The sequence below is a fragment of the Candidatus Chloroploca asiatica genome (assembly GCF_002532075.1).
Lineage (GTDB): Bacteria > Chloroflexota > Chloroflexia > Chloroflexales > Chloroflexaceae > Chloroploca > Chloroploca asiatica.
This window is the reverse complement of sequence record NZ_LYXE01000102.1, coordinates 1-48,333: the sequence shown is the minus strand read 5'-3', so window position 1 is coordinate 48,333 and position 48,333 is coordinate 1. Positions and strand designations below refer to the sequence as shown.

Annotated in this window: 36 protein-coding genes and 1 pseudogene; 8 read left to right on the top strand and 29 right to left on the bottom strand. The window is 59.5% G+C overall.

What is annotated here, in order from left to right:
- The 7 genes from A9Q02_RS13355 to A9Q02_RS13325 form a co-directional block, all read right to left on the bottom strand.
- Positions 1 to 890: right-handed parallel beta-helix repeat-containing protein (locus A9Q02_RS13355; protein ID WP_141508894.1), on the bottom strand; the 890-nt coding region annotated here is incomplete at its 3' end.
- Between the two features lie 793 nt (positions 891 to 1,683).
- A complete protein-coding gene (locus tag A9Q02_RS13350; RefSeq protein WP_097653581.1) occupies positions 1,684 to 3,183 on the bottom strand; it encodes an HlyD family efflux transporter periplasmic adaptor subunit in 1,500 nt (499 codons plus the stop codon).
- Between the two features lie 12 nt (positions 3,184 to 3,195).
- Complete coding sequence (locus A9Q02_RS13345) at positions 3,196 to 3,873, bottom strand: ABC transporter ATP-binding protein (protein ID WP_097653580.1); 678 nt, start codon at positions 3,871 to 3,873, stop codon at positions 3,196 to 3,198.
- Positions 3,874 to 4,032: 159 nt separating this feature from the next.
- Complete coding sequence (locus A9Q02_RS13340) at positions 4,033 to 6,420, bottom strand: ABC transporter permease (RefSeq protein WP_097653579.1); 2,388 nt, start codon at positions 6,418 to 6,420, stop codon at positions 4,033 to 4,035.
- Between the two features lie 71 nt (positions 6,421 to 6,491).
- Positions 6,492 to 7,106 (bottom strand): TetR/AcrR family transcriptional regulator, encoded by a 615-nt coding sequence (locus tag A9Q02_RS13335; RefSeq protein WP_097653578.1) that lies wholly within the window; start codon positions 7,104 to 7,106, stop codon positions 6,492 to 6,494.
- A 130-nt stretch (positions 7,107 to 7,236) separates the two neighbouring features.
- The gene (locus A9Q02_RS13330) at positions 7,237 to 8,016 is read right to left on the bottom strand and encodes an alpha/beta hydrolase (protein WP_097653577.1); all 780 of its coding nucleotides are present in this window, start codon (positions 8,014 to 8,016) and stop codon (positions 7,237 to 7,239) included.
- Between the two features lie 77 nt (positions 8,017 to 8,093).
- Positions 8,094 to 10,139 (bottom strand): serine carboxypeptidase, encoded by a 2,046-nt coding sequence (locus A9Q02_RS13325; RefSeq protein ID WP_097653576.1) that lies wholly within the window; start codon positions 10,137 to 10,139, stop codon positions 8,094 to 8,096.
- A 179-nt stretch (positions 10,140 to 10,318) separates the two neighbouring features.
- On the opposite strand from A9Q02_RS13325, the gene A9Q02_RS13320 reads away from it, so the two are divergent.
- The 3 genes from A9Q02_RS13320 to secA all read left to right on the top strand — a co-directional run bounded on the left by A9Q02_RS13320 (position 10,319) and on the right by secA (position 18,549).
- Positions 10,319 to 12,259 (top strand): serine/threonine-protein kinase, encoded by a 1,941-nt coding sequence (locus A9Q02_RS13320; RefSeq protein ID WP_097653575.1) that lies wholly within the window; start codon positions 10,319 to 10,321, stop codon positions 12,257 to 12,259.
- Between the two features lie 58 nt (positions 12,260 to 12,317).
- Positions 12,318 to 15,518, top strand: a complete 3,201-nt coding sequence (locus tag A9Q02_RS13315; RefSeq protein ID WP_097653574.1) for an ATP-binding protein — start codon at positions 12,318 to 12,320, stop codon at positions 15,516 to 15,518.
- A gap of 79 nt (positions 15,519 to 15,597) precedes the next feature.
- Positions 15,598 to 18,549, top strand: coding sequence for a preprotein translocase subunit SecA (gene secA, locus A9Q02_RS13310; protein WP_097653573.1), 2,952 nt, complete (start codon positions 15,598 to 15,600; stop codon positions 18,547 to 18,549).
- A gap of 91 nt (positions 18,550 to 18,640) precedes the next feature.
- Here the strand turns inward: secA and A9Q02_RS13305 are convergent, their stop codons facing one another.
- The 10 genes from A9Q02_RS13305 to A9Q02_RS13260 form a co-directional block, all read right to left on the bottom strand.
- Positions 18,641 to 19,813, bottom strand: a complete 1,173-nt coding sequence (locus A9Q02_RS13305; protein WP_245860539.1) for a glucose-6-phosphate dehydrogenase assembly protein OpcA — start codon at positions 19,811 to 19,813, stop codon at positions 18,641 to 18,643.
- Positions 19,814 to 19,895: 82 nt separating this feature from the next.
- A complete protein-coding gene (gene zwf / locus A9Q02_RS13300) occupies positions 19,896 to 21,428 on the bottom strand; it encodes a glucose-6-phosphate dehydrogenase (protein ID WP_097653572.1) in 1,533 nt (510 codons plus the stop codon).
- Between the two features lie 2 nt (positions 21,429 to 21,430).
- The gene (gnd, locus tag A9Q02_RS13295; RefSeq protein WP_097653571.1) at positions 21,431 to 22,336 is read right to left on the bottom strand and encodes a phosphogluconate dehydrogenase (NAD(+)-dependent, decarboxylating); all 906 of its coding nucleotides are present in this window, start codon (positions 22,334 to 22,336) and stop codon (positions 21,431 to 21,433) included.
- Between the two features lie 179 nt (positions 22,337 to 22,515).
- Complete coding sequence (locus tag A9Q02_RS13290; RefSeq protein ID WP_172450958.1) at positions 22,516 to 23,079, bottom strand: SGNH/GDSL hydrolase family protein; 564 nt, start codon at positions 23,077 to 23,079, stop codon at positions 22,516 to 22,518.
- 274 nt (positions 23,080 to 23,353) lie between these two features.
- On the bottom strand, positions 23,354 to 24,166 hold the full coding sequence (locus A9Q02_RS13285; RefSeq protein WP_097653569.1) for a PIG-L deacetylase family protein: 813 nt from the start codon (positions 24,164 to 24,166) through the stop codon (positions 23,354 to 23,356).
- A 166-nt stretch (positions 24,167 to 24,332) separates the two neighbouring features.
- Positions 24,333 to 25,370 carry an SIS domain-containing protein gene (locus A9Q02_RS13280; RefSeq protein WP_097653568.1) on the bottom strand — a complete coding sequence of 346 codons (1,038 nt, stop codon included), beginning with the start codon at positions 25,368 to 25,370 and terminating at the stop codon, positions 24,333 to 24,335.
- An 18-nt stretch (positions 25,371 to 25,388) separates the two neighbouring features.
- Positions 25,389 to 26,951, bottom strand: coding sequence for a glycoside hydrolase family 3 protein (locus A9Q02_RS13275; protein ID WP_097653584.1), 1,563 nt, complete (start codon positions 26,949 to 26,951; stop codon positions 25,389 to 25,391).
- 41 nt (positions 26,952 to 26,992) lie between these two features.
- The gene (locus tag A9Q02_RS13270; protein ID WP_097653567.1) at positions 26,993 to 29,719 is read right to left on the bottom strand and encodes a glycoside hydrolase family 38 N-terminal domain-containing protein; all 2,727 of its coding nucleotides are present in this window, start codon (positions 29,717 to 29,719) and stop codon (positions 26,993 to 26,995) included.
- Between the two features lie 18 nt (positions 29,720 to 29,737).
- Entirely contained in the window at positions 29,738 to 30,610 is an 873-nt protein-coding gene (locus A9Q02_RS13265; protein ID WP_245860538.1) for a carbohydrate ABC transporter permease, read from the bottom strand.
- A gap of 10 nt (positions 30,611 to 30,620) precedes the next feature.
- Complete coding sequence (locus A9Q02_RS13260) at positions 30,621 to 31,499, bottom strand: carbohydrate ABC transporter permease (protein ID WP_097653566.1); 879 nt, start codon at positions 31,497 to 31,499, stop codon at positions 30,621 to 30,623.
- Between A9Q02_RS13260 and A9Q02_RS24270 the strand changes: the two genes are divergently transcribed.
- Positions 31,498 to 31,674 carry a hypothetical protein gene (locus A9Q02_RS24270; protein WP_172450956.1) on the top strand — a complete coding sequence of 59 codons (177 nt, stop codon included), beginning with the start codon at positions 31,498 to 31,500 and terminating at the stop codon, positions 31,672 to 31,674. The genes A9Q02_RS13260 and A9Q02_RS24270 overlap by 2 nt on opposite strands.
- A 7-nt stretch (positions 31,675 to 31,681) precedes the next feature.
- Here A9Q02_RS24270 and A9Q02_RS13255 read toward each other — a convergent pair whose 3' ends face one another.
- The 6 genes from A9Q02_RS13255 to A9Q02_RS13230 all read right to left on the bottom strand — a co-directional run bounded on the left by A9Q02_RS13255 (position 31,682) and on the right by A9Q02_RS13230 (position 38,900).
- Positions 31,682 to 33,082 (bottom strand): ABC transporter substrate-binding protein, encoded by a 1,401-nt coding sequence (locus tag A9Q02_RS13255; protein ID WP_097653565.1) that lies wholly within the window; start codon positions 33,080 to 33,082, stop codon positions 31,682 to 31,684.
- Between the two features lie 182 nt (positions 33,083 to 33,264).
- Positions 33,265 to 34,803, bottom strand: coding sequence for a DUF4127 family protein (locus tag A9Q02_RS13250; RefSeq protein ID WP_097653564.1), 1,539 nt, complete (start codon positions 34,801 to 34,803; stop codon positions 33,265 to 33,267).
- A gap of 3 nt (positions 34,804 to 34,806) precedes the next feature.
- Positions 34,807 to 35,973 (bottom strand): AGE family epimerase/isomerase, encoded by a 1,167-nt coding sequence (locus A9Q02_RS13245; RefSeq protein ID WP_245860537.1) that lies wholly within the window; start codon positions 35,971 to 35,973, stop codon positions 34,807 to 34,809.
- 128 nt (positions 35,974 to 36,101) lie between these two features.
- Positions 36,102 to 37,295, bottom strand: coding sequence for an ROK family protein (locus A9Q02_RS13240; RefSeq protein ID WP_097653562.1), 1,194 nt, complete (start codon positions 37,293 to 37,295; stop codon positions 36,102 to 36,104).
- Positions 37,296 to 37,393: 98 nt separating this feature from the next.
- Complete coding sequence (locus A9Q02_RS13235; protein ID WP_172450954.1) at positions 37,394 to 37,873, bottom strand: 1-acyl-sn-glycerol-3-phosphate acyltransferase; 480 nt, start codon at positions 37,871 to 37,873, stop codon at positions 37,394 to 37,396.
- 142 nt (positions 37,874 to 38,015) lie between these two features.
- A complete protein-coding gene (locus A9Q02_RS13230) occupies positions 38,016 to 38,900 on the bottom strand; it encodes an AAA family ATPase (RefSeq protein ID WP_097653582.1) in 885 nt (294 codons plus the stop codon).
- Positions 38,901 to 39,205: 305 nt separating this feature from the next.
- Between A9Q02_RS13230 and A9Q02_RS13225 the strand changes: the two genes are divergently transcribed.
- Positions 39,206 to 39,505, top strand: coding sequence for a DUF507 family protein (locus tag A9Q02_RS13225; RefSeq protein ID WP_097653560.1), 300 nt, complete (start codon positions 39,206 to 39,208; stop codon positions 39,503 to 39,505).
- Between the two features lie 68 nt (positions 39,506 to 39,573).
- Here A9Q02_RS13225 and A9Q02_RS13220 read toward each other — a convergent pair whose 3' ends face one another.
- The 5 genes from A9Q02_RS13220 to A9Q02_RS13200 all read right to left on the bottom strand — a co-directional run bounded on the left by A9Q02_RS13220 (position 39,574) and on the right by A9Q02_RS13200 (position 45,987).
- Positions 39,574 to 39,855 (bottom strand): PspC domain-containing protein, encoded by a 282-nt coding sequence (locus tag A9Q02_RS13220; RefSeq protein ID WP_097653559.1) that lies wholly within the window; start codon positions 39,853 to 39,855, stop codon positions 39,574 to 39,576.
- Positions 39,856 to 39,953: 98 nt separating this feature from the next.
- Positions 39,954 to 40,808: an SDR family oxidoreductase gene (locus A9Q02_RS13215; RefSeq protein WP_097653558.1), complete on the bottom strand. Its 855-nt coding sequence runs from the start codon at positions 40,806 to 40,808 to the stop codon at positions 39,954 to 39,956.
- Between the two features lie 302 nt (positions 40,809 to 41,110).
- Positions 41,111 to 43,582 (bottom strand): endopeptidase La, encoded by a 2,472-nt coding sequence (gene lon, locus A9Q02_RS13210; protein WP_097653557.1) that lies wholly within the window; start codon positions 43,580 to 43,582, stop codon positions 41,111 to 41,113.
- A gap of 15 nt (positions 43,583 to 43,597) precedes the next feature.
- A complete protein-coding gene (locus tag A9Q02_RS13205) occupies positions 43,598 to 45,487 on the bottom strand; it encodes an ABC transporter ATP-binding protein (protein ID WP_097653556.1) in 1,890 nt (629 codons plus the stop codon).
- Entirely contained in the window at positions 45,484 to 45,987 is a 504-nt protein-coding gene (locus A9Q02_RS13200) for a MarR family winged helix-turn-helix transcriptional regulator (RefSeq protein ID WP_097653555.1), read from the bottom strand. Before A9Q02_RS13200 ends, A9Q02_RS13205 begins: the two co-directional genes overlap by 4 nt.
- Before the next feature lie 121 nt (positions 45,988 to 46,108).
- On the opposite strand from A9Q02_RS13200, the gene A9Q02_RS13195 reads away from it, so the two are divergent.
- The 3 genes and pseudogenes from A9Q02_RS13195 (at position 46,109) to A9Q02_RS25195 (ending at position 46,988) form a co-directional block, all read left to right on the top strand.
- Positions 46,109 to 46,315, top strand: a complete 207-nt coding sequence (locus A9Q02_RS13195; protein WP_172450952.1) for a cold-shock protein — start codon at positions 46,109 to 46,111, stop codon at positions 46,313 to 46,315.
- A gap of 228 nt (positions 46,316 to 46,543) precedes the next feature.
- Positions 46,544 to 46,738 (top strand): annotated as a pseudogene (locus A9Q02_RS25415) (DUF4411 family protein); the annotation flags it as partial.
- A gap of 34 nt (positions 46,739 to 46,772) precedes the next feature.
- Entirely contained in the window at positions 46,773 to 46,988 is a 216-nt protein-coding gene (locus A9Q02_RS25195) for a DUF4411 family protein (RefSeq protein ID WP_216361514.1), read from the top strand.
- Position 46,989: 1 nt separating this feature from the next.
- Here the strand turns inward: A9Q02_RS25195 and A9Q02_RS13185 are convergent, their stop codons facing one another.
- Positions 46,990 to 47,466: a YgjP-like metallopeptidase domain-containing protein gene (locus A9Q02_RS13185; RefSeq protein ID WP_097653553.1), complete on the bottom strand. Its 477-nt coding sequence runs from the start codon at positions 47,464 to 47,466 to the stop codon at positions 46,990 to 46,992.
- Positions 47,467 to 48,333 lie beyond the last annotated feature (867 nt).

Below are 48,333 nucleotides of genomic sequence, written 5' to 3'. Positions count from 1 at the left end.
CTCACCGTGCCGCTGAGACTGCCCGTCACGTGCATCCCGTTGTAGGGCGAGCCGGTCGCGCTGCTACCCGTCAGGTCGAAGCTCGCCGCCCCATCTGTCAGCGTGGCGTAGATCGCCCCGCTCGTATTCGAGATGAAGGTCGTATTCGTCACCCCCAGGCTGCTGCTGGTGCCCACCCCCTGGTAGTAGATCCCATAGCCGCTATTCTCGCGCAGCGTATTGTGCGCCAGCGACGGCGTCACCCCCGCGTTGTAGATGCCATGGCCCCCCGTCCAGCCAATCGTGCTGTCTTCCACCAGCAGGTTACTGGTCAAGACCTCCAGGCTGCGTCCGTAGGAACTCCCGCCATAGCGCACTTCCACATGGCGCAGGCGGCTCCCCTGGCTTTGCGCGGTGAAGCGGATGCGTTGCCAACTCCCCGGCGCGGGACTGCTCTGGGCGCCATCCCCATTCGTATCGCCCCCCACCGTATCATCCCGCAGCGACGTGAAGAAGATCGGCTGCGCTGCCGTGCCCTCCGCCAGCAGCGTGCCGTTCACGTCCAAGCTCGTGGCATTCGCAAATTTCACCACCGTGCCCGGTTGCACGGTGAGGGTCACACCCTGGGCAAGAGTAACGCCCTGCACGAGATAGACATTATCTGCGATCCAGGTAGTATTGGTGCTGATCGTGCCATTGACCAGCACGATGCTCTGGATACTCAGATTGCTCGGGACAACCTGGTCGCCTTGAAGATGATCAGGCTCATGCAAAACCGCGCCATTGTCTGCGACCCCACTACGCATACCATCACGGGCCTGGCTCTCGGTAGCCCGGGCCGCAATGATGCACAGCACCAGCACGAACAGGCCACCTCCGATCAACATACTTAGCCAACTACGCTGCCTCATCACGGTCTCCTCTGGGCTTGCATCGGTTACGGCTGAGCGAGTAGAGCTACCATGACGCCAGGATCCATAGGGCCATCAGTGGCAACACAACAAGAGCGGAAGCAACCGGCGCATAGCTGGTTGCTTCCGCTCCTGAGATACGACAGCGTCACCCGTACCATGATGCATAATCGGCTCGCCATTGAACGCATGATCACCGGGTCAACGGGGGCAGAATGCAGTGGGGGAACACTAAACGGAGCATATCATGGCCTGTGAGTGCCCACGGTAAAGGGGATCACGCCTTTGGTGAAGATCTTTTTTTGTATGGTTATGCACAATTAACTTTTTCGCGTGCTGCAAGAAAACGGGGAGGACAATCCGGCGTAGCTGGGTTGGCCTCCCCGTCAGGGCGATTGCATCATGCGAAACCGGATACAAAAAGACGCTCTATCAGGGCACCCGCAAGGGGTGCCCCTCGTCAAAGGGTGTCACCACCATGGCCCGCTGGATGCCCGCCTGCGCGGGCATGACATGGGGATGCTGCGCGCATGACAGGGGGGACGGCCCGCCATGTCGTTCCCGCGCACGCGGGAAGCCAGGTCTGGATCCTCCTGCGCCAACCACGGCGTGGCCCGCACCGCTGCGGTTGGGGGCGGCATCAGGCAGCCTTGCGGAGGGCAGGTGAAACCCTTTGACGGGTGCCCCTCCAGGCCGGGGGCCGAACCCGGTGTACGGGCACCCCTTGCGGGTGCCCTGGCGGGTGCATACACGGAAGATGCAATCGCCCTGGCCTCCGCGTGAAGCACACTGCTCAAGTAGCAGTCATCACCGCCGTCATGTTCCACCGCAGGCGTGGCTCAAATCGGTCGGGTTCGATCACAACAGTGTAGACAATGTCACCCTGGCGACTACTCCCGATGGCTTTGATCTGGATGATATGACCAGGAAGCTCCAGATCGGGCAGGGCATCAAAGGTGAGCATCACAGCGTCACCTTCACGTAGGCGCACCACATCCAGTTCGCTCAGATCATCAGTTTCAATCTGCCAGGCCTGAAGATCGGCTAGAATCAGCGCAGGGATGCCAGGGCCGGCCACTTCGCCGATCGTCAGATTGAGTTGCGCAACACTGCCGGCGATTGGCGCGTAGAGCGTGGCGCGTTCGAGATCAAGCAGAGCTTGATCCAAATCGACCTGGGCGGCGTTGATTTCAACCTGGGCGGCAACAAGATCGACCTCGCGGGGTGCGGCACTGACCTGATCACGGTTGGCCTCGGCAAGCTCAATGCCTGCCGCAGCGACGGCGATCTGGCTGGTGCGCTGCTCGCCCTGGAGACGGGCAAGATTTGCCTCGGCCTGCGCAATGCGGGTGCGCGCCGCCGCAATGCGGTCATTGGTGGGGGCCGCCACCAAAAGCGCCTGACGCGCTTCGGCTTCGCGGAGCCGGGCTTCGGCATTCGCCAAACCATCACGCTCGTTCTGCTGGGCCTGCTCAACAGCGACCTGGGCTTGCGCCAGCGAGTGCTCGGTATTCTCGACCGCCCGCAACGCCGCCGCCTCTTGATCGATGCGCGCTTGCGGCAGATCTTCGTCATCCAGGCGATCGGCCAGTTCAATATTTTCCCAGTAGATCCGGCTGTAACTATCCTGGGCATTGCGTAGCGCATTCGCCGTCTGCTCCAGCGCCAGTTCAGCCGTGGTTCTGGCTGCCGAAAGTACCGTTCGTTGCTGATCGAGCACTGTACGCGCCTGATCAACCGCCGCCTGCGCCTGGTCAAGCTCGCTCGTTTGCGGGCCATCGAGCAGCGCCGCCAGCGCCGCCCGTGCCTCGGCGAGTTGGGCCTGCGCTGCCGCCAGATCCTGGCGCGAGACCGAACTGACCACCTGTGAACGCTGCGCCGCCGCCTGTGCAATGCTCGCCTCGGCCGCCGCGATCGCCTCGGGGGCCGCGCCAACCGCAACCTGGTTGTAACGCGCCTGCGCCCGTTCCAGGTTGACCCGTGTACGTTCAACCCGCAACTCCAGTTCACGGGTATCGAGGCGAGCCAGCGCCTGCCCTTGCGTGACCAGATCGCCTTCGGCGACCAGGACAGCCGCAACGGTTCCACTGCGTTCAAACGCAAGGTGCGCCTCGGCCACCGGAACAACGCGTGCATCGGCGATCACGGCAGGTGGCGTAGCGATACTCTCGTCAACCGGGCTTGCCGTCGAAGTTGTGGCAGGAGCAGGGTTCAACAAATCCGTTTGCGCCACCACGATGCCACCGCCAAGCAGAACCACGATCACGATCAACCCAATCACAAGCTTACGCATCTTCGTCTTCCTCTATAGTCCACCAGGCGCAACAATTAAGCCATCGGTCACCGTAATTGACCGTCCGGCCCGCTGCGCCAGATCGGTGTCGTGCGTCACCATCACAATGGTCTTGCCTAGCTCAACGAGGTGCTCGAAGAGGTGGAAGATCGCGTCCGCCGTGCGCGAGTCGAGGTTGCCGGTCGGCTCGTCGGCGACAAGCAACGGCGGATCGTTGGCGAGCGAACGCGCAATCGCGACCCGTTGCTGCTGCCCACCCGAGAGCGCACCCGGCAGCTTATCGGCGTGCTCACTGATCTCCATCTGCTCAAGCAACATCATCGCCCGTTGCCGTCGCTCACGGGGGCGCCCGATGTTGCCAAAATCCATCGGCAACATCACATTCTCGGCAACCGTCAGCGTCGGCAAGAGTTGAAAGAACTGGAAGATAATGCCAACCGTGCGCCCCCGCCAGACCGCTAGTTGCCCCTCACTCAAACGCCCCAGATCGGTTCCCGCAACACAAACGGTGCCACTCGTCGAACGGTCAATGCCGGTGATCATATTGATCAGCGTGCTCTTGCCACTCCCCGATTTGCCCACCACCGCCACAAACTCTCCCGGCTCAATTGTTATGTCAACTCCTTTGAGCGCCCGATAGGGGCCGGCTGCAGTGGGATATTCTTTGATCACCCTGGTTAGCTGGATCACTGCTTCTCTTTTCTTTCGTTTTTAGGGCTGACGCCCTAAAAACCTAGGCGTATGCTGGCGAACATAGTCAGCTTCGCTGACTATGTTCGCCAGCATACGCGGATACCTGGGCATCTGCGGCCCTGAAGCTCCGCTTCTTTGCTGGCTTTGGTCGAGCACTCACTCATACGCTAATACCTCACGGACGGTCAGGCGAGTGGCGTTGCGAGCGGGAAGATAGCTCGCAAGGCTTGCGATCAACAACACAATGAATAACCAGGCGACAACGGCAAGCGGCGCGTAGGTCCAGGTGAGCGGCAAATTGAGCAGACTCATGCCGAGTTGATAGCTCATCGCATAGCTCATCGGGAACGAGAGTAGTGTGCCAATGAGCCAGGCCAGCAGGCCAATCGTGATACCTTCAACAAAGACCATCTGCTGCACGGCACCATCAGAAGCGCCGACGGCTCGCATAATGCCAAGCTCGCGGGTACGCTCGAGCACGTTGATGCTCATCGTGCCGGCCAGACCCAGACCGCCGACGGTACCGATGATCGCCGCCATCAGCGACAGCACCCCGGTCAGCACATTGAACCGCTCACTAAGAATGTCGCGGTCTTCGGTACGCGAGCGAATCAGGCGCACCTCGTAGCCACGCTCGTTCAAACGCTGCTCGACCGCCATCGTCGCTGCGGCGTGCGCGGCAGCATCGTGGCCGGTCGTCGCAATCCGCAGGGCATCAACCCGCCCCGTCCCACCATAGGCTCGCGTGAAGGACGCAAGATTCACATAGCCCAGCGCCGGGGTTGTGGGCGGCAAAAATTCTTCGACAAAGCCGGTAATCTGCCAGGTAGTATCACGATTGTTGATCCGCAATGTTAGCTCATCGCCGAGTTGAACGGTTGGATCTTTGGTACGATAGTTCGTGCTGAGCACAATGCTCCGCTCGTCAGCCGGATCAAGCCAGTACCCGTCCGACATCCGTGGGGCCAACAGGCTCGTTGCGGCAGGCAACGCCCGCAGGTTCACCATCTCGGCGGTCGTACCATCGGGCTGCACGGGAAACGCCTGCGCCCGCACAAGCGCTTCGAGATGCGTCACCTCGGGCAGCGATGCCACGTCCTGCATGATCCGTTCGGCACGATAAGGGCGCGCTAACTGGACTTCCAGGTCGTACTGCTGCGCCGCGATGCTGTCGTCGAGGGTCGTAAAGAGCGAGACCCGCAGCGTCATGACGCTCACAAAGACGGCCCCGCCGAGCGACAGCGCAATGAGCGTACGCACAAGCCGCCCACGCCGCCGAAACGTATTGCGCAGCGCGAGAATCGTCGGGCGCTTGATGAAGGCGACCGCGCTCAACAACCGGCTCAAGAGGCTCATCCGCGCTGGCGGCGGTGTCGTATCGCCACTCAGCGCCTCGCGTACCGTCATCCGTGCAGTAGCCCGAATCGGCACTGCCGCCGAAATGATTGGTACCAGCACTGCCGCTACACCCTGCAAAGCCATAATCTCGAGGGGCCAGCGCACCCCTTCAAGCGTAACATTGAGCTGCGAAGCAACAAACAGGGCCACGCCATACCCGCCGAACATGCCAAGCGGGAGAGCGAGCAGCAACGCAAGCAGGCCAAAACCCGCCGCGAGCACAAAATAGAGCCCCATGATCTGGCTGGTACGTGCCCCTATGGCCTTCATAATCCCGATCTGGCGCGTTTGCTGGGTCAAAATTGCCGTGATCGTATTAATAATCAAAAAGCCGCTGATCAACAACGCCAGCAAACCAAGGGTCGCCAGAATCGCAACAAGCGTACCGAGCACCAGTTCAACAGGATGTTGCAACGGCGTCGGCACATCGATCACCAGCACCTCACGGCCACTCCGTTCAATCAACCGTTCGACCTCACTGGCAACGCGCTGAATATGCTCGGCATCATCGCGCCCAGTGCTCGTCGTCATCAGCACCTGATTATCATCGGCAGGGCCACCGAGCCAGATCAACGTGTCGGCAGTCACATAGCCAAACGCCTGACCAGCAATGGCCGCCGGAGGCAAACTCAAATCGTGGGTAAGCCCCACCAGGGGCACCGATCGTGTCGGCCCATCAGCCAGTTGCAGAGCCAACACATCGCCAACCGACGCACGGGTCATGTCCAACGAGGCCCGCTCGATCAAAACGGTGCGATCAGGCGGCGGCCACGGCCCCGTCTCGGAGCGCACAAGATTGATCGTCATCAGACCATCATCAGGCACCACAAACAACTGTAGATCAACCCACTCGTCAGGGCCAACCTGCGCCCGCGCCGCCACCGCACGTTGCCCCTGCGCATCGGCAACATCCGGCAGCCGCCGAATATTTTCGAGCAACACCTCATCAAAAGGCTGCGTTGTGATCAGCGCACTCGCCGGATTGACCGCAAGATAACTCGACTGCAACTCAGCGCGAATAATCGTCAGTCCCGCCAGGATCGCCCCGAATGCCGCCACACCAATTGCAATCGAAAGCACCACCAACAGCGTGCGCGTACGATACGCAAAGAGATCGCGAACTACTTTTGACCAGCGTGGAGCCATACAAACCTTAAAAACTTTGCGCCTTTGCGCCTTTGCGTCAAAAAACCCGTCATAGCGGCAAAGTCTTGCCCCTAGACCGCCATCGTCTGCAAAAACGTCGCTACGGCATGCTCCACCATCGCCTCAATCGTGATCGTTGCCGCATCAGGCTGGGGAAAGAGCTCGCGCATGATCACAAAAGCCAGCAAAGGCCCGACAAACAGACGCACCGCAATACCGGGATCCATCTGGCGCATCCGCCCCGCCGCCATCTCTTGATCGAGGTAACGACGCAGCAAGCCAATCCCCCGTTGCGGCCCAATCTTATTCACCATCTCGGCGACAGCAGGACGGCGAAAGGCTTCACTCACCACCAGTTTGTAGGCCGCAAAGAGTTGACGATTCTCCGTCGCCTTCAACAGCGTCGAGGCAAAGAGCGTCAAAACCTCACGCGCTGGGCGTTGCATCAGATCATCGGGATGATCGAGCAAGCTGATCATGGGCACAAAATGCTGAACCACATGGCGAAATAGATCGGCCTTATCAGTAAAATAGTGATAGATTAAACCTGGCGAATTGATGCCCGCTGCGGTCGCAATATCTTTATTTGTTGCCTTCTCAAAGCCCTTCGCGGCAAAAACCTCGAGCGCACCATCAAGGATTTGCCTGCGCCGTTGCTCAAATTCATCCTGATCACGCGGGGGCATACTGCTTCTCCTCAATCTTGATTGACCAATCAATCAAGATTGTAGCACATGTTGATTGACTGGTCAATCAATTCTTCCCGCACAAAAAAGCCAGCTACGCTGGCTTTTTTGTGCGGGAAGAATTGGAAATTCAGGATGGGAGCATCTGCGCAAAACGCTCGATCGCCGCCGCCGCCTGCGGCCAGTCCGGGTCGAGCATCAGGTCGTGTGCGGCCTCAGGCACGACAATCAGTTCGGCTCGATACGTCGCCGCAGTGACCTGCTGCGCTTCGAGGCCAAAGACCATATCACGCCCGGCGGCAATGACGACTACAGGCGTGGCGTTGCGCGCCGGTCGCGGCCGCAACACCATGCTCTGCATCGTCACCAGCGGCGGCTCGGCGACCATCTGTGCAACATAGCCATGCAACGCTTCGGGGTCAATCTCGGGGCGGAAGAGCAGCTTGCGCATCGTCTCGGGCTCGCGGCGCAGCATCGCCCGCGGATCGATCTGTGCTTCAGGGGGCGTTGTCCGAGTAAGGAAATAGCGCACGCTGTCAACCGGCGAACTGCAGAGCAACACAACGCCAGCCAGCGGCGGCACCGGCCCAAAGCGCCCCGTCATGTAGAGTTGCGCGAGATACCCACCCGAGCTATGCCCAACCAGGATCGGCGGTGCCGGCAACGCCCGCACCACATTGATCAGATCGCGTCCATAATCAGACGCCGTCGTGAGCCAGTGGCGCCGTGGGCGATGACTCGCCCCATGCCCCCGTGTGCTAAAGGCATGCACCACAAAACCTCGCGCCGCCAGGTCACGCATTGCCTCGTGCCAGCACCACGCCCCATGCCACGCCCCGTGCAACAACAGCAGCGGCGAAGCATAACGCTGAACTTCAGGTTGAATACAGATGTGTTCTAACGTGTTCATAGATGGCAGCCCACAAACACAGTCTGGTCACGTCCCCAAAAACCAGCAAAGCTGGTTTTTGGGGACGTGACCAAACCTTATGCCGAGCCGATCTCGTGCGGCAAGCCACGCTCGCGGCGCAGTTCCTCGGCGAGGCGTCGTTTCTCGGCGATCATTTCGTCGGTAACATAGACCCCAAAAGAACGCAGGCCAGCCAGTTTCAAGCCATGCTTCTGCCAGAGCCGGTACATCTCTTTGACCCGGTCGATCTCAATCGTCCGCCCAAGCGTGTAATCCTCGAATTTGCCATCCATCGCCAGCAATGCTGTTTCAGAAAGACATGCGTAGGCAGTGCCCGGAGGCATATCAATATCAAAGCCGAAATCTGGCTCGCCTGGCAACACGATTTCGCCGCTTTCGACGATTAGCACGTCGGGACGACGGGCCGCATCCGCTTCTTTGACATCAGGCGGGCGGGCGACGTCGCAGATCACCGCCCCTGGCTTGAGCTTGTCAACATTGATCACCTTGCCCGTGAGCGCACTAGTCGTCGTAATGATCAAGTCGGCGTCGCCAACATAGGCATCAGGGTGCGTCGCCGCGATCACCCGTGCCCCCGGCGTCTCCTGCTCGATCTGCTGCTTCAGCAAGAGCAAGCGCTCGGGGCGCGGCGCAATCAAGACCACATCGCGCACCGCCTGGGCCAGCAACCGCGCACACACCGCGCCAATCGAGCCGGTCGCGCCAATGACAACGGCGCGAACCTTGTCGGGCCGCCCACCCTTCATCAAATAGACCGCCTGCTTGGCCGCTTCGAGCGTCGCCGCCACTGTCAACGAATTGCCCGAGGTAATGCCAATATCGGCTTTCTGGGCCACCGTAATACCTGCATCACCAACCACCGAAGTAAACGCCCCAAGGCCCATGAGTTGTGCGCCCATCCGCTCGGACATCCGGGCAGCACGAATGAGGCGTCGATAGGTAAAGCTCGGCGGACGGCGCATCATCTCGCGGGGCGTCGTGCCCAGGCTCAAGAGAATACCTTCCGCCTCCTGGCCGGTCGCAATCGAGCGAATTCCCCTGATCCGCGAAAGGTAGAGCGGTGGCATATGGGCAGCGATCCGCTCAACCACGCGCTCAGGCAAAAAACGTGTCCAGCTAAACCGGGGGTCATTCGCAATCAAGTTGGTACGCAACGGGTGGATCACAAACGCAAATTTCGGCAGCGGGCGTGGATTCAAATCTTGCACCGTCGGCGTCCACCCGGCGGCAGCGATGAAATCGAGCGCATCGGCCTCGCCCGGTTGCCCATCGGTCTCTTGCAGGGCCACCATGATCGCCTCGATCGTATCGGCAGCGAGAAACGGCCGCTCGGTACTGATGGGCGGAGTCATCGTCACCAGGGTGATCACCCCACGCTTGCGCAATTCCTCGATCTCCGCCGGCGAAGGATCATCGGTAATAATCGTCTTGCCCGTCAGATCGGCGGGCGCAAAGCGGCGAATAAACGCAAAATCACCGGCAATCACCTGGGCCCACTCAAAGAGCCCTGTTGCACGACGATCATGCCCCTCCTGTCCACGTGCGACTGGGTGCAAGATGCGGTACGGCAAAAGCGCCGTCACCGGAAGCGTGGTGGCCGCATAGAGTTCAAGCTGTTCGAGCGAGCGCGGCACGGGGAGAAAGGGAAGTCCACTATGGATCAGCGGATCGGCAAAACGTAGCTCAGGCTCATACTGACTGATCGCCGCCGCCAACTGATAGCGTTCGATGCCACTGGTCATCAACACGCGCCGATAGCGCAACAGCGACGGAATCTTGCGCACGGCCTGCGCAATCGCCCAGCGCTCGAGCGTCGCCTTGACCACACCACCATCAACGACCGGCGTGCGACGCGCCTCAGCCGCAATCTGGATCGCCTCGTGATGCGGATAACGCGCCCGGCCAACACGAAAAACCGGCGTCAAACCACCAAGCCCGATTGCGTCAACCCGCCCATCGAAGGCTCGGATTAACTCGGCAGCACGCGCTGTATTGCCGTCTACCCCAAGTCGCTCAAGTTCAATCGTCTGACCAAGAATGGACGTTGTTACACGATAATCACGGGCTGAGGAACCCAGACTGATACTTACAATGCGCTTCATCGCACAATGCCTCCGACATTATTTAGAGGGTCACCCTGTTGCTATGCACGAAGTATACCATATGAAAGCTTCCGGGAAGCTTTGTAGAGCTTCCCGGAAGCTTTCAGCAGGTAATCCATTGGTAGCAGTTTCGCGGTATACTAAGGGCACGGTAAAAGAAGAGTAGGGAAAGCACTGCAATGCTTGAGCCGGGGGCCATTCTCCAGGATCGGTATAAAATTGTTGAGCAGATCGGCAAAGGCGGGATGGGCGCCGTCTATCACGCCCGTGATCTTCGTCTGCGTACCGATGTGGCGCTCAAAGAGACTTTTTTTCAGGATGCCGTCTACCGACGGGCGTTTGAACATGAAGCGCAGGTGCTTGCCCGCCTCCGCCATCAGGCCCTCCCACGGGTCATTGACCATTTCAACGAGGGCCAGGGGCAGTTTCTTGTGATGGAGTTTATTCACGGTGAGGATCTGGGCAATCAGATCAATCGCCTCGGACGCCGTTTTGCGTCGCCGCAAGCCATGCCCATGATCCTGCGGTGGACCGATCAATTGCTCGATGCGCTGAATTATCTCCATACCCGCCCCGTCCCGGTCTTTCACCGTGATATTAAGCCCAAAAACCTGAAACTCACCCAGAGTTACGATATTATTCTGCTTGACTTTGGGCTTGCCCGTGGCGGGGTGACGGTGGCGATCGATCTTGAAGAGGTGGCTGATGCATCGGCCAATGCCCGCAAGATCTATGGCTTCACGCCGCCCTATGCACCAATCGAGCAGATGCGCGATGGCGAGGCTGACCCACGCAGCGATCTCTATTCGCTCGCGGCCACCATGTATCAACTGTTGACCGGAACCCTTCCCGTTGATGCGATGACGCGCATGACGCGCATGATCAGTGGGCAACCCGATCCGCTCAAGCCAATCCGTACGCTTGCCCCCCACGTGTCTGAACCAATCGCCCGGGTGCTCGAACACGCCCTTGCTGTGATGATCGATGAACGCCCTGCCTCGGCGCGCGAGATGCGCACTGCGCTGGCTCGCGCCCGTAATCAGGGTAGTTCCCGCGAACGTGCGCGATCACGCCAGGAAAACGCTGAAGCGCCCCCCCCCGAGCAGGAACTCCCGGTTGAGGCCGCCCCCGAACCAATCGTCGGCCTGGTGCCTGGCCAAGTGACGGCAGGCAATCCGCTTGCTTCTCAGACCGGGCCAGGCGAGAGCCAGGCGATCACCGGGTCAAGTCTTGATCCTCAAGCAACGCTCTTGCATATGCTGACAATCGGTAGCCCCATCCGTTCAGTGGCCTTCAATCCGGCGGGTGATCTGCTCGCCGCTGGCTATGACGATCATACCGCCGGGCTCTGGCAGGTCAATAGCTATAGCCCTCTCGTGACCCTCAAAGGCCATGTCAGTAGTGTGCGGAGTGTCGCCTTTGCGCCTTATGGCAATCTCTTGGCGACCGGCAGCGATGATGAGACGGTGCGCCTCTGGCAGGCCAACGATGGGGCCTTCATTCGTGAGTTGCGTTTGCCCGGGTGCCCGGTAGAGAGTATTGCGTTTAGCCCCGATGGGACAAAATTGCTGATTGGTGGCTGGGGTGGTTCGCTCGCCCTCTGTGAGGTTGATCACGAGTATGTGCGGATTATCAAGACCCTCGTCTGCCCGTTTGTCCATAGTGTCGCGTTTAGCCCCGATGGCACCCTGATTGCGGCTGGAGGCTACGATGGGGCGGTCTATCTTTGGCAGGTGAGCGATACGTCGCCCTTGCCTTCGTTGAGCGGCTTTCCTACCTTCATTCTTCGTGTTGCTTTTAGTCCTGATAGCGCCTATCTCGCCGCCAGTAGCAATACGAGTGTCCAGGTCTGGCGGATGAGCGACCAGAAGCCAATCGAGTTTTTTCAAGAACATCGTGGGCCTGTCCACGCCATCGCGTTTAGTCCTAATAGCCAGTTGTTGGTCACAGGAAGCGAAGATAAAAAAGTCTTTTTCTGGCGCCTCAGCGATGGCATCCGCATCCCTGTTGCCCTAGAACATCGTGCGGGCATCGCCTCGCTCGCCTATAGCCCCGATGGCAAACTCCTGGCAACAGGATGCCACGACGGGCGTCTGTACTTATGGACGGTAGGCGTCTAAGTGTCGCCATGGTGCAATGGCACGGCAAGGTGGAATGACCGTGTGATAAGGCACAACTATGAGCCAGAGAACCCACCTGAGCCTGCAACGCAAACTGTTCCTCGCCTTTGTCCTGGTCATGCTCATTCCGATTGTTGTGCTCTCGGGCTATGTGCTGGTGCGCGTGCGCGCCATGATTGTGCAACAGGTCAGCACCGATCAACTGCGCCTGCTTGAAACTCAGGCGACGCTGCTCAACGGTCAATTGGTCACCAGCGGAAGTGACCTGATTATTGCGCTCAAGTCGGCTGAGTTGCAACAGTATGTCGCGCAACACGACAATCCTCAGTCCCTCATCCAGAGTTTTGCCACGTTCCTGCGCCAGTCACAGGGGCGCTACACGGGTCTCTGTCTGCTCGATGTCGCGGGCAATGAAGAGGTCTGTGTGCGGGCCGCTGAGGGGGCCTATCTGCCCGTCTCCGAGCTCCGGAACCGTGCAGATGCACCGGGCTTTCAGCGTACTCTCCTCCAGGCGCAGGCCAACCCCGGGTTGCCGCTGACGATGACCCGGATCCCGTTCGACACCAATGAGGCACCCCGCCTTGATCTTGCGACGACCTATCTTGATGACTCAGGTGCCGCGATCGGGGTTCTCGTTCTCGAAATGCCGCTGGAGCCCTTGTTTGCCACCCTCCATACCGAGACACCAGACATCGAGGTTTCGGTCGTTGAATACGATGGCACCTTTCTCTTTGAGCAGAATCAGCTCACAACCTCAACCGAACAGGTCCGTCGGCTTGATCAGATCCATCCAGAAAGTGCGGCGACGATCCTTGGGCAAAGCGCGGGCATTCTGATTAAGCCAGTTGATGCCCCGGGCAAGTTGCTTACCTTTGCCCGGGTGTCCCCATCAAGCCGGAGTCTGTTGCAATGGACGCTGATCTACGAGCAGCCGATCAACACACTGCTCGGCGGGGTCACTGAAACGTATCTCGTTATCGGGTTGATCACCGGCCTCAGCATCCTTGTGGCTCTGAGTGCCGCCCATCTGCTCTCTATGACCATTGTTCGCCCCATCCAACACCTGGCAGCCGCCGCAGAGCAGATTGGAGCCGGCAATCTGTCCATTCCTATTCCGCAGACTGGCCCCGCCGAGATCCGCGCGCTTGGGCAGACGCTCGATCAAACGGTGAGCCGCCTGCAGACAGCCCTGACGACAGCGGAACAACGTCGGCACGAGGCCGAGGCCCTTGCCTCAGCGATGCAGATGTTGAGTGCGAGCCTCAACCGCGAAGAGGTGCTGGGGCTGATCTTTAGCGAACTGCGCAAGGTTGTGCCCTATGATAGTGCGTCGGTGCAAGCGATTCAGGGCGATACCTCGATGATCATCGGCTGCTATGGCCTTGACTACGCCGAGACTCTGATCGGCGTACGGTTCAGCCTGCAAGCGGGAACGACCCCCAACGCCCAAGTTGCCCATAGTCGCACGCCGTTGATCCTCAATGATGCCATCCAGAGCTATCCGCACTTCAACGACGATCCGTCGATCAATAATCCTGTCTGCGCCTGGATGGGGGTGCCGATGCTGATGGGGGATCGCTTACTCGGCATCATCACGCTCGACAAGTACGAACCCGGTTTCTACACTGTGGAACATGCCCGCCTCGTGGCCATCTTTGCGACCCAGGCGGCGATTGCGATGGAGCATGCCCGCCTCTACGAAGAAGTCTCGCGTGAACTGGCCGATCGCCGCCGTGCCGAGGCCGCGTATGCCCGGCTCGCCGCGATTATCGAATCAACCAACGACCTCGTTGGCATGGCCCGTCCGGATGGCGAAATTCTCTTCCTCAATACCGCTGGGCGTCACGTGCTCGGCATTTTGCCCAATGAAGATCTTGCTACGATGCGTGTGGTTGACCTCTATCCACCTTCACGTTTGACCTGGCTGCGTACCGAGGCGATTCCCACGGTGATGCGTGAGGGGATCTGGTCAGGCGAGTCGATCATCTATGCCCGTGATGGTACCGAGATCCCCGTTGAGCAGGTGATTCTCGCGCATCGCACCCCCGATGGGCAGACCGAGTTTATTTCAACAATTGCCCACGATATGCGTGAACGGATGCGCGCCGAAGAACAACTGCGCGAAAGCCAGAAGATGGAGGCCCTGGGCCGACTGGCCGGCGGGGTAGCCCACGATTTCAATAATCTGTTGACGGTCATTATGGGCGAGGCCGATCTTATCCTGAGTGACCCACCTGACGATGAGGATCTCCGCACCTCGATCACCCAGATCCGTCAGTCAGGCGAACGGGCCGCCACGCTCACCCGCCAGTTGCTCGCCTTCAGCCGTCGCCAGGTGCTCCAGACTGAAACGATTAGTCTCAACGAAGTTCTGACTGATATCGAACAACTCTTGCGAAGTTTGATCGGTGAACGGATCCAACTTCAGATCAGCTTGGATCCTGACCTTCCGCTGGTACGGGCTGACCCCGGGCAGATGACGCAGGTCGTGATGAACCTGGTGATCAATGCACGCGATGCGATGCCCGATGGAGGCATGATTACGCTGACAACCACGCAACGCGCGATTACCCCCGCAATGGAAGCCGAGTATGCCCCTGTAGAGGCCGGCACCTATGCGGTGTTGACCGTACGTGATACCGGCCAGGGCATGGATGAGCAGACTCGCGATCATATTTTTGAGCCTTTTTTTACTACTAAATCACGTGGCAAAGGGACTGGTTTGGGGTTGGCAACGGTGCATGGGATTGTCCGGCAGAGTGGGGGCAAAATTTTGTTTGCGAGCCAGCTCGGTCAGGGAACACAATTTGTGATCTACCTTCCCGTCGTTGCCACCGCAGAACTACCGCACATGGCGTCACCCAATCCGACGGCTCAGCCACGCAAGACCAAACCCTGCACCATTCTGCTCGTTGAAGATGATGCGAATGTGCGCGAATTGACGCGCCAGTTGTTATCCCGCATGGACATGGTGGTGCTCGAAGCCAGTGATGGTGAGGCGGCGCTAGCAATCATTCGCAGCCATCCTACCCCGATTGACCTGCTCCTCACCGATGTCGTGATGCCTGGCAAACTGAACGGGTTTCAACTCGGCGTTGCCGTCCAGAAACTCTGCCCTACCATCCGCACCATCTATATGTCTGGCTATAGTGACACGGCTCTGCGCCAACAAGCGCTGGCCGACCAGGCGATTTGCTACCTCCAGAAGCCCTTCACCGCCGATGAACTCGCCCGAGCTTTGCACACGATGGTGGCGTAAACGCTTGCACCGGTCTCGGCTACTCAGGTATAATGCGTAACAGTGCCAGGGGTTCTGGCCCCTCTAGCAAGGAGAAAGTATGTTTAAGTGGCTCAAAAAGCTCGTTGGTGATACCAACGACAAAGCCATCCGTGAGCTCCAACCACTGGTTGAAGAGATAAATGAGCTTGAACCTGAGTATCAGGCGCTGTCTGATGAGGCCCTGGCCGGCAAGACGGCCGCGTTCAAGGCGCGTCTTGCCGAGGGCGAAACGCTTGATGAGATCCTGCCCGAGGCGTTTGCCACGGTGCGCGAGGCGGCCCGGCGGACGATTGGCCTGCGCCACTATGATGTGCAGTTGATCGGTGGCATTGTGTTGCACGATGGCAAAATTGCCGAGATGAAGACCGGTGAAGGCAAGACGCTCGTCGCGACGCTGCCGCTCTATCTCAATGCCATCGAAGGCAAAGGATCCCATCTGGTGACGGTCAACGACTACCTGGCCCGTGTCGGTGCAGGCTGGATGGGTCCGATCTATCATTTCCTCGGGCTCAAGGTGGGGTTCATTGCGCACGATCAGAGTGCGATCTTTGACCCGACGTATGTTGATCCCAATGCCAATGCCGAAGATACGCGCCTCATTCACTGGCGACCTGTGCCCCGGCGTGAAGCGTATGCGGCTGATATTACCTACGGAACCAATAACGAATTTGGCTTCGATTTCCTGCGCGACAACATGGCGTATGAAAAAGAACAGATGGTGCAGCGCGAGTTGCATTTTGCCATTGTTGACGAAGTTGACAATATTCTGATTGACGAAGCGCGTACGCCCCTCATTATTTCGGGGCCGGCCCAGAAATCCTCCGATCTCTATCGTCAGATGACCAGCGTAGTCAAGAATTTACGTCGTTCAAGCGTGACGCCCAAGCAGATCAAGGAAGAGGGCATGGAGCCCGATGGCGACTTTTTCATCGAAGAACGGACCAAAAGCATTACCCTCACCGAACAGGGCATTGAGAATGTCGAACGCCTCTTGAAAATCCCTGATGGCGAGAGCCTGTATGACCCGCTGCATTTTGAAAAGACCCATTTTGTCGAGAATGCGCTGAAAGCTCAGTTTGTCTTCCAACGTGACCGTGATTATATGGTCACTTCTGAAGGTGAGGTTGTCATTATTGATGAGTTTACCGGTCGCTCGATGCCCGGTCGCCGCTGGTCTGATGGGCTGCATCAGGCCGTTGAAGCGAAAGAGGGCGTGCTCGTCAAGAATGAAAATGTCACCCTGGCGACGATCACCTTTCAGAACTATTTTCGTATGTATGGCAAGCTAGCCGGGATGACCGGTACGGCCTATACCGAACGCGAAGAGTTCGCCAAGATCTATAATCTCGAGGTGGTGATCATCCCCACGAATCGTTCGTCGGTACGCGATGATCTGCCCGATCAGATCTATCGCAGCGAAGCCGCCAAGTTCAATGCCGTGGTCAGTCAGGTGGCCGAGTTGAATGAACTGGGCCGTCCCGTGCTGATTGGTACAACCTCGGTCGAGACCTCAGAGAAGGTGAGTGAGTTACTCAAGCGACGCGGCATTGACCATAGCGTGCTCAATGCCAAGTTCCACGCCAAAGAGGCGACGATTGTCGCCCAGGCTGGACGCAAGGGGTCAGTCACCGTGGCAACCAATATGGCTGGTCGTGGGACTGACATTTTGCTTGGTGGCAATCCCGATGGCCTGGTGGAAGAGTTGCTGGCTGCACAAGGGATCACGTTTGAAGAGGCGACCCCTGAACAGGTTCAGGTGGCGACCGAAGAGGCTAAGCGGCTGACGGCGACCGAGGGTGATCAGGTGCGTGAGCTTGGTGGCCTGCATATTATCGGCACCGAACGCCACGAGGCGCGCCGCATTGATAACCAGCTTCGTGGTCGAGCTGGTCGTCAGGGCGATCCTGGCTCATCACGCTTCTTCCTGTCCCTTGAAGATGAACTGATGCGCCGCTTTGGGCCGGTCGATCGCATCAAGGGCCTGATGAATCGCTTCCTTGATGAGGATCTGCCCCTTGAAGCTGGCCTGCTTGATCGTACAATCGAAAGCGCCCAGACCCGCGTCGAAGGCTACAACTTCGATCTGCGTAAACATACCGTCGAGTTCGACGATGTGATGAATAAGCAGCGCCAGATTATTTATCAGGATCGCCGCGATATCCTTGATGGCAAAGATGTTCGTGACCAGATCCTGCAGATGATCGGCGAAGAGATCGCGGCTCTTGTAGATGAGCATCTGCCCGATGAGGGGCCCGCAAGTTGGGATCTCGAGTCGCTGCTACGCCAGTATCGTCAGATCAATCCGACCCTGCCTGAGGCGATCACCCCCGCAACCCTCAGCACAAAAAGCCGTGATGAGATCGAGATCTGGCTCGTTGAACAACTCGAGGCCGCCTATGAAGAGCGCGAACAGGCGATGGGGGCCGAGACAATCCGCTTTGTCGAGCGTCGGATGATGCTCGGCACGATTGACCGCCAGTGGATCGATTATCTGACCGCGATGGACGAGTTGCGCCAGAACATTATGTTGCAGGCGTTTGCCCAGCGCGATCCGTTGATCGAGTTTCGCAAACAGTCCTTTGCGATGTTCGATCAACTGAAAGACAATATCACCCGTGATATCGTCTATCAGATTATTGCACAGTCCTTTGCCTACGAACGCTACCTGCGTCAGCTTGAGCTTGAGCAAAAGAACCGCCTCGCCACGGCGCGGGCGGCGGGCGGCAGCAGCGAGATGCAGAATCTGGCAGCCAAACCCCAGCGCAAGCTCACCAATATTGGGCGCAACGAGCGCTGCCCCTGTGGCAGTGGCAAGAAATTCAAGCATTGCCACGAAGGCCGTGAAGAAGAGCTTGTCCATCTGATCGCCGCGCAGAGCCAGGGAGCAGAGCCCGTCCATGCCGCCGTTGCGCAGGCAAGCCAACCGCAGGCCGTGCCAGCCGGCGCCCAAGCCGAGGTACGTCGCGGGCGGCAGGTGCCCTCTAGTGTGCCTCGTGGGAAAAAGCGTTAAGGCAAAGGTTGACTCAGGTTGACGCAAAGGCGCAAAAGCACAAAGCGGCGCAGGCAGATCGATCAAATCTTCGCGCCGCTGCGCCTTTGCGTCACATATCCCGCCTTAAACGAGCAGCGAGCAGCCCGGCCACTCGCAGCGCATCGCTGAAGGTCTGATCGCGATGCCGTAGGCGGAGTTCGGCGGCGAGCAGGTCGGCGAGGCTCGGTTCTTCACAGCGGGCGAGGCGACTGATCGGCTCCATTCCAGCGATGGTCGCTGTGGTCAGCGCATACCCCGGGGTCTCGGCGCGTTCAACGCGGAAACTCGCGGTGACGCCATCGAGCGCTTCGAGATGCAGGGCAAGGAGGCCAGGTGTTGCCCCACTTGCGGCCTCAACTGGGCGTAGGTCAAGCGTGACGAGGCGGATCGCACCAGTGCCCACTCCAACCGCCGGGCGACGTAGGTAAAAGCGGATCAGATCTGGTTCAAGACTGAAGGCGTCCTCTAACGGCATCCAGTCGAGACACGACGCAAGCCATCCCGCCAGTAATAATCCCGCGACCGGGTTGTCTGCACCGCTTGGTACTTGATACGTGATCGTCACATGATCGATCCGGCGCAAATGTGGTAACAGGGGGCGTGTATCGAAAAACTGGGCTGTCAGTTCGCGCCACGGGGTGAGCGAAGCCCAGGTGAGATCACTGATCGCAAAGGTGTGCAAGGCCAACCCGCCCGATGACACGGCCCGCTCTAGCTCGGCCATCTGCACAAAGGCACTCGTTGGTTGCGCAAAGGCCTGCGAATTGACGATCACCCGGTCAACGACGCTGCGCAAACGGGCGAGCAATGGCTCGGCAAAGGGGTCAGGGTTGTTGATCCAGAGCACAACGGGCAGGTCGGGGACGAGCAAAGCTAGGATCAGCGAGACGACCTGCTGCACCGCCGAGCCACGCGCATCAAGCGTAATCTGTTCACCACAGACCTGAGGCGTCCCGCGCCTACTCAAGAGGCAATTGGCTTGCACAAAGCCGTCTAGCCGTGGTTCAGGGGCATCCGGCTGCAAGAGGGCAAGGATTGCCCGACTCGGATGGCTCGCCGTCAACTGCTGGATTGCGTCGGTCATGCGGTCGGCGTGTTCGGCATCGTGCGTACAGGCAAGCAGATTCAGCGTCAGGGCACGGATCACCGCCTGGCCATCAGGCGCCTTCTCGGCGCTCTCGCTCCAGAGTTGACGCAATTCATGCTCGATGGCCCCGATCTCAACCATAGTCATACTGGTCATTGGTCACACCTCAGTCCCGCGCTCGGAGGGCGTTCGAGGGCGGGACGCGCTCGCTCCCAGAGGGCAGAAACTCGTTGAGCATTCACAAGCGCCGCCAGGTACGCCCATCACGGGCCATGAACTCGTCGGCACTGGTTGGTCCCCAGCTCCCGGCCTCGTAATTGGGGAAGGGCTGCGCAGGTGACGCCAACCAGCCCTGGTGGATCGGCGTGATCAGCGACCAACTCGCCTCAACTTCGTCGCGCCGCGTAAAGAGCGTGCTGTCACCAAGCATGCAATCGAGCAGCAGGCGCTCATATGCTTCGGGTGAGGCCACGCCAAACGAGGTGCCATAGCGGAAATCCATCGTCACCGGGCGAATCTGGGGCTGACCCGGTACTTTCGAGCCAAACTTGAGCGTAATGCCTTCGTCGGGCTGGAGCTTGATCGCCAGCACATTTGGCTCGATATCGTGCATCGGGGTCTCGGCAAAGAGCATCGTCGGCACCGTCTTGAACTGAATCGCAATCTCGCTCACCCGGCGCGGGAGTGCTTTCCCACTCCGCAAATAAAAAGGCACGCCTGCCCAGCGCCAGTTCTCGACAAAAAGCTTCAGCCCGATATAGGTCTCGGTCTGCGAGGCCGGATCGACGCCACGCTCATCACGATAGCCAGGCAACGGACGACCGCTCAGGCTCCCGGCGTCATACTGACCACGCACGGTATAGGTCGCCACCTCTTCGGGCCTAATCCGCCGGATGGCCCGTAACACCTTGACCTTTTCGTCGCGGACGGCATCGGCATCATACGAAACCGGCGGCTCCATCGCGACGAGCGCCAGCAGTTGCATCAGATGGTTCTGGATCATATCGCGCAAAGCCCCGGAATGGTCATAGTAGCCGCCCCGGTCTTCAACGCCCAGATTCTCGGCCACCGTAATCTGCACATGATCCACCGAACGACGATCCCAGAGCGGCTCGAAAATACCATTGGCAAAACGAAAAACCATGATATTTTGCACCGTCTCTTTGCCTAAATAGTGATCAATTCGGTAGACCTGCGGTTCCTCAAAGACGGCGAGCACCTGCTGATTGAGGGCCTGGGCACTGGCGAGATCGCGGCCAAAGGGCTTCTCGATAATGATGCGCGTCCAGCCACCATGCGGCGACTGATTGAGCCCGTGAGCGCCAAGTTGACGAATAATGTCGGGATAGGCTTCGGGGGGCGTCGCGAGGTAAAAGACGCGATTGCCACCGGTACCGCGGCGCTGATCGAGTTCAGCCAGGCGTTCAGCCAGGCGCGCATACGCGGACGGATCATCAAAGCTCCCCGGCTGATAGTGGATGCCCTCGGCAAAACTGGCCCAGAGTTCGGTTTCAACCGCACCACTCCGCGAATTGGCATTGACGCCATCGAGCAACACCTGGCGAAACTGCGCATCATCCCAGGGGCGACGCGCAAAGCCCACCACCGAAAAGCCCCCTGGCAACCGGCGCTCGCGGGCAAGGTTATAGAGTGCCGGCACGAGTTTGCGGCTCGTCAAATCGCCACTGGCTCCGAAGATCACAACCGTACATGGTTCAGGGGTACGCCCAATACGCAACCCGTGCCGCAAAGGATTGGGCAGATCTGACATGGTTACCTATCTGCCTGCTTGACCGCGTGACCACCAAACTGATTGCGGAGGGCCGCCAGCACCTTCGCACTAAAGCTGTCGTCCTGCCGTGACCGGAAGCGGGTCTGCAGCGAGAGCGTAATGATTGGCGCAGGCACATCAAGATCAATCGCCTCTTGCACCGTCCAGCGACCTTCGCCACTATCCTGCACATACCCCCGGATCTTGCTAAGATCCGCATCATCGGCAAACGCCCGCTCGGCCAATTCAAGCAACCACGACCGCACCACACTCCCCTGGTTCCAGAGATGGCTGATCTTTTGCAGATCAAACTCGTAGCGCGACTTCTCCAAGATCTCAAAACCCTCAGCGTAGGCTTGCATCATCCCATATTCGATGCCATTGTGGATCATCTTGACGAAGTGCCCCGCGCCCACCGGCCCGCAGAGCAGATAGCCCTCGGGCGGAGCCAGCGTCTGCAAGATCGGCTCGACATAGGCAAAAGTGTCAGGATCGCCACCCACCATGGTGCAGTAACCAACCTGAAGCCCCCAGATCCCACCCGAGACCCCGGCATCCATAAAACGCAGGCCCTGCGCGGCAAGTTGCTCACCGTGCGCAATGCTCACTTTATAATTATTGTTGGCCCCATCGATCACAATATCACCAGGACTCAGCAAGGGCGTCACTTGGGCAAGATGCTCATCGGTCGCCTCGCCTGCGGGCAACATCAACCAGACAATCCGCGGCGAAGGAAGGGCTTCGACCAATTCTTCAAGCGTTGTCGCCGCAATTGCGCCGTGTTCAGCCGCAAGCTCTTCAGCCTTCGCCACGGTCCGATTATAGACAACCACACGATGCCCACCCTGAAGCAGGCGGATCGCCATATTGGCCCCCATACGGCCCAGGCCGATCAATCCAATCTCCATTGCAGTCTCTCCATATTCTGTTTGGTGCTTAGGGATTATTATACCATCGCCATCTGGTGCGCGCAGTGACGATACCGGGATGTTGCATCAGCACACGATGCGCCGGCAGGCGCACCACCACGAAGGAAAACGGGGGCGTGGGGGAACCAAGTTCCCCCACGCCCCCGTTCCCTATTCACTCACCCCCGGATCAACCGCAACAGCGCCTCGTTGAGCATCGCATAGCCTGCGGCACTCAGGTGCAGTTCGTCGTCGGCATAACGGCTGGAGACAAAACCGTCTGGCCCGCAGAGCACGGCGGCGCTGTCGAGCAGTTGCACGCCGTCGGTTACCAGGGTTGGCAGCCGCGCATTGACGGCCAGAATCGCGGCCTGAACCTGCGAACTGGCCCATGGCCCGCGGGCCAACGGGAAGATCGTGGTGAGAACGACCGGCGCAGCGATGCGCCGTGCCTCGGTGGTGACCGTTGCGATCGCGGCAAACACGGCGTGTTGCGTGGCGAGGCCCGGCGATCCACCTGCGAGATCGTTGACGCCAAGCTGCAGCACGATCACATCGGGGTGCAATGGCTCGACCATGCGGGTGAAATGGCGCGCCAGGTAGGTCGCACTGCCGCCCGGCACCCCGGCGTTGAGAAAACGTAAACCGTCCAGGTTCGGTGTAAGCCACCAGTCCGCCCGCGAGTCGCCAAAGAAGACGACGCGGCGTACGGGTGAGGGTTGTGGAAGTGATGATGGTTGCATAGAGTTATACCATTTCCGGCTCAGCCAGGGCGATTGCATCTTCCGTGTATGCACCCCACCAGGGCACCCGCAAGGGGTGCCCCTACAGGGCCGGGGGCTGGGCCCGGTGTACGGGCACCCGCAAGGGGTGCCCCTTACAGGGCCGGGGGCTGGGCCCGGTGTACGATTGAATATTCATAAGTCGGCACTCCGCGTCGAGGGTCAAGCTGATCCGGCCCTTTTGAAACCATGTCTTTACGTCAAAAAAGCCGTCTTATGCGATAAAGTAGCGGGCCTATACCCAGATCCGCTCGGCGGGCAGCGCCCCCCCTACCTGATGCGCATACGCAGCGATCGCAGCGGTCAGCGCCGCACTCGCGTCGGTTACGTCATCTACCGTCAGCCCGAGTTGGCTCTGGGCCAATTCGACCATCTGGCTCGTGTAGGCCGCAATCGCAGCCAGTTTAATGTCAAGCGTTGCGTCTATCGCAATGATTTGCTTATTCAACGTTATGTCAACTCTTGCACGTCGCTCGGCGAGGGCGCCGGGACGCATCGCATATGGGATGTCCTCATAGTAGATGAGGTTCGTCCCTACCACGGTACGCGCCGCAGTATAGGTCAACAGATGATCGACATGTGCCCCGATCCCCAGTGGTGCATAAAAGGCCGCCTCGGGCAGACGCTCGCGGAGAGCGATCAGCAGCGTCGTGAGCTCGGCATGCAAGGGGTCGTCGGCAGCAGGCTGATGAAAGAGGGTTGTCCGACTGGTGTAGGCCGTCGGGTGACGATAGATGGCATCGAGACAACCAGCCCACAGGCCATCAGCGCCGAGCAATGCCAGGGCTGCCTCGTCCTCACGGAGCCGGGTCGCCACAACCTCGGCAGGACTGAGCCCCCAGGCGGTATGAAAGGCCTGCGCGAGTTCACTGAATGAACCTTCCGGCGACGGCGTTGCGGTGCAGAGGGTCACGACAAGCACGCGCTGCCCCGCACGGTGCTGCGCACTGATCGCCCCGCCACACGAGAGCGCTGCGTCATCGAGGTGCGGCGAGAGGTAGACATGGTTGTAGGTGTGGCTTAGTTCGTTCAGGGAATGGAAGATCATGTCCTTATTCCTTGCCTCAGTCGTCTGTCAACGAAGTGGTCTAGTACCAAACTCAAAGAAGCTCACGCGAAGACGCGAAGGGTTACGCTCACCTACGCAAAAACCTTTGCGCCTTTGCGTCAAATCTTTGCGTCAAATCATCGGGAAGCTTCGTTGACAGACTACATTAGTGTGTCAACGTAACTTTGTTCAGCCCACGTGGCGTAGCCGGATTAAGCCCGCGGGCGATCGTAAGATGGTGGCAAAAGAGCTGGGCAGGGATGATGCTCACAAGCGGCATCAGCCACGGTGCCACGCCTGTGGGCAGCCGCAACCCCACCGTTGCTTCTTTCAGCGTCGCTGGATCATCCGAAAGTATCAGCAACTGCGCCCCCTGGTTTGCGCGCATCCGTATGAGCAGGTCACGCACCGGGGCAAGACCAGGATCGGTCGGGGCGACAGCCAGTATCGCAAAGCCTGGCTCGACCAACGCAATTGGCCCGTGCTGAAATTCTGCGGTTGAGTAACGTTCGGCAATGACATAGGCCAGTTCCTTGAGTTTGAGCGACCATTCGAGGGCGGTCGCAAAGTGAAAGCCGCGCCCCAGCACAACACATTCACGCATCGCCCGAAAATGCTCAGCTGCCGCCACAATCTCAGGGTCAAGCAGCAGCGCCTCGGCAGCGGCGGCCGGTACCCGCTCTAGCGCCACCCACATCGCGGGGTCGTCGGCGAGCGCGGCGGACAGCATCGCAAAGAGCATCAATTCACCCGTGTAGGTCTTGGTTGCGGCCACCGCTCGCTCGGGGCCAGCCTGGATCGCCAGGCTCAATTCGGCAGCCTCGGCTAGCGGCGACTGGGGATCGTTGGTAATCGCCAACGTCAAGGCACCCTGCCTTCGGCCTTCAGCCAGGACGGCGACAATGTCAGGTGACTGCCCCGACTGCGAGACGCCGACGACCAGCGCGTTGGCGACCTGTGGCGGGCGTTCGTAAACGGTAAAGAGCGAGGGAGCTCCAAGGGCAACCGGGAGACCATTGAAAGCCCCGAACACATACTGCCCATAGATGCCAGCATGTTCTGAGGTACCACGGGCCACGAGATACACATATTGTACCCGACGCGCACGGATCGCGTTGGCGACCGCTGCGACCTGCGTGCGGGCATGATCAAGCAGACCCTGCAGCACGGCAGGTTGTTCACGAATTTCTTCGAGGAGAGTCATAGATTTGTTTCTTTCACGTTAGGCGCTGCTCTGCACTGGTAAACGACCTGGTGCATCCGCACGGCCAAAGAGGGTGTCAGCAAGCGCGGTGAGCGCGGGCAGAGCGATGCTGTAGGTACAGAGACAGGTTGGGGCTGCCGGGTAGACCATGGTATCGTAGGGCAGCCGCAGCGCTGCCGCAACCACAGGCACCCCTTGCTGCACCAGCGCCTCGACCAGCGCCGCCTGACCGGGCCGCGTGGTGGCGTTGATTGTCCCGATGATCACGAGATCATAGTCGGCCAGTTCCGCGCTTAGCGCAGCCACCTCAGCCGCCGATGGGTCTGCTGCGATGACGAGTTCATCGGTGTGCGCATGGTAACGACGGATCGCCGCGCCCAATGCGCAGCGTTCGTAGCTCGAGGTATCGGCAGGCGTCAGGTCGGCCAGTTCAGGCGTAACCACAACCAGACGGGCCTCGGCAGGCAAACGCAACGGCAGACGACCAACCCGATCGCGCACCAGCGTGATCGCCCGCGCCGCGACCTCAGCCGCAAGCGCCTGATGTGCGGCACATCCGACGACCGCCAGATCGGGTTGCTCCTGGGTCGCCAGCCAGCGCTTGAGCGCCGTCACCCGCTCGGCGGCAGCCTCCAGGTTCGCCGGGGCGAGGTGACCAGCCTGCGCCGCGGCCAGCAGGGTCGCATACGCCTGCTCAGGATCGTTCGGTTCCGCCAGCAGCAACAGATCGACGCCAGCCGCTGCCGCCTGCACCAATCGGTCGTTCCACACGGCTTCTGTGCCAAAACCCGCCATATTCAGCGCATCGCTGATCACGACCCCGCGAAAACCCAGGGTTCCGCGCAACAGATCTTCCAGCACCCCCGGAGCCAGCGTCGTCGGCACATCAACCCGCCCGGTCAGCGCCGGCACCGCCAGATGCGCCGCCATCACCAGCCGTGCGCCAGCCGCAATCGTCGCCGCAAAGGGGGCCAGTTCAAGTTGCTGCAACCGCGTCAGGTCGTGCGGCACCACGCCCAACCTATGGTGCGTATCGACATCGGTATCGCCGTGGCCGGGGAAATGCTTGGCCGTTGCCGCCACGCCGCTCGCTTGCAAGCCCTCAACCATCGCCGACGCAAGGCGCCCCACCAGCGCGGGGTCATCGCTAAACGAACGAACCCCAATCACCGGATTGGCCGGATTGCTCTGCACATCAACGACCGGGGCAAAATTGACGTTGACCCCAAGCGCCGCCAGTTCGCGGCCAAGTGCCGCCCCGACCCGCCGGGCCAGTCCTGCATCACCCGTCGCGCCCAGCGCCATGTTGCCCGGAAACGCCGTCGCCCCCGCCACCGCCTGCAACTGCCCACCCTCTTGATCGGCACAGATCAGCAGCGGCAGTTGCCCTGCCGCCCGCGCTGCAGCCTGGAGTGCCCCGGTGAGCGCCCGCACTTGCGGCGGTGTCGCCAGGTTGAGCTTGCGAAAGAGCGTCACGCCTCCGATCGGGTGCTGCCGCACAAATTCCAGCAACGCTGCCGGAGCCTCATACCCCTGAAACCAGAGCAAGAGCCGCTGGCTGATCTGATCTTCACGTTGCATCGCTTCTTCCACTTCCGCTTGAAGGTGCCGCAAGGTCATATTTACCCCGCTAACCGCAGGCTCACAATCTGCTTGGCCCTCATCACCACGTCAAACACACCCTCGCGCACTGGCACCGGTGCCTCAACCGGCTCACCCGCCAGATTCACCCGCTGGGCCTGGCGGATCGTCGTAGGCACATGCAACGTCGCCGTGATCGCAGCCTCTTCAGGGTTGAAGATCCGTACCTCCAACCCCAACGCTGTCTGCGCGAGGCTACTCAAGACGGCCCCCCCGCTCAGGCGCAACAGGCTAGCGCTGAGCGGCAGGCGTTGCGCCGGTTGCATAACGGGCCTATCGCCAGCCGTACACTGACTCGTGCGCAATCCAGCGGCCAACTGCTGCGCCAACGCGCCGAGGGCGGCCCGGTCAGGGGCGTCACTCAGTGGCACCAGCCAGTAACGTACGGAAAGTTGCTCGCCCAACAGTTGCCCATCCGGCTCTCCGTCGGTCAACACGGTGCGCCCGGTACTCCGATAGAGCGTCAGGGCGAGCGGGCGGTCAGGCCGATCGAGCACCGCCGTTTCCAGTTGACCCGGCGCAACGACGGCCAGGCCGCGCCCTGCTGCGTAGACTGCGCTCCAATTCTGTTGGGGGCGGCCTTCAACTTCCAATTCACGGTAGGTATGCGCGTCGGCACGCACCGCCACCGGTCGTTCGAGCACATCAAACGCGCCATCAGCCAGATAGGTGACGGCGTCTGTGCCACTCGGCAACAGGACGCGCAACCGATGGTCACACGCCGTGTTGCGCACCTTCGTTGCGACTTCCACCCGCGCACAGCCGGGCCGCAGACTCACCAGCGTATCAAGCTCCAGCGTTGTCAGCGTCTCGGCGCGCGTTCCACGCACGAAATCAAAACGCTCGGGCACACGTAGCGCCGTCCGCAGGCGGAATGTCGTCACGTATGGGCCGTTATGTACCAGAGCCACGCTCGTCGCGGCCCCACACGAACTATGCGCCGCGTCGGCAACGGCCAGGCCGTGGAACCAACCATCGCCAATGTCGGCGCAATCTTCAAAGCTCAACAGGTGTTCGTAGGTAGCCCCATTACGACGATCATGCAGGTGCAAGGTTCCATCAGGCGCGATAACAACCTCAAGCAACTCGTTCGCCATCGCACGAGCGCTGGTCGCCAACCCACGTCCGGGATGGCGCGTTGGCTGGGCGATCGGGCGTGGACTCTGGTGGGGCAGCAGCGGGTCGAGCGCGCCAGGGTGCACGGTGAGACTCACATAGCCAAGGGCCGGCAGGGCCAGCGGCAGGCTCACGCGCACCTCATTCACCTGAACTCCCTGCGGGAACTTGTGCGGATCGAGGCGCGTTCGTGTCACCCCGAGGCGCTGGCTTAGGCGCTGATACGGTACCTCGTTCCCCACCGGATCGTAGATGCGAAAGGCCGGCAGATCCTCAAAGCCAAAGAACTCGGTGAAAGCCGGCCAGGTATGCGGAAGATCGAGGGTAAGCTCAACCGTCTCGTTCAGCGGCTGAGCCAGCGGGTTAAAGACCACCACCCGCACCTCGTCGGAGGCCACATCGCCCTCAATTGCCAGCGCGATCACCCTGGTCGCCTCGGTAGCAAGCAGATCGGCAATCTGGCGGCACTGGCTAAAGCGGTAGTGCATATCGCGATGCACCAGATCAATGCTACAGCCGCCAAGCGAGTCGTGGGGATGGTTCTGGAGCAGCCAGCGCCAGGCAATTTCGAGCAACTGGTGCGGATAGGGCCTCCCCAGCGCACGCGCCGCCCAGACGCTGAACGGCTCGGCCCAGCGGGTGAGCAGCGTCTCGCAAGCGGCATTTTCCTGCTTGAGCGGCACGCGACTCGCGAGCACGCCCGGAATGAGCCAGGCCTCGTTCTCGGCCCGCGGCGGCAGACCCGGCTCGCGCAGTTCACCAGTGATCGTCGCGGTGATCGCCGCAGGATCAGCGAGCAGGTCGTCAAGGTACGCATCAAGGCTCGAAGGGATCAACGCAAAGGGCGCACCGGCATCCTGGCTATAGGCCGTCACGGCCTCATAAACCGTCGCATCCCAGGCCAGATGATCGCCGCCATCAAAGACGAGCAGTGGCGCAACCGCCGTCACTGCGGCCTCGGCAGCAAGGTAAGCCTCTAGACGCATACGCGCCTCGGCGGTACTGACGCGCCGCCCCGGATCATCGGCAGCGCGCACCTCAAACGCAAAAGCCGAATAGCCCCCGCGGCCAAAACGGTAGGTGGGCAAAACCGTACCATCGGCCCCACGCCAGTGAAAATGCCGCCCCGCCGCAAAGTTGACCCCGCGCCAGAGAAAAACCCCGCGCAACCCAAAGCCAGCAAAGATCTGCGGCAACTGACTAATATGCCCAAACTGATCACAGACCCAACCCGCCGACGAGGGCACCGCCCCAAACCGTCGCGCCACCTCGCACCCATAGCGCAGATTGCGCACCAGCGCCTCACCCGACACCAAAAACTCATCCGGCACGGTATACCAGGGGCCAACGACCAGCAACCCGGCGCGGGCCAGCGCCTCAACCTCGGCGCGGCGCTCGGGGCGCACCTCGAGGTAATCCTCGAGCATAATCACCTGGCCGTCAGTCGTAAACGGCCCATGCAACTGGCCTGTTGCCAGCGCCTCAAGCACTTCATCGAGCAACGCCACCAGCGCCGAGCGAAAATGCTGCAGCGGACGATACCACTCACGATCCCAGTGGCTCGAAAGAATATAATGCGCACGTCGTTGCATACAACCCCTGGCCGCTGCCTACCCCTTCACCGCACCCGAAAGCCCGGCGACAAAGTAGCGCTGCGCAAAAATAAAGGCGATCAGAATCGGGATGATCACCATCACCGCCCCAGCGGCGATCAGGCGAAAATCGGCGGTAAACATCCCCCGGAGGGCCATCAACCCCACTGGCAACGTATACAGTTCCCGCGTACGCAGCATCAGTGACGGCCAGAGCAGCGCGTTCCACGACGTGACCGCCGTAAAGACCGCCGCTGTCGCCAGCGAGGGCCGGATCGTCGGCGTCAGCACCGACCACCAGATCCGCAACTCATTCGCCCCATCGATGCGCGCCGCATCAATCAGATCATTCGGCACTGTCTTGTACGCCTGGCGCAACAGAAAAATATTGAAAGCGCTAAAGACACTTGGAAAAATCAGTGCCCAGAGCGTATCGTAGTACTGAAAGACCTGCACTGCTAAAATATAACCAGGAATAAAGGTCAGTTCTGCCGGCACAATCAACGTCGCCAACAACAGATAAAAGATTACTTCGCGCCCGGGAAAGTTCATCTTGGCAAGCGGATAGGCCGCTAGCGACGAAACCGTCACATTGAGCGTCACGGTTAGCGCAGCCACAAACAGACTATTCACAAAAAAGCGCCAGATCGGCAATTGATTCCAGACGCGGGTAAAATTCGCCAGCGTTGGCTCACGCGGTAGAAACTGCGGTGGAAAGCCAAAAACTGCGTCACTCGGCCCCTTCAACGCCGTCATCAGCAACCAGAGAAATGGCAACACCGTCACAATACTCGCCAGCAATAACAAGCCATACCAGAAGAGATTGCGCGTCCACGCGGGACGAACGGAGCGTATCCGGCCTGTGGACATCGGCTCAGCAACTGTGCTCATCCAGATCCTCCTATCCTTCCCCTCGCTCAAGCATCCGCACATTAATGATCGAGAAGGTCAGGGTGATCACCAGCAAGACCATCGCAATCGCCGAGGCGTAGCCAACATTCTGCAAGCGAAAAGCCTGCTTCCAGAGGTAAAACACCATCGTTGAACCGCTATTGAGAATGCCACCCGTCCCATTCGTGAGCACATAGATCTCATCGAAGACTTTGAGCGCACTGAGGCTCGAAATCACGGCCACAAAGACAATCGATGGGCGCAATCCTGGCACACTGATATGCCAATGCTTCTGAAATTCATTGCATCCGTCGATGCGCGCCGCATCATAGAGATCCTCAGGGATCGATTGCAACCCGGCGAGAAAGACGACCATATAGTACCCAACACCCATCCAGGTCGTCATCATCATCGCGATTGGCAACGTCCAGGCCGGCTCGGTCAGAAAGATGATCGGCTTTTCGATCATCCCCGCCGAGAGCAGCATGCCATTGATCGGTCCGCCACTTCCATCAAAAAGGAATTGCCAGGCGATCCCAACCGCCACCGCCCCCGTAATCACCGGGATATAGTAGAGCGCCCGAAAGACCCCGATGCCCAGTAAGGGGCGGTTGACAATGATCGCCAGGGTAATCGCACTCACAATGATCACCGGCGTCACCAGCAAGTAGGTAAACGAGTTGCGCAACGAGAGCCAGAAGACCCCGTCACCAATCAGACGTTGGTAATTGGCCAGACCCACCGGCTGAGCCGGGCGCAAAATGTTGTACTCAGTGAAACTCAGATAACCAACACTCACTAACGGATAGAGCGTAAAGGTCGCCATAAAGAGCAGCGCCGGCAGCAAAAAGAGATACGGGGTCAGGCGCGAGCGTAACGTGTTGCTCATGATTATTCTCGTTTCCGCCCTTAAAACCTATGGGATGCTGGTCATTTTTGCCAGCATAAGCGCGATCTTTGAGGGCTTATGTCCTCACCCCCGGCAGTTTGTGCTGGAAAAAGCGAGCGTAGCTGGCTTTTTCCAGCACAAGTTCAATCCATCCCCGCGTATGCGGGGGATGTAGGCGAAAGCTACCGAATCAAGCCATTGGCCTGCTGTACCGCGTCGCTCAGGACGGTCTGCGGATCGGCACCACCAAAGATGGCCCCCTCAATCGCCTGGCGGACAATGTCGTTCACTTCAGCCGGACGTGGAATTTCGGGCAAAATGTTCTTTTGCTGCGAAATAATGCCTTCGGCCAGCGGGCGGATCTGATCTTCGATCGCGACTGGCTGTTGCGTGAAGAAGGGATCTTCGTAACTCGCTGGCGTCGAGGGGTAGATCGCGACGAGCTTGGAAAATTCGAGCATGCTCTGTGGGTTCGAGAAGAAGGCCGCCAGCGCCGCTGCTGCCTTGGGATACGCGGTGCTCTGGCTTACGACAATCGACATCGAGACGGGAGGCAAGGCCCCCGAACGCCCAATTGCCCGCGGGGCCAGGGCCAGGTAGCCATAGCGACCAGGGTTGCCCTCGCGTACGAGACGGATCAGTTGCGGGCCGGTTACATAGAAGGGCATCTGCGCCGCAGTGAAACGCTCCAGGCCAATGCGGTCATCGGCGTCGTTCAACAGGATCAGGTCACGGTGGATCGCCCCGGCCTCGTTCAGATCAACATAGTCCTGCAACCACTGTACCGCTTCGGGTGAGTCGAAGGTGAAGGCGGTGCCGTCGGCATTCATCACTTCGACATTGCCCTCGTAGGCCATTGTCTGCAACAGGTTGCCGGTCTGCATACGCAAGCCACACGGGATGCCACTCGCCTCGTAGAAGTCGAGACAGAATTGCTTCTGCTCGTCGAAGGTCGTGGGCAGATCGTCCATGGTATACCCGGCGTTCTCGAGTACGTCGGTGTTGGCCAGATAGGCGTCAACCGCCTGGTACCAGGGCACCTGGAAACTCGCACCACCAACATTGGTCTGGTTGAACAGATCAGCGAAGTACTGCGCCTGCACTGCTGGGGGCAACACTTCGCTCATGCTCAGCAGTTGATCGTTCTGGGCAAATTCTTGCACCCAACCCGTCGGGACGTTGACGACATCGGGGGCATTGCCGGCAGCCAGGCTGTTGCGGTACTCTTCCTGGAGCGTGGCCTGACGATCTTCCCACTTCACCGTGACGCCCGGATAGGCTTCGTTGAAGCGGGCGATGGTGCTCTGGATATACTCATCGAACGTCGGCGAGAGGAAGAAGGTCCAGAAGGTGACCGTGGCCCCTTCCTCAACCTCCATCACGGCCTCGGGGTTTGGTCCAGGGGTTGGGGTGACCACCACTTGCTGTTCCACAACCTCGGTCTGTACGACAACTTGGGTCTGCACAACAACCTGGGGTTCAGCGGGGGCCTGGGCCGCCGGGGCGGCTCCGCCACAGGCAACCAGGATCATGGCGAACATGGTCAGAAAGATGGTGAACGCAACACTTCGCTTGCGAATCATAGGACTCTTGCTCCTCATACTTTGTGGTCGGCGGTACGTTGCTTGGCAAGGGGCCTACAACATCAAGGATGTCGTCCCCCGCACGCCTGGCATCGCACGACAAAAAAACAGCCAGTAACTTGGTTCCTAGGTATTTGTTTCTCCTACGTGGTGAGTGACCATCACCCCCTTTCTGTAGCCGTTCAAACAATGGCTTCCAGGTCAAAATCAACCTCGAAGGTGCGCCCCCAGGGAAACCGGACACTATCCAGATCGAGGCGATAGCGTTTGGCAAAGTCTGGTAACGTGGCGAGAAAATGTGCGAGTCCTGTTGCGCTACGTTGCTGCGCTAGCTCGGCCCACGCCGGGGTGATGGGATCGTGGTGGCCGGTCTGCTGGGTGAGCCAGGCTCGCACGTCGGCGCGCACCAGATGTTGATAGCCCCAATCCTCGACCAGGCGGTGCAGCAGCAGTCGTTCGTGGGCAACCGCCCCGGCCGGTGTGCTGATCAATTGGGCGGCAAACGCCTGCGCTAGCGTGGTGCCAATCGTATTGCCAGCGGTATTCCAGGCCCCGTAGGCCGTCAGTTGGGCCAATGCGATCCGCTCACTCAGCACCTCCATCAGCGCCGGGTCGGCCCCATTCGGGTAGGCGACATCGGCAATGGCAACCGCCTGCCCCATCGCCAGTCGGCAGGCCGCTTCATCAGCAAGCCTGTTCAATGCGGGGAGGCGTGCGGTCTTCTCCTCTGCTGCATGCGCCGCATCCCACTCGGCCCGTCGCGCTACCGGTGCATTCACCCCCAACCAGATCGGCGCGTCACGCTCGACCAAATGACCTCTCGCAGCCGCCACTTGGCGCGCCACGGTCAGCCGGATCGGGCCATCTTCATAGGCTGCCACCTGCTCGGCCCCTTCCAATGGCGCATACGTTACCGTCACCGCTGGGGACACCCCGGCCCGCTCATTCAATAGCCGCACGACCAGCACCGACCCCACCTCATCGGCACCGGGGTACATCAAGAGGGAAGGGGTTGCCGTGGCCTTGTGGAGCGAATCGCCCGGGTTTCCCAGCAATGCGCCCCAACTCGCCAGCCATCCCTTTTCCCGCGAGGGCAAGCCAGCCGGACTCGTATCGTCAGAACTGAGCACCAGCAAGTCAAGCGTGCCGTCATCCAGTAGGCCGAGGGCCGCAAGATTGACGGTATGGTTGCGGAGCCGCCGGGCGAGCAGATCGCGTCGGTACGTCGCCGGGATTGACGCCTCGGCTGCCGCCAGGGCCTCGTCAACCGCTTCGCCACGCCCATGCCGATCAAGCAACTGCGACAGCGCATAGAGCCGTTCACCATACGCGGCCCAGTAGTCCGGCTCTTCGACCGCATCATTCGCGTTGGAAACCCGGGTGACCACATTGAAGGCATAGATCGGCAGGCGTGGCGCGAGCGAGCGCACCGTTCGCAAGACTTCGAGACGGTTCAACACGACCGCCACCGGCTCATCAGAGATGCGCGAAGCGATCAAGCCACCATAGCCGAGTTGTTCGAGCGCCACAATGAGCCCATCAAGCTGCGGGGCCGTTGCCGTCAACCAGGCCGCCAACATCTGGGCATCGCCCGACTTGCGTCGCTTACTCAGCGCCGCCGGTGGCGGCAGCAGCACCTCGGCACCCGCAATCGCCGCCACCATCACTGGATAGCGCGTATTCGCCGGTCGCTCATCAAGGGGAATAAAACCAAACTTCATGCATTAATCCCTCATCCGATCGATCGCCTGGAGACTAAAGAGCAACGCGCGCGGCACATGGAAGAAGCCCTTGTAATTGCCACCTTTGCTCGTCAACGCCAGATCGCCCCGTCGATCGCAGTACCCAAACCACTCGCCATGCACCGGATCAACAAAATGGGTGTAAGTATAACGATCCACCCGCTCGAGCCAGGTGAGCCAGTGCGCCTCGCGGGTGAGGGTATAGGCCAGTACCAGCGCATAGATCGCCTCGGCATGCGGCCACCAGAGCTTCATCGTCGCCTCAAGTTGGAGCGTCGGACGCCCCGCGAGATCCATAAAATAGAAGAGGCCGTCGTACTGCGTGTCCCAGCCCAGTTCAAGCGCCCCCGCCAGAGCCGTGAACGCAACCTGCTGCGCCTGGGCGTCGGGGTTGCGGGCGAGCATCTGCAGCAGAATCCAGACCGTCTCGATCGTGTGCCCTGGGCTAAAGAGCCGCCCCTCGGGAAGCGCCGTCAGATCACGTCCGTCGTGCGCCACGACCTCACGAAAGACCCGGTGTGCGGGATCATAGTGACGCAGCACTCCGGCCACCGTCGCACGCAGCACCTCGTCATAGCGTGGATCATCAAGCTGACGGGCCAACTCAAGCGCCATCATGCCTACCACCAACCGATCCGCCAGTTGACTCACCGCAACCTGACCGGGCAAGACCGGACGCCCAAGCAACGTCGGCTGCTCGATCCATGCCACAATGCGCCAGAAGAGCGCCACGGCCTCATCAAGGCATGCCTGATCACCCGTCGCCAGCCCATACTCAAACAAGCCCATCTGCACAAAGACGGCCGCATACGGCTTGCGCTGAAAAAAGAAAGGCTGGCCCTCACGGGTCAGGCTAAAGAAGATCCGGCCCTCGGCGTCGCGCCCATAGCGGCGGATAAAATCCACCCCAAGCCGCGCCGCCGCCAGCCACTCGTCACGTGGTGCTAGCTCACGATAGAGCCGGGCGAACATCCAGACGGCACGGCCCTGGAGCCACATATATTTACGCGGATCATAGACCGTGCCATCGCGATCGAGACAGGTAAAGTAGCCACCGTGCTCATGATCGAGCGCATGGCGGAGCCAGAAAGGAATCACCGCGTCAACGAGATCGCGCCGGTAGCGCTCTGCATAAGCCTCTAGCATCATTGCCTCTATGTGTGATCCACGTGTTAGACCAATTGGAATTGAGCGATCCGCATCGGTAGGGCGGCCCGAGCGCCTTGGAACGTCATATGCGGCAATCAGCAATCCAAAATCTGCAATCTGACATGGTATTATGGCCGCGAAAGGCGTTCAATCCCCAATTCAAATGTCAAAAGTGGCGCTGCCGCGCCGAGCAGCGGCGCATCTGGGCCAAGGGCCACAACTTCGACGACAGTAGCCCGGGCAAGGGCCGGCAGACAACGCCGGGCCAGATTGGTCACAACCGCCTTACGCAACAGTTCACCAAGCGGGGCCACCTGGCCAGTAATCAGCACCCGCCGAATATTCAGCACGCTCACCAGACTCGCCAGCGCAATGCCGAGATAACGCCCGGCCTCGGCAATCACCGCCCGCGCCAGCGGATCACCAGCCTGGGCCAGGTGCGCCAGTTCCTCCAGCGTTGGCTCGGCCGAAAGTGCCGAGGCCTGGGTCAAACGCAACTCACGCGCCTGCCGCAGGATCGCCGCACTACTCGCCACGGTCTCCAGGCAACCGCGATTGCCACACTTGCACAACGGGCCATCTTCGGCGACCACCAGATGGCCAATCTCACCGGCCCCATTGCCTTCACCCGTATACAAACGATCACCGAGCACAATGCCCGCCCCGATGCCATTGCCAACCTTGACCACAATCAGATCGGGGGTACCCTGAGCCTGACCAAACATATACTCGGCCAAGGCCAGACTATGGCTATCATTCGCCAGATAGACCGGCAACTGACAGCGCTCTTGCACCAGTGTGCGCAAAGGCAGATCAACCCAGCCGAAATCAACGGCTCGCACCACCGTCCCGCGCTCAACATCGATCAGACCTGGCGTATTGATGCCAATGCCAAGCAGGGGATATTCCGCCGCACGTCGGAGTTGGTCTGCCACCGCATAGATCGTCTCCAGAATGGCGTCACCATCGCACAAAGGCACATCCAGCGTCACAGAAGCCCGCAACTCACCGCGCAGATTGACGAGCGCCCCCACGACACGCTCATTGGTCACACTGATCGCCGCCACCTGGCGCGCATCTGCGACCACACTGAGCAAAATCGGCGTCCGCCCGATCCCGACCGTCCCGTGACCGACCTCCTCAAGCAAGCCACGCTCAAGCAACTCGCCCACCGCGTCCGAAACCGTCGCCCGCGTTAACTGCGTCAGACGCGCCAGATCAGCCCGGCTAATCGCGCCGTACTCATAGATCGTGCGCAACAACAGCCGACTGTTGTGCTCTTTGGTGTGCTGGCGGGTCGCCTTTTCGAGCAACGGATCCACGGTTTCGCCCTGAACCTATTTAGATAGTTCAATAAACTTACAAAAGAGTGTAGCATATTTTTGGGGGCTGTCAAGCCCCCAGTTCCAAGCTTCAGGCCCTAGTCTCTCACGTGCCGTATCTCGCCCTGCCGTGACGGAATCGCGCCGGTCACATTGGCATAAAAGGCGCGGTAGACCGCGAAATCAGCGTCAATATCACCCGTCGGCATAACGATGGGGCCAAGGCCAATCCGACGCTTGGCGTAATCAGCATACCCGAGCACAACAGGAACCCCGGCACCCATCGCAATATAGTAAAAGCCGGTCTTCCAATGATCAATATACTGGCGCGTCCCTTCGGGCACAATCGCGATCCGCAGGTCTGGATACTGGGCAAATTTCTCCACCATCTGCACAACAAAATTGGCCCGTGCCCCACGTAGAACTGGCATCCCCCCCAGCGCACGCAATAGCCAACCGAGCGGTGGGCGAAAGAGTTCAGCTTTCGAGATCCAACGAAACCGAACCCCTGTGGCCCCCATCAAAAGCCAGGTCAAGATCAGATCAAACCATGTCGTATGGGGCGCACCAATGATCACACACTGCTTTGGCAACGGTGCGGCAACTTCAGCCCGCCATCCCCTGAACGCAAGCAGGATGATGCAAAAGTTCTGGAACAACGTCTTACGGCCAGTTGATGATACTGAATACGGCATTGTACCCTCGGGTGAATTTCTAGTCTTATTCCACCGGTACCGGGATCTGTTCAAGAATCTCGGCGATCAAAGCACTACTCTTGCGCCGTCGCAGGCGCGTTTCGGCGGTCAGCATCAACCGATGGCCGAGCACCACCGGGGCCATCACTTTGATGTCGTCGGGCAACACAAAGGTACGTCCACGCAGCGCCGCATATGCCTGCGCCGTCTGATAGAGTGCCAACGAACCGCGGGGACTCGCCCCAAGCTCAATCTCGGGATGGGTGCGGGTGGCGCGTACCAGTTCGACCAGGTAGCGCCGCACCTCTGGCGTCACCGCAACCATGCGCACCTCCGCCTGCATCTGCAGAACCTCCGCTGCAGTGAGCACCGGCGTCAGGTCGTTCAGCGGATTGCTTCGTTCAAAGCGCACCAGGATCGCTTCTTCCTCCTCAAGGCTTGGATAGCCCGGCTCAAGTTTGAGCAAAAAGCGGTCGAGTTGTGCTTCAGGCAGCGGGAACGTCCCCTCGAGTTCAACCGGATTCTGGGTCGCCAGCACAAGAAACGGGCGCGGCAACGGGCGGGTGGCCCCATCAACCGTCACCGTCTGCTCTTGCATCGCCTCGAGCAGCGCACTCTGGGTTCGCGGCGTCGCCCGATTAATCTCATCGGTCAACACAACCTGCGCAAAAAGCGGCCCTTCGCGAAACTGAAACTCCCCGATCTTCTGATTGAAAAACGCAAGCCCGGTCATATCCGAAGGCAATACATCCGGGGTACACTGAATGCGCTGAAACGTGCAGCCAAGCGAAGCGGCCAGCGCACGCGCCAGCGTCGTCTTGCCCGTGCCTGGCACATCTTCCAGCAACACATGGCCTTCACAAAGCATCGCGACCAACAAGCGATCAATCAATTCCTCTTTGCCCACCATCACCCGCGCTACACTCGCCCGCACCCGACCCACCAGGTCACTGAGCACCTGCACACGGTCACGACTCAATTGCTGCAAGCTCTTTTCTCCTTGATGCGAGCCCCCGCCCCCTACGTACTCTGTGGGCAAAAACCAGCTTGGTTTTGCCCACAGAGTATACACGATCCAGACAAGGTCTATGTGAAATGGTATAATGCCCCCGTGTCAGGTTCCCCCGACACGTATCATCAGGATTGCTGCCAGAGCGCAGTGGAACGTCATGCACGGCAAGCTGCAATCTGCCATAGGATAAGTAAGGAGAAGCGATGCGCTTATCAGAAGATAAGGTACGCCGGATCGCCGAGCGTTTGCATGATGAACTGGCCCAGGGCAACCTGCTTGCCTACCGCGAGTCAGTCGGGGCCAAAACTGGTGTCGGGCGCGCTGCCCGGGTCAAGGCCATCTTTGATTTCATCGTCGAAGATCTGCGCCGCGAAGAAGAGCTTGACGCCGAGGTAGAGAAGGTGCTCGCCACCTATAGCCGCGAAATCAAAGGCACTGAACGCGATATCCTCTTTCGCAAACACAAAGAGGAGCTCGCCCGCAAAAAAGGGTATATTCTGTAACAAGCTGACCGCACACAAAAAAGCCAGCGTAGCTGGCTTTTTTGTGTGCGGTCAACATTTCTGCTAACTTACTGCTTCTTGACGGGCTGGCCGGTGTAGGGGTCGTACTGCCACTCGCCCGTCGGATCAACCGGGGGCTGAAGCGTGTTCTGCGCACTGCTCTGCACGCGACCCTCCTCGGGCATCACAATCCAGAGGATCAGATAGAGCAACGGGCTAAGGCCGCTCAGCACGGCGAGCACAAAGACCAGCCGCACAATCGTCGCATCAATATTGAAATACCGGGCCAGACCGCCACATACCCCACCAAGCATACGATTGCTGGAACTGCGTACCAAACGATTCTCCATGAGTAGGCTCCTTGCTTGTGGTGACCTTCACTCAACGAAGGCCACTGTTCTTCACTTGCCCATATGACGATACGCAACTGAGATAGTTGCAACAAAGCTTAGAGCATAATGGGCGTATCGTTGCGCACGAGTTCTTCGCTCAGTTCCCAGAGGCGTGTCTGGGCGCCACGGTCATACGAGGCGAGCGAACTGGTCTGCGCGGTACGTTTGGCAAAATATTTGCCGGTAACACCGTCGACCTCAGGCGATGAGGCCAGATAGATCGAGGTGGCGGCCCCCTGTTCAGGGCTCAGCATAAAGATGCGCCCCAGGTTGAAGAAGACGCCAAAGAGCCCTTTGGTCTCGGCGGCGAAGTTCGAGTTGACGGCCCCGGGGTGCAGGCAGTTAGCCGTGACGCCAGTTCCTTCGAGTCGCCGTGCGAGCTCGTAGGTAAAGAGAATATTGGCAAGTTTCGAGTCAGCGTAGGCACGGAAGCCATTGTAGCCACGCATCGCCCGCGGGTCATCGAAGCGCACACCGCCCGCCATATGCGCTCCCGACGAGACCGTCACAATGCGTGAGGGGGCGCTCGCCTTGAGCGTTTCGAGCAGCAGGTCGGTCAGCAAAAAGGTCGCCAGATGGTTGACCGCAAAGGTCATCTCGTAGCCATCCACGCTGACCTGCCTCTCGTCAAGGTAGAGGCCGGCATTATTGACCAGCACGTCAAGGCGCTGGTAACGGCGCTTGAACTCATCGGCGGCGGAACGCACCGCGTCGAGCGACGCAAAATCGGCGAGGATAAAGTCAACTTTCTCATTCCCCGTCTCCGCAATGATCGCATCACGGGCAGCCTCGGTGCGCTCACGATTCCGTCCGAGAAGCACAACCGTCGCGCCCATATGGGCAAGTTCGCGGGCCGTCACCCGGCCAATGCCGGAACTGGCTCCTGTGATCAGGACAATTTTATTTTCCATAGGTGCTTCCTTTTTTTATTTATGCTAGAGACGGGTTAGTGGCGGCTTTGCCACCACCAAGAAGCTTGTTGGTGCTGGCGGTTTGCGCCAGCACGGCTCTGGGTTCGCGGGCGGGACGCCCGCTGTTGCCGTAAGAGATGCTCTATCAGCCGCAGGAGCAGGCGACGCCCCTGGGAGCGCGGGCGTCCCACCCGCTGTTGCTCCCGAAGCGGGCGGGACGCCCGCGCTCCCAGGGACGCAAACGCCCTTTGCGCCTTTGCGCCTTTGCGTCAAATCATCAGACTATGTATTTCCCAAACTTCTTACGCAACAGGCACCGCCACGACTGGCACGTCGCTGGGAACACCAGTCAGCGCAATTTTCAACACTTCATCCATTGACGAAACGGGAATCAGGGTCAGGTCGTTCCGTACCTTCGCTGGCAGGTCAATGATGTCTTTGGCATTCTCTTTGGGCAGAATGAAGGTGCGAATGCCAGCCCGATGCGCCGCAAGGGTCTTTTCTTTCAAGCCGCCAATGCCCAGAACTTTGCCCCGCAAGGTGACTTCGCCGGTCATGGCGACGTCACGGCGGACGGGTTTGCCCGTCATTGCGCTGATCAGCGCGGTGGTTAGGGTGATCCCCGCCGAAGGTCCATCCTTAGGTACGGCTCCCTCGGGAATATGGATGTGAATATTGTGCTCTTCAAAGTAGTTTGGATCGATGCCAAGCTCGGTCGCACGGTAACGCACATAGCTTACTGCTGCCTGCGCACTCTCTTTCATCACATCGCCGAGTTGCCCGGTGAGTTGCAACCCACCTTTGCCTTTGACCGGCAACACCTCAATGCTGAGGATATCGCCGCCGGCGGTTGTCCAAGCGACGCCCGTTGCGACCCCAATTTCGTCCCGCTCTTCGGCAAGCCCGAAGGTGAAACGCTCGGGGCCAAGATAGGTGGCAACATCACTCTCGTCGATAGCAAAAGATGTTGGCCCGCCTTCTGTCCCAGGCTCGCTGGCCGCAGCGACCTTGCGGGCAACTTTGCGGCAGAGACTCGCGATTTCACGTTCAAGGTTGCGCACCCCGGCTTCGCGGGTATACTCCCGGATGAGCTTGATCACCGCGTCGCTGCTGATTGTCAGTTGTTCAGCTTCGAGACCGTGAAACTCGCGCTGCTTGGGAATAAGGAAGCCCCGCGCAATTTCGAGTTTTTCGTCTTCAGTGTACCCCCCGATCTCAATAATCTCCATCCGATCACGCAACGGGCCAGGGATCGGCTCAAGTTGGTTGGCCGTCGCAATGAAGATGACTTTACTCAGATCAAAAGGTATTTCAAGATAGTGATCCGAAAACGTACTGTTCTGCTCAGGGTCAAGCACTTCCAGCAACGCTGACGTCGGATCGCCACGGAAATCGGTGCCAACCTTATCCACCTCGTCGAGCACATAGACCGGGCTGTTCGACTTGACCGATTTGATGCCCTGGATAATGCGGCCCGGCATCGCCCCAATATAGGTACGGCGATGTCCACGGATCTCGGCCTCATCGCGCACACCACCGAGGCTCGTGCGGATAAACTGGCGATCAAGGGCCCGTGCAACGCTGCGCCCGAGGCTCGTCTTGCCCACCCCAGGAGGGCCAACAAAACAGAGGATCGGACTACGCATCTTGTTGCCGGCGAGCTTGCGCACGGCCAGGTACTCAAGGATCCGCTCTTTGACCTTTTCGAGGCCATAGTGATCCTCATCAAGCACCTTCTGCGCCTCGACAATGCTAATCTCACCGTGCTGCTCTTCGCCCCACGGCAAATTCGTCAACCAGTCAAGGTACGTCCGGATCACCCCGGCCTCAGGGCTGTTCATGCCCTGTTGCGCCAGCCGCTTCACCTCGTGGAGCGCCTGACTCTTCACGTACTCAGGGGCTTCCATCTCATTGATCTTGCGGCGCAACTCATCAATGGGATCATCGCTATCATCGTCTTCACCGAGTTCGCGCCGAATAACGCGCATCTGCTCACGCAGAAAATATTCGCGCTGGCTCTGGTCGAGCACCTCTTTGGTATCCTGCTGGATCTTGGCGCGCAGCTTGAGCAACTCGAGCTGGCGAGCCAGCACAAAGTGGGCTTTGCGCAAGCGTTCGAGCGGATCGAGCGTATTCAAGACTTCGAGGCGGTCTTTGAAATCAAAGGCCGGCCCCCAGGTCACAATATCGGCCAGGTGCCCGGCGCGATCAATGCGATGCACAAACTGCACCGCCTCTTGCGGCACCTCACCAAGGTGATCAACAAACTCATCAACCTGTTGCTTGACTGTATCCATCAGGGCGTGAACTTCCATGCCTCCCGTTTCGGAATCAAAGGCAGGGATACAGCGCACCCGGTAAAAGGGTGTGACCTGAAGCGCCCCCTGGATCTCGGCACGATGCAACCCCTCGAGGATCACGCGCGCCGTACCATCTTGCAACTTGGCAAACTCATCGAGCCGCGCAATCACCCCGATCGGCGGCAATTTCTGCGGAGTTGAACTCTTATAGCCATCAAGCTCATATTCACGGACAAAAATCAGCAATACCTCGTGGTGATCCTCTTGCCAGGCCTGTTCCATCGCCCGGTACGATTTACCAGGGGGAACCTGCAGCGGGATCGTCATATGGGGCATGATGACCATTTCACCCAGCACAACCAGAGGCAGATCTCGCCCTTCGAGCAGCGGCTCATCTGGTTGCAATATGCCAGGAAGCGCCTCTTCAGGGATCGTAGTGGGCTCAACGGAAGCACGACGTTTGTTGGTAGACATCAATTCTCCTCACTTTTAGGTCAATTCAGCGAGCAACGGTAGTAATTCCTGGTCTTCGGGGCGAAACTGAAGGGCATACAGTCGGGCATAGAGCCCGCCCTGAGCCACCAATTCGGCATGGCTGCCTAGTTCGACAAGCTCACCGGCGACGATCACCGCAATGCGGTCGGCACGTTTAATTGTACTGAGACGATGGGCAATGATCAGACTTGTTCGCCCGTGCATCAAGCGTTCAAGGGCCTCTTGCACGAGACGCTCACTCGCACTATCAAGGGCGCTCGTTGCTTCATCAAGAATGAGAATGCGCGGATCTTTGAGGATCGCCCGGGCAATCGCCACACGCTGGCGCTGCCCACCCGAGAGCTTCACCCCACGTTCCCCAACCGGAGTGGCATAGCCCTGAGGCAACTGCTCAATAAACTCGTGAGCATTTGCCGCCTGTGCAGCCGCCTCCAACTCCTCCTGACTCGCTTCAAGCCGCCCATACCGAATATTCTCGGCAATGGTTCCATTAAAAAGCTGCGTTTCCTGCGGGACAATGCCGATCTGTGCCCGTAAACTCTCCAGGGTCACCTCACGGACATCATAGCCATCAATCCGCACGCTCCCCTGTTGCACATCATAAAAGCGGGGCACCAGACTCGCGATGGTGCTCTTGCCAGCCCCACTCGGGCCAACCAGGGCCACCACTTCGCCAGGACGCACATCCAGACTGAAGGTTTTGAGCACCGCTGGTGCCGCAGGGGGCGGGGCTTGCGCGTCATCAGACGGAGCCTCGCTCGGATAGGCAAAGGTAACGTCATCGAAAGTTACACGGCCAGCAAGCGTCGACAGCACCACGGCATCAGGTCGGTCGGTTATCTCGGGCGGCGTATCGAGCAATTCAAAGACCCGTGCAACCGCCCCAAGCGCCTGTTGCAACTGGCTAAAGAGTCCGGAGAACGAGGCCAGCGTGCCGCTGATCGCCCCGGCATAGAGCAGAAACGTCACCAGATCACCCGGCAACAAACTTCCCTCCAGCACCAACCGGCCTCCAGACCAGAGTACCAGCACCAGGGTGCCCCAGGCCGCAAAGCCGATCAACGGTTCAAAGGTTGCACGGACGCGCGCGCGGCTCATCGCTGTCTGAAAGGTCGTCTCGATCGCCTCGGTAAAGCGTCCAATCTCATACGGTTCGCGGGCAAACGACTTCACCACCCGCACCCCCGCGACCGTCTCTTCCAGCACACTCGACGCGTCGGCGAGGCGATCCTGCACCGACGTCGAGAGCCGCCGGAGCTTGCGACCAAAGAAGATCGCCAGCATCGTAATGGCAGGCACCAGCAGCAACGCCAGGGCCGTCAACTGCCACGAGACCATGAGCATCAGGATCAAGGCCCCAACAAACTGGACAACCGACCCAAGCAGGGTCGCCAGGTTTGTCGTCACGGTCGTCTGAATTAAGGTTACATCATTCGTCACCCGGCTCGTAATTTCGCCAGTGCGACGGCTATTGAAAAATCCGAGCGACAGGCTCTGCAAATGGGTATAGGTCTGGATGCGCAGATCGCTCACCACCCGTTCACCCACAAACGACAGCGTATAGCTCTGGATCAGCGTAAAGAAGGACTGCACCAGCACGACGACCACCAGCAAGATGGCAACCTGATTGAGGTTAAACGCAAAGCCGTCGGCGACAATCGCATTAATCAACTGACCAACGGCGAGCGGCAAAACAAGGCCAACGCCAGTAGCAATGAGCATTGCCACGAGGGCAAGGATCATCCACCAGCGGTAAGGAGCGACATAGCCCAGCAAACGCCGCCAGCTTACGCCTGATAGCTCAGCCAACGCAACACGCTGGCGTGGCGCATCAGCCGGGCGAGCGTCGCTAGCGCGACGAGCAACCGGAAGAGAGCGTTTCATGCGAGCCGACCACCCTCAGCACGTTCGAGGGTACGCGCCATACCCGACAAAACTCGATCAAGCAATACCATCAACGCCTCAATTTCAGTTTCAGCAAGGTGAGCGAGCGCCATTTGCATCTGTTCACGACGGGCCTGCTTGATCTCTGCGACAAGCTCACGCCCGTAGGTGGTCACTGCCACCATCACCTGGCGGCGATCTTTTGCATCGCGCACCCGTTCAATTAATTGTTTTTCATCAAGCCGGTCAACGACCCCGGTCAACGAAGCAGCCGACTGATGCGTCGCCTCGGCAAGATCAGACATCTTGCAGGCCTCGGTAAGCGGTTCAAGGTGAAGCAACGTATAAAACTGCGGCACCGTCAACCGAAAGCGCTCGTCATCGAGCAACTGCATAAACTGGCGTTGGGCCAGCCAACTGATCTGCATCAGCGAGCGTTCAATCTCATCAAACGGCGTCCGTTCACCTTCCGCATGCTGCTCACGATGGACCTGGGTCATGGGCTATCCTGACTATTCCTCGACCCTCTAGATAATCAACAACATTTAGTATATCACTCCTTAAGTATGCCCGCAAGGGCAACGCAGCCTGTCGCAGCGCAAGCACATACCGATGTGTGTGATGCGCAGCATGGCTCGCCGTCAGCGCGGAGTCATCCGTACCTGGAAGGCCGCGCAGGGCTATGGCTTCCTTGCCCCGGAACAGGGCGGCGAGGAGGTCTTTGTCCACAAAACCCGGAAGGGGGCCTACCAGATGATCTTCTGGCTGTTGGTGGGTTTGCACCTGCTCGGGTTGGCCGGGGTGGTGGGGGTGGTGGGGCGATTTTGAGCGGAGCCGCAGCGCACACCACCCCGATCCCCCGCACCCGCTTCCGCGCCATCCCCCGCTCATGTTGCGACGGCGGGCCCCTCCGCATCGGCGCGCTAAATGTACTGCTGACGGCCTGGCCGCATCCATAGCGGCCCACCCGAAGGCCAAGCAAAGGGCGCGATCATTCAGGGAAGGAGGCGGAAGCTCACACGTGCTGTGACCAGGTGGCAGTGACAAACACAACTCATCACCTCGATAGACGTAGTTCCCGAGTTTTGGGACTGGTTGTTGCATCTCGGACAACAAAATCGCGTAAAGATGCCCTTTGAAATTTTGGAGGAGATTACAGTTGGGCGGAACGATCCGCTAGTAGAGTGGCTCAAAAAGCACACCTCTACCTTGCAGTTAGAAGAAGAGGCGCGTTTGGATTTAGTGCAACACGTAGTAAAGCAAGGGTATGCCCACGATTTGAACGATGATGAGCTTGAGCAAAATCGGGCGCGATCCGTTTCTCGTAGCCTATGCGCTTGCAGTGCCTCCACGGTGTGTTGTCACGGTAGAGGTTTCCAGACCAGCACGGAAACGACAAAATCGCAAAGTGCCCGATGTTTGTACAAGCCTGGGCGTTCAATGGTGCAATACATTCACGCTGATTCGCGAACTGGGTTTTCGTACTTCCTGGCAGCGCTAACTTAGTAGCTCCAATCTTTGTGTGGGAGAGGCTGTCGATTGAGTTCCTCGCGGTGGAGCCGCCAATGTCGTTTACGATACCAGCGTTGCAGCACCGCTTCGCGCTGTTCGCGCGTGCTGCCGGAACGCACCTTTAACTCGATAAAGCAGTTATTTGGCAGCAATATACTGGCCGGCCCGTCATGCTCGACGACATGGAGGCGGCAGCGCCGTCCTTCTACATAATGGCTCTCTCCTGAGACCATTTCGCGTCGGGATTGGCGCTCCTGTGCATCAAACTGTCGTCGCTGTTTGCGAATCCATCGTGACCTGGTGATGACGGCGAGGCGAACAGCATCGTCGTCGATGCGTATCGGTACCGCAACGCGAACCCGTCCATCGGGCGGGTACACACCTAGATGGAGGTTTTTGATCGGCTTGCGGACGATTTCTGCATCGATGCCGCTCACCGCGACGGCCTCCGCATGGATGGGGTTCATCCCACGAACCTCGGCGCAAGGCCGGAGCAGCGACATGATCCGGGCCTTGCGTGCGTGGCGCGAGCGGTGCGAAGATCGTCAACGCACGCCCATGCGCATGCAGCGCATCAGAACGCGCCATCCGCCCCTGCCGTCGGCGTCAACGCCTCGGCTACCGTGTGCAAAGCCGGCCCGCGTCGGCAGCCAAGGTCACCGCCGTGACCTTGGCTGCCGACGCGGGCCGTTCACGGCCACGGCAGGAAGCTGCGCTTGCCCTGCTGATAGTTGCTCTCAGTGTTGACAAGAACAACAGAATAATGATACTATCTCTCAGTACGGAAACGATACAATGTATCATTTAGTGCAACAGCGCTTCAGGCTGCGTTCCGTTTCGTCAGTTACCCAATCGTAAACGATTGGGCTTGTCCCTGGCGCTACAAACCCGAAGGTTCGTATCCGAGACGTTCGGCCTCCTGACAAAGGCCCTGTCGAGCGAACCCGACAGCGCATGCAGATGCAGAAGCATACGACCTTGAACCTTTTACCCGTTCGAGGATTCCCGAACGGAACCGGCAAGATTCAGTTTTCAAGGTGCGTTTCAACCGTTTCCACTGGCGAACCAGCTTCGTGCCTTGCACACGAACAAGTGTACCACAGAACACCGTTTTTAGCAATAGAAAGCGGCAAACGGCGTAGGGCGATTGCATCTTCCGTGAATGCACCCGCCAGGGCACCCGCAAGGGGTGCCCGTACATCGGATCCGGCCCCCGGCCTGTACCCGCCAGGGCACCCGCAAGGGGTGCCCGTACACCGGATCCGGCCCCCGGCCTGTACCCGCCAGGGCACCCGCAAGGGGTGCCCGTACACCGGATCCGGCCCCCGGCCTGT

Bases quoted from the DNA above. Each gene is read 5' to 3' on its own strand.
- lon (WP_097653557.1), bottom strand. From the start codon at position 43,582: ATGTCTACCAACAAACGTCGTGCTTCCGTTGAGCCCACTACGATCCCT.
- A9Q02_RS13195 (WP_172450952.1), top strand. From the start codon at position 46,109: ATGCGCAGCATGGCTCGCCGTCAGCGCGGAGTCATCCGTACCTGGAAG.
- A9Q02_RS24270 (WP_172450956.1), top strand. From the start codon at position 31,498: ATGATTATTCTCGTTTCCGCCCTTAAAACCTATGGGATGCTGGTCATT.
- A9Q02_RS13335 (WP_097653578.1), bottom strand. From the start codon at position 7,106: ATGCCCCCGCGTGATCAGGATGAATTTGAGCAACGGCGCAGGCAAATC.
- zwf (WP_097653572.1), bottom strand. From the start codon at position 21,428: ATGTCAGATCTGCCCAATCCTTTGCGGCACGGGTTGCGTATTGGGCGT.
- A9Q02_RS13200 (WP_097653555.1), bottom strand. From the start codon at position 45,987: ATGACCCAGGTCCATCGTGAGCAGCATGCGGAAGGTGAACGGACGCCG.
- A9Q02_RS13325 (WP_097653576.1), bottom strand. From the start codon at position 10,139: ATGAAGCGCATTGTAAGTATCAGTCTGGGTTCCTCAGCCCGTGATTAT.
- A9Q02_RS13185 (WP_097653553.1), bottom strand. From the start codon at position 47,466: ATGAACCCCATCCATGCGGAGGCCGTCGCGGTGAGCGGCATCGATGCA.
- A9Q02_RS13350 (WP_097653581.1), bottom strand. From the start codon at position 3,183: ATGCGTAAGCTTGTGATTGGGTTGATCGTGATCGTGGTTCTGCTTGGC.
- A9Q02_RS13315 (WP_097653574.1), top strand. From the start codon at position 12,318: ATGAGCCAGAGAACCCACCTGAGCCTGCAACGCAAACTGTTCCTCGCC.
- A9Q02_RS13275 (WP_097653584.1), bottom strand. From the start codon at position 26,951: ATGCAACGTGAAGATCAGATCAGCCAGCGGCTCTTGCTCTGGTTTCAG.
- A9Q02_RS13220 (WP_097653559.1), bottom strand. From the start codon at position 39,855: ATGGAGAATCGTTTGGTACGCAGTTCCAGCAATCGTATGCTTGGTGGG.
- A9Q02_RS13270 (WP_097653567.1), bottom strand. From the start codon at position 29,719: ATGCAACGACGTGCGCATTATATTCTTTCGAGCCACTGGGATCGTGAG.
- secA (WP_097653573.1), top strand. From the start codon at position 15,598: ATGTTTAAGTGGCTCAAAAAGCTCGTTGGTGATACCAACGACAAAGCC.
- A9Q02_RS13290 (WP_172450958.1), bottom strand. From the start codon at position 23,079: ATGCAACCATCATCACTTCCACAACCCTCACCCGTACGCCGCGTCGTC.
- A9Q02_RS13265 (WP_245860538.1), bottom strand. From the start codon at position 30,610: ATGAGCACAGTTGCTGAGCCGATGTCCACAGGCCGGATACGCTCCGTT.
- A9Q02_RS13280 (WP_097653568.1), bottom strand. From the start codon at position 25,370: ATGACTCTCCTCGAAGAAATTCGTGAACAACCTGCCGTGCTGCAGGGT.
- A9Q02_RS13285 (WP_097653569.1), bottom strand. From the start codon at position 24,166: ATGATCTTCCATTCCCTGAACGAACTAAGCCACACCTACAACCATGTC.
- A9Q02_RS13205 (WP_097653556.1), bottom strand. From the start codon at position 45,487: ATGAAACGCTCTCTTCCGGTTGCTCGTCGCGCTAGCGACGCTCGCCCG.
- A9Q02_RS13230 (WP_097653582.1), bottom strand. From the start codon at position 38,900: ATGGTGGGCAAAGAGGAATTGATTGATCGCTTGTTGGTCGCGATGCTT.
- A9Q02_RS13255 (WP_097653565.1), bottom strand. From the start codon at position 33,082: ATGATTCGCAAGCGAAGTGTTGCGTTCACCATCTTTCTGACCATGTTC.
- A9Q02_RS13225 (WP_097653560.1), top strand. From the start codon at position 39,206: ATGCGCTTATCAGAAGATAAGGTACGCCGGATCGCCGAGCGTTTGCAT.
- A9Q02_RS13305 (WP_245860539.1), bottom strand. From the start codon at position 19,813: ATGACCAGTATGACTATGGTTGAGATCGGGGCCATCGAGCATGAATTG.
- A9Q02_RS13320 (WP_097653575.1), top strand. From the start codon at position 10,319: ATGCTTGAGCCGGGGGCCATTCTCCAGGATCGGTATAAAATTGTTGAG.
- gnd (WP_097653571.1), bottom strand. From the start codon at position 22,336: ATGGAGATTGGATTGATCGGCCTGGGCCGTATGGGGGCCAATATGGCG.
- A9Q02_RS13330 (WP_097653577.1), bottom strand. From the start codon at position 8,016: ATGAACACGTTAGAACACATCTGTATTCAACCTGAAGTTCAGCGTTAT.
- A9Q02_RS13260 (WP_097653566.1), bottom strand. From the start codon at position 31,499: ATGAGCAACACGTTACGCTCGCGCCTGACCCCGTATCTCTTTTTGCTG.
- A9Q02_RS13245 (WP_245860537.1), bottom strand. From the start codon at position 35,973: ATGATGCTAGAGGCTTATGCAGAGCGCTACCGGCGCGATCTCGTTGAC.
- A9Q02_RS13215 (WP_097653558.1), bottom strand. From the start codon at position 40,808: ATGGAAAATAAAATTGTCCTGATCACAGGAGCCAGTTCCGGCATTGGC.
- A9Q02_RS25195 (WP_216361514.1), top strand. From the start codon at position 46,773: ATGATGAGCTTGAGCAAAATCGGGCGCGATCCGTTTCTCGTAGCCTAT.
- A9Q02_RS13250 (WP_097653564.1), bottom strand. From the start codon at position 34,803: ATGAAGTTTGGTTTTATTCCCCTTGATGAGCGACCGGCGAATACGCGC.
- A9Q02_RS13340 (WP_097653579.1), bottom strand. From the start codon at position 6,420: ATGGCTCCACGCTGGTCAAAAGTAGTTCGCGATCTCTTTGCGTATCGT.